General features: G+C 41.8%; 62 protein-coding genes (1 of these 62 only partly in view). 46 read left to right on the top strand and 16 right to left on the bottom strand.

What is annotated here, in order from left to right; genetic code table 11:
* Position 1: 1 nt before the first annotated feature.
* On the top strand, positions 2-349 hold the full coding sequence (locus ACXADT_RS00880; RefSeq protein WP_270182435.1) for a DUF1878 family protein: 348 nt from the start codon (positions 2-4) through the stop codon (positions 347-349).
* Here the strand turns inward: ACXADT_RS00880 and ACXADT_RS00875 are convergent.
* Positions 343-906, bottom strand: a complete 564-nt coding sequence (locus ACXADT_RS00875; RefSeq protein ID WP_270182436.1) for an HTH-type transcriptional regulator Hpr — start codon at positions 904-906, stop codon at positions 343-345. The two genes, ACXADT_RS00880 and ACXADT_RS00875, sit on opposite strands and share 7 nt — an antisense overlap.
* Before the next feature lie 77 nt (positions 907-983).
* Positions 984-1,352, bottom strand: a complete 369-nt coding sequence (locus ACXADT_RS00870; protein WP_270182437.1) for a YtxH domain-containing protein — start codon at positions 1,350-1,352, stop codon at positions 984-986.
* Between the two features lie 162 nt (positions 1,353-1,514).
* On the opposite strand from ACXADT_RS00870, the gene ACXADT_RS00865 reads away from it, so the two are divergent.
* Positions 1,515-1,712 carry a hypothetical protein gene (locus ACXADT_RS00865; RefSeq protein ID WP_270182438.1) on the top strand — a complete coding sequence of 66 codons (198 nt, stop codon included), beginning with the start codon at positions 1,515-1,517 and terminating at the stop codon, positions 1,710-1,712.
* Positions 1,713-1,825: 113 nt separating this feature from the next.
* Complete coding sequence (locus ACXADT_RS00860; RefSeq protein ID WP_270182439.1) at positions 1,826-2,227, top strand: YkvA family protein; 402 nt, start codon at positions 1,826-1,828, stop codon at positions 2,225-2,227.
* A gap of 39 nt (positions 2,228-2,266) precedes the next feature.
* Here ACXADT_RS00860 and ACXADT_RS00855 read toward each other — a convergent pair whose 3' ends face one another.
* The 4 genes from ACXADT_RS00855 to serC all read right to left on the bottom strand — a co-directional run bounded on the left by ACXADT_RS00855 (position 2,267) and on the right by serC (position 6,036).
* Positions 2,267-2,503, bottom strand: a complete 237-nt coding sequence (locus ACXADT_RS00855; protein WP_474832941.1) for a hypothetical protein — start codon at positions 2,501-2,503, stop codon at positions 2,267-2,269.
* On the bottom strand, positions 2,500-4,140 hold the full coding sequence (locus ACXADT_RS00850; RefSeq protein WP_474832940.1) for an ABC1 kinase family protein: 1,641 nt from the start codon (positions 4,138-4,140) through the stop codon (positions 2,500-2,502). Before ACXADT_RS00850 ends, ACXADT_RS00855 begins: the two co-directional genes overlap by 4 nt.
* Before the next feature lie 165 nt (positions 4,141-4,305).
* Positions 4,306-4,821, bottom strand: coding sequence for a tryptophan transporter (locus ACXADT_RS00845; protein WP_270182442.1), 516 nt, complete (start codon positions 4,819-4,821; stop codon positions 4,306-4,308).
* 126 nt (positions 4,822-4,947) lie between these two features.
* Complete coding sequence (serC, locus tag ACXADT_RS00840; RefSeq protein WP_474814231.1) at positions 4,948-6,036, bottom strand: 3-phosphoserine/phosphohydroxythreonine transaminase; 1,089 nt, start codon at positions 6,034-6,036, stop codon at positions 4,948-4,950.
* Positions 6,037-6,219: 183 nt separating this feature from the next.
* Between serC and ACXADT_RS00835 the strand changes: the two genes are divergently transcribed.
* A complete protein-coding gene (locus ACXADT_RS00835) occupies positions 6,220-7,107 on the top strand; it encodes a hypothetical protein (protein ID WP_474832938.1) in 888 nt (295 codons plus the stop codon).
* Between the two features lie 29 nt (positions 7,108-7,136).
* Here the strand turns inward: ACXADT_RS00835 and ACXADT_RS00830 are convergent, their stop codons facing one another.
* Entirely contained in the window at positions 7,137-7,568 is a 432-nt protein-coding gene (locus ACXADT_RS00830; RefSeq protein ID WP_270182445.1) for an HIT family protein, read from the bottom strand.
* A gap of 253 nt (positions 7,569-7,821) precedes the next feature.
* Here ACXADT_RS00830 and ACXADT_RS00825 point away from each other — a divergent pair, with 253 nt between their 5' ends.
* The 4 genes from ACXADT_RS00825 (at position 7,822) to ACXADT_RS00810 (ending at position 11,056) form a co-directional block, all read left to right on the top strand.
* Positions 7,822-8,292, top strand: a complete 471-nt coding sequence (locus ACXADT_RS00825) for a PCYCGC motif-containing (lipo)protein (protein WP_474832937.1) — start codon at positions 7,822-7,824, stop codon at positions 8,290-8,292.
* Positions 8,293-8,356: 64 nt separating this feature from the next.
* Positions 8,357-9,097, top strand: a complete 741-nt coding sequence (locus tag ACXADT_RS00820; RefSeq protein ID WP_474832935.1) for an ABC transporter ATP-binding protein — start codon at positions 8,357-8,359, stop codon at positions 9,095-9,097.
* Positions 9,094-10,305, top strand: a complete 1,212-nt coding sequence (locus ACXADT_RS00815; protein WP_474832933.1) for an ABC transporter permease — start codon at positions 9,094-9,096, stop codon at positions 10,303-10,305. The genes ACXADT_RS00820 and ACXADT_RS00815 overlap by 4 nt, the downstream gene beginning before the upstream one ends.
* Positions 10,306-10,324: 19 nt before the next feature.
* Positions 10,325-11,056, top strand: a complete 732-nt coding sequence (locus tag ACXADT_RS00810; RefSeq protein ID WP_270182449.1) for an EcsC family protein — start codon at positions 10,325-10,327, stop codon at positions 11,054-11,056.
* Between the two features lie 40 nt (positions 11,057-11,096).
* On the opposite strand, the gene ACXADT_RS00805 is transcribed toward ACXADT_RS00810, so the two are convergent.
* Positions 11,097-11,531, bottom strand: a complete 435-nt coding sequence (locus ACXADT_RS00805; RefSeq protein ID WP_270182450.1) for a ferritin-like domain-containing protein — start codon at positions 11,529-11,531, stop codon at positions 11,097-11,099.
* A gap of 163 nt (positions 11,532-11,694) precedes the next feature.
* On the opposite strand from ACXADT_RS00805, the gene ACXADT_RS00800 reads away from it, so the two are divergent.
* Positions 11,695-12,210: a type 1 glutamine amidotransferase domain-containing protein gene (locus tag ACXADT_RS00800; RefSeq protein ID WP_474832931.1), complete on the top strand. Its 516-nt coding sequence runs from the start codon at positions 11,695-11,697 to the stop codon at positions 12,208-12,210.
* Between the two features lie 13 nt (positions 12,211-12,223).
* Complete coding sequence (locus ACXADT_RS00795; RefSeq protein ID WP_270182452.1) at positions 12,224-12,580, top strand: DUF3243 domain-containing protein; 357 nt, start codon at positions 12,224-12,226, stop codon at positions 12,578-12,580.
* 55 nt (positions 12,581-12,635) lie between these two features.
* Here ACXADT_RS00795 and ACXADT_RS00790 read toward each other — a convergent pair whose 3' ends face one another.
* The 4 genes from ACXADT_RS00790 to ACXADT_RS00775 form a co-directional block, all read right to left on the bottom strand.
* A complete protein-coding gene (locus ACXADT_RS00790) occupies positions 12,636-13,520 on the bottom strand; it encodes a diacylglycerol/lipid kinase family protein (protein ID WP_270182453.1) in 885 nt (294 codons plus the stop codon).
* Between the two features lie 51 nt (positions 13,521-13,571).
* Positions 13,572-14,441 (bottom strand): formate/nitrite transporter family protein, encoded by an 870-nt coding sequence (locus tag ACXADT_RS00785; RefSeq protein WP_474832929.1) that lies wholly within the window; start codon positions 14,439-14,441, stop codon positions 13,572-13,574.
* A 154-nt stretch (positions 14,442-14,595) separates the two neighbouring features.
* On the bottom strand, positions 14,596-15,345 hold the full coding sequence (locus ACXADT_RS00780; protein WP_474832928.1) for a PRC-barrel domain-containing protein: 750 nt from the start codon (positions 15,343-15,345) through the stop codon (positions 14,596-14,598).
* Between the two features lie 60 nt (positions 15,346-15,405).
* The gene (locus tag ACXADT_RS00775; protein ID WP_474832926.1) at positions 15,406-15,912 is read right to left on the bottom strand and encodes an antibiotic biosynthesis monooxygenase family protein; all 507 of its coding nucleotides are present in this window, start codon (positions 15,910-15,912) and stop codon (positions 15,406-15,408) included.
* 155 nt (positions 15,913-16,067) lie between these two features.
* On the opposite strand from ACXADT_RS00775, the gene ACXADT_RS00770 reads away from it, so the two are divergent.
* The 10 genes from ACXADT_RS00770 (at position 16,068) to ACXADT_RS00725 (ending at position 29,169) form a co-directional block, all read left to right on the top strand.
* Positions 16,068-18,230: a transglycosylase domain-containing protein gene (locus ACXADT_RS00770; protein WP_474832925.1), complete on the top strand. Its 2,163-nt coding sequence runs from the start codon at positions 16,068-16,070 to the stop codon at positions 18,228-18,230.
* Positions 18,231-18,437: 207 nt separating this feature from the next.
* On the top strand, positions 18,438-19,478 hold the full coding sequence (gene hemE, locus ACXADT_RS00765) for a uroporphyrinogen decarboxylase (protein WP_270182458.1): 1,041 nt from the start codon (positions 18,438-18,440) through the stop codon (positions 19,476-19,478).
* Positions 19,479-19,500: 22 nt separating this feature from the next.
* Positions 19,501-20,457 (top strand): ferrochelatase, encoded by a 957-nt coding sequence (hemH, locus tag ACXADT_RS00760; RefSeq protein WP_474814209.1) that lies wholly within the window; start codon positions 19,501-19,503, stop codon positions 20,455-20,457.
* Positions 20,450-21,865 carry a protoporphyrinogen oxidase gene (gene hemY / locus ACXADT_RS00755; RefSeq protein ID WP_474832923.1) on the top strand — a complete coding sequence of 472 codons (1,416 nt, stop codon included), beginning with the start codon at positions 20,450-20,452 and terminating at the stop codon, positions 21,863-21,865. Before hemH ends, hemY begins: the two co-directional genes overlap by 8 nt.
* 115 nt (positions 21,866-21,980) lie before the next feature.
* Positions 21,981-23,228, top strand: a complete 1,248-nt coding sequence (locus ACXADT_RS00750) for an ATP-binding protein (protein ID WP_270182461.1) — start codon at positions 21,981-21,983, stop codon at positions 23,226-23,228.
* A 12-nt stretch (positions 23,229-23,240) separates the two neighbouring features.
* Positions 23,241-23,816, top strand: coding sequence for a TetR/AcrR family transcriptional regulator (locus tag ACXADT_RS00745; RefSeq protein WP_270182462.1), 576 nt, complete (start codon positions 23,241-23,243; stop codon positions 23,814-23,816).
* Between the two features lie 171 nt (positions 23,817-23,987).
* A complete protein-coding gene (locus tag ACXADT_RS00740; protein WP_474832922.1) occupies positions 23,988-26,294 on the top strand; it encodes a YhgE/Pip family protein in 2,307 nt (768 codons plus the stop codon).
* A gap of 167 nt (positions 26,295-26,461) precedes the next feature.
* Positions 26,462-27,601: an ABC transporter ATP-binding protein gene (locus ACXADT_RS00735; RefSeq protein ID WP_270182464.1), complete on the top strand. Its 1,140-nt coding sequence runs from the start codon at positions 26,462-26,464 to the stop codon at positions 27,599-27,601.
* Positions 27,594-28,256 (top strand): ABC transporter permease, encoded by a 663-nt coding sequence (locus ACXADT_RS00730; protein ID WP_270182465.1) that lies wholly within the window; start codon positions 27,594-27,596, stop codon positions 28,254-28,256. Before ACXADT_RS00735 ends, ACXADT_RS00730 begins: the two co-directional genes overlap by 8 nt.
* A 13-nt stretch (positions 28,257-28,269) precedes the next feature.
* On the top strand, positions 28,270-29,169 hold the full coding sequence (locus ACXADT_RS00725; protein ID WP_333489749.1) for an ABC transporter substrate-binding protein: 900 nt from the start codon (positions 28,270-28,272) through the stop codon (positions 29,167-29,169).
* A gap of 68 nt (positions 29,170-29,237) precedes the next feature.
* Here the strand turns inward: ACXADT_RS00725 and ACXADT_RS00720 are convergent, their stop codons facing one another.
* The gene (locus tag ACXADT_RS00720; RefSeq protein ID WP_270182466.1) at positions 29,238-29,966 is read right to left on the bottom strand and encodes an amino acid ABC transporter ATP-binding protein; all 729 of its coding nucleotides are present in this window, start codon (positions 29,964-29,966) and stop codon (positions 29,238-29,240) included.
* A 188-nt stretch (positions 29,967-30,154) separates the two neighbouring features.
* On the opposite strand from ACXADT_RS00720, the gene ACXADT_RS00715 reads away from it, so the two are divergent.
* The 4 genes from ACXADT_RS00715 to ACXADT_RS00700 all read left to right on the top strand — a co-directional run bounded on the left by ACXADT_RS00715 (position 30,155) and on the right by ACXADT_RS00700 (position 36,057).
* Positions 30,155-31,828, top strand: coding sequence for a glycoside hydrolase family 13 protein (locus ACXADT_RS00715; RefSeq protein ID WP_474832920.1), 1,674 nt, complete (start codon positions 30,155-30,157; stop codon positions 31,826-31,828).
* A 446-nt stretch (positions 31,829-32,274) separates the two neighbouring features.
* Positions 32,275-34,275, top strand: coding sequence for a transketolase (gene tkt / locus ACXADT_RS00710; protein ID WP_474832918.1), 2,001 nt, complete (start codon positions 32,275-32,277; stop codon positions 34,273-34,275).
* A 94-nt stretch (positions 34,276-34,369) separates the two neighbouring features.
* Positions 34,370-35,317 carry a sugar-binding transcriptional regulator gene (locus ACXADT_RS00705; protein WP_270182469.1) on the top strand — a complete coding sequence of 316 codons (948 nt, stop codon included), beginning with the start codon at positions 34,370-34,372 and terminating at the stop codon, positions 35,315-35,317.
* 5 nt (positions 35,318-35,322) lie between these two features.
* A complete protein-coding gene (locus ACXADT_RS00700; RefSeq protein WP_474832917.1) occupies positions 35,323-36,057 on the top strand; it encodes an MBL fold metallo-hydrolase in 735 nt (244 codons plus the stop codon).
* Positions 36,058-36,097: 40 nt separating this feature from the next.
* Here the strand turns inward: ACXADT_RS00700 and ACXADT_RS00695 are convergent, their stop codons facing one another.
* Positions 36,098-36,289, bottom strand: a complete 192-nt coding sequence (locus ACXADT_RS00695; RefSeq protein ID WP_270182471.1) for a hypothetical protein — start codon at positions 36,287-36,289, stop codon at positions 36,098-36,100.
* Between the two features lie 156 nt (positions 36,290-36,445).
* Between ACXADT_RS00695 and ACXADT_RS00690 the strand changes: the two genes are divergently transcribed.
* The 10 genes from ACXADT_RS00690 to paaX all read left to right on the top strand — a co-directional run bounded on the left by ACXADT_RS00690 (position 36,446) and on the right by paaX (position 44,820).
* Positions 36,446-37,435 (top strand): lipoate--protein ligase, encoded by a 990-nt coding sequence (locus ACXADT_RS00690; protein WP_474832915.1) that lies wholly within the window; start codon positions 36,446-36,448, stop codon positions 37,433-37,435.
* Between the two features lie 147 nt (positions 37,436-37,582).
* Positions 37,583-39,109, top strand: coding sequence for a fatty acid--CoA ligase family protein (locus tag ACXADT_RS00685; RefSeq protein WP_474832913.1), 1,527 nt, complete (start codon positions 37,583-37,585; stop codon positions 39,107-39,109).
* Positions 39,110-39,233: 124 nt separating this feature from the next.
* Positions 39,234-40,181, top strand: coding sequence for a 1,2-phenylacetyl-CoA epoxidase subunit PaaA (gene paaA, locus ACXADT_RS00680; protein WP_270182474.1), 948 nt, complete (start codon positions 39,234-39,236; stop codon positions 40,179-40,181).
* Between the two features lie 15 nt (positions 40,182-40,196).
* A complete protein-coding gene (gene paaB, locus ACXADT_RS00675) occupies positions 40,197-40,538 on the top strand; it encodes a 1,2-phenylacetyl-CoA epoxidase subunit PaaB (protein WP_270182475.1) in 342 nt (113 codons plus the stop codon).
* On the top strand, positions 40,538-41,314 hold the full coding sequence (gene paaC / locus ACXADT_RS00670) for a 1,2-phenylacetyl-CoA epoxidase subunit PaaC (RefSeq protein WP_474832911.1): 777 nt from the start codon (positions 40,538-40,540) through the stop codon (positions 41,312-41,314). Before paaB ends, paaC begins: the two co-directional genes overlap by 1 nt.
* A gap of 18 nt (positions 41,315-41,332) precedes the next feature.
* A complete protein-coding gene (paaD, locus tag ACXADT_RS00665) occupies positions 41,333-41,806 on the top strand; it encodes a 1,2-phenylacetyl-CoA epoxidase subunit PaaD (RefSeq protein WP_474814182.1) in 474 nt (157 codons plus the stop codon).
* Between the two features lie 26 nt (positions 41,807-41,832).
* Entirely contained in the window at positions 41,833-42,156 is a 324-nt protein-coding gene (locus tag ACXADT_RS00660) for an EthD family reductase (protein ID WP_270182478.1), read from the top strand.
* A gap of 15 nt (positions 42,157-42,171) precedes the next feature.
* Positions 42,172-42,945, top strand: a complete 774-nt coding sequence (locus ACXADT_RS00655) for an enoyl-CoA hydratase-related protein (RefSeq protein WP_474832910.1) — start codon at positions 42,172-42,174, stop codon at positions 42,943-42,945.
* A 121-nt stretch (positions 42,946-43,066) separates the two neighbouring features.
* Entirely contained in the window at positions 43,067-43,843 is a 777-nt protein-coding gene (locus ACXADT_RS00650) for an enoyl-CoA hydratase-related protein (RefSeq protein ID WP_474814178.1), read from the top strand.
* 86 nt (positions 43,844-43,929) lie between these two features.
* Positions 43,930-44,820: a phenylacetic acid degradation operon negative regulatory protein PaaX gene (gene paaX, locus ACXADT_RS00645; protein WP_270182481.1), complete on the top strand. Its 891-nt coding sequence runs from the start codon at positions 43,930-43,932 to the stop codon at positions 44,818-44,820.
* Between the two features lie 33 nt (positions 44,821-44,853).
* Here the strand turns inward: paaX and ACXADT_RS00640 are convergent, their stop codons facing one another.
* Complete coding sequence (locus tag ACXADT_RS00640) at positions 44,854-45,384, bottom strand: gamma carbonic anhydrase family protein (RefSeq protein ID WP_270182482.1); 531 nt, start codon at positions 45,382-45,384, stop codon at positions 44,854-44,856.
* A gap of 128 nt (positions 45,385-45,512) precedes the next feature.
* Between ACXADT_RS00640 and ACXADT_RS00635 the strand changes: the two genes are divergently transcribed.
* The 10 genes from ACXADT_RS00635 (at position 45,513) to ACXADT_RS00590 (ending at position 55,906) form a co-directional block, all read left to right on the top strand.
* Positions 45,513-46,484 carry an NAD(P)H-dependent flavin oxidoreductase gene (locus ACXADT_RS00635; RefSeq protein ID WP_474832908.1) on the top strand — a complete coding sequence of 324 codons (972 nt, stop codon included), beginning with the start codon at positions 45,513-45,515 and terminating at the stop codon, positions 46,482-46,484.
* Between the two features lie 166 nt (positions 46,485-46,650).
* Complete coding sequence (locus ACXADT_RS00630) at positions 46,651-47,667, top strand: ABC transporter substrate-binding protein (protein ID WP_474834619.1); 1,017 nt, start codon at positions 46,651-46,653, stop codon at positions 47,665-47,667.
* An 85-nt stretch (positions 47,668-47,752) separates the two neighbouring features.
* Positions 47,753-48,778 (top strand): ABC transporter permease, encoded by a 1,026-nt coding sequence (locus tag ACXADT_RS00625; RefSeq protein WP_474832907.1) that lies wholly within the window; start codon positions 47,753-47,755, stop codon positions 48,776-48,778.
* Positions 48,744-49,538 (top strand): ABC transporter ATP-binding protein, encoded by a 795-nt coding sequence (locus tag ACXADT_RS00620; RefSeq protein WP_270182485.1) that lies wholly within the window; start codon positions 48,744-48,746, stop codon positions 49,536-49,538. The genes ACXADT_RS00625 and ACXADT_RS00620 overlap by 35 nt, the downstream gene beginning before the upstream one ends.
* Before the next feature lie 151 nt (positions 49,539-49,689).
* Complete coding sequence (locus ACXADT_RS00615) at positions 49,690-50,094, top strand: thioesterase family protein (protein ID WP_474814170.1); 405 nt, start codon at positions 49,690-49,692, stop codon at positions 50,092-50,094.
* 25 nt (positions 50,095-50,119) lie between these two features.
* Positions 50,120-51,220, top strand: a complete 1,101-nt coding sequence (locus tag ACXADT_RS00610; protein ID WP_270182487.1) for a Glu/Leu/Phe/Val dehydrogenase dimerization domain-containing protein — start codon at positions 50,120-50,122, stop codon at positions 51,218-51,220.
* Positions 51,221-51,249: 29 nt separating this feature from the next.
* Entirely contained in the window at positions 51,250-52,314 is a 1,065-nt protein-coding gene (pdhA, locus tag ACXADT_RS00605; RefSeq protein ID WP_474834618.1) for a pyruvate dehydrogenase (acetyl-transferring) E1 component subunit alpha, read from the top strand.
* Positions 52,311-53,306 (top strand): alpha-ketoacid dehydrogenase subunit beta, encoded by a 996-nt coding sequence (locus ACXADT_RS00600; RefSeq protein WP_474832906.1) that lies wholly within the window; start codon positions 52,311-52,313, stop codon positions 53,304-53,306. Before pdhA ends, ACXADT_RS00600 begins: the two co-directional genes overlap by 4 nt.
* Before the next feature lie 15 nt (positions 53,307-53,321).
* The gene (locus tag ACXADT_RS00595) at positions 53,322-54,494 is read left to right on the top strand and encodes a dihydrolipoamide acetyltransferase family protein (RefSeq protein WP_474832904.1); all 1,173 of its coding nucleotides are present in this window, start codon (positions 53,322-53,324) and stop codon (positions 54,492-54,494) included.
* Positions 54,494-55,906: a dihydrolipoyl dehydrogenase family protein gene (locus ACXADT_RS00590; RefSeq protein ID WP_474832903.1), complete on the top strand. Its 1,413-nt coding sequence runs from the start codon at positions 54,494-54,496 to the stop codon at positions 55,904-55,906. The genes ACXADT_RS00595 and ACXADT_RS00590 overlap by 1 nt, the downstream gene beginning before the upstream one ends.
* Before the next feature lie 18 nt (positions 55,907-55,924).
* Here ACXADT_RS00590 and ACXADT_RS00585 read toward each other — a convergent pair whose 3' ends face one another.
* On the bottom strand, positions 55,925-56,494 hold the full coding sequence (locus tag ACXADT_RS00585) for a helix-turn-helix domain-containing protein (protein WP_270182491.1): 570 nt from the start codon (positions 56,492-56,494) through the stop codon (positions 55,925-55,927).
* 103 nt (positions 56,495-56,597) lie between these two features.
* On the opposite strand from ACXADT_RS00585, the gene ACXADT_RS00580 reads away from it, so the two are divergent.
* Both ACXADT_RS00580 and ACXADT_RS00575 read left to right on the top strand, forming a co-directional pair.
* Positions 56,598-57,308: an AzlC family ABC transporter permease gene (locus ACXADT_RS00580; RefSeq protein ID WP_270182492.1), complete on the top strand. Its 711-nt coding sequence runs from the start codon at positions 56,598-56,600 to the stop codon at positions 57,306-57,308.
* Positions 57,301-57,321 carry the 5' end (the start) of an AzlD domain-containing protein gene (locus ACXADT_RS00575; protein ID WP_270182493.1) on the top strand. 288 nt of this gene lie beyond the right edge of the window, so only the first 21 of its 309 coding nucleotides appear in the window; the start codon lies at positions 57,301-57,303; the stop codon falls past the right edge of the window. Before ACXADT_RS00580 ends, ACXADT_RS00575 begins: the two co-directional genes overlap by 8 nt.

Genomic DNA, 57,321 nt, shown 5'->3' with positions numbered 1-57,321 from the left:
AATGGAATCTATTGAAGCACGACTAGACAAAATAGAGTATCATAATCGTTTACTTGCTAGGATGTACGAAGAGGAAGGAAAGTATCCTTTCTATACTCTTGTAATCGAGCATGGGCTTACGGAAGAAGAAGTGAAGGGCGTTTTTTCGCTTTGTGAAGAAATCCAACAAAAAATGCATGAGCAGATGGAAGAGGGCCTTCTTAGCCGAACTTCGTTGCTCACACATTTTGTCGGAATGTTAGATATGAAATTAAAACCGATCCCTACGATAAAAGCGATACAGACTCAAGAAGAGAAGTATGAAAACTTAATGACTGAACTTCTCTCAGCGTCTCCAAACTATCAATAAATCTTTTCTTCATTTACGAATTTCTCTTCTTCGGAGAATTCTTCTTCTAACTTCGTAAATGATTTCTGGAATATTTCCAAGAAGTCATCACCATAAAGGCCTTTTATTACGCTCATCATTTCATTGAATTCGGGAAACTTACCATACAGGTCTCTTAGTGGCATCGATGCTTTTAGAACACTATCTCTGTTTGGGGAGTAATGTTTCCAAGTTTGTTTCAGGAGTCTCTCTCCTTCATCTGTTAGCTGTACATATGTATTCCGTTTGTCATTCTCTTTTTTGGAGAAGGTAAGGAGGGAACGTGATTCAAGCTTTTTCGAGAAGTTAAAAGCTGTTGAGACATGCATGACACCGAACTTGGCGATATCGGAAATTGAAGAGCCATCAAGGTGATATGCGATCGATAAGATATGGTGCTCATTAATATTTAAATCAAAGGGTTTTAACCATTCCTGCCAATCTCGTTCAACCGATTTCCAAAGCGCCTTGCTTAATTGACCGATTCGGTGGCTGAAAATCATAGCTTCTTGGATAGATATACCCTGACTATCTTTCATATTTGCCTCCTTAACAATTCCCAACCTTATTGGGAAATCTATATTAGAATACTGTTCTCACGTTGTAAAAAAACCGGCTATTTTGGAGCCGGTTTGTTAACTTCACTTTTAACTGTTTCGATAGACTGCTGCATTTCTTCAATGTCTTCCTTCAGACGAGTAAGGTTCGGTTCAATATCTTCTTGGAATGAAGAGATCGAACGTTTTAAGTCTGAAGTAACTTCGATTATGATTTGTTTCCCTTCAGAAGAAAGCTGCTTGACTTGGGTTGTTAGTTCATTTAAATCTTCCTTCAATCTTGTAAAGCTTTCCTTTATCTCATCACTTTTATTCTTAGCGTCAGTAATCATTTCCTTCCCTGACTTCGGGGTCGTCAATAGAACTGAAGCGGCGGAAATCACTCCACCTAATAAAAATCCTGTCGCTAGCGCTTTTGTTTTTCCCATGATGCTTTCATCCTTTCCTGACAATCCTCTGCTTCTATGACTGTAGTTCTCCAAACACTCTTGAATTCCTTCTTTTTTTATCACTCTCATCACGGTCATCAAATGATTCAAGTGTACATATATCTTTTAGTAAGACACGAAGGGTAGATAGGAGGCATAAGTATGGCTGGGTTTATCTTTGCTCTTATTACAGTAGGATGTCTACTATTATTGGCAACTGTGAATCGCTTGTTGATGGTTCGAAAATATTCGTTTTATACGGAACAAATAATACAAAAGAAACGAAACGCATTTCTGTTTGGGACGTTCGCAATCTTTTTTCTCCTACTAGGTGTTTCGATGGCATTTTTAGTTTTATAGTAGGCCCTTCTTTATTTTTCCCATATAACGTGATTGACAAACCCAATGGGATAGGTTAGAAATACGCTCATTTGAGGTATCCTATAGATAGAAGGACGCAAAGGAGCGTGTGTATGATGAATAGAATGGTGAAAAGTGTATTTAAGAGGATGACAAAAAAAGCTGTTAGTGTTGTGAAGGACAAAGATCGTTTAAATGAAGTTTCCCTCGAATCTCTGAAGAAAGGTGCTCTTTATAAAGGAAGAAAGGGCATGAGCGATATGTGGGTCGATGTTAAAACTTTCTCAAGGTTGGTACAAGAAGTGAGGAAAGGGGAGTATAAAGATATTTCTCGAAAATCCGTGGTCATGATCGTAGGCGGGCTATTGTATTTCATAAGTCCAATCGACGCTGTCCCGGATTTGCTTGCAGGGGTAGGCCTTTTAGATGATGTTGCAGTCATCGGGTTTGTAGCTAGTCAACTGAGACAAGAACTAGAGAAGTTTCGTGAATGGGAAACGGGAGTGAAAATTTAATGAATAGATGGAGAGGGAGACGGATCGTCCCCTCTTTTCTTATGGTCTCGAATAGCGATTCCAAAAACGCAATATCCAGGAGAATGGGAAGGGGAGGCGGTATCCGGCTTTTTCTAATTGTTTTAAAAGATTGATGAACGCGCCACCTATGCGTCTATTCTGTTTTAATTTTTCTTCATCCCCTCTAACAGTAATGCGATATCCGTTAGAGAGGCCTTCTATTTTTACTTCTGAATCCCCAACTTTTTCAGTCGTTTCTTTCATAACGTCGCTCATTTAGGACCCTCCTTTTTTAACCAGACACGTTTCTCTAATGTACTCGTTATGATGATCAGAAATAAACTCATCCCACCGGTGATTGAGCTTGCAAGCTGTAGATTATCAAGTTCAAGTGAAAAACTTACAAATAGGGCGATCAAAGAAATGAGCAACGCGATAAAGCTATAATGCTTGTTCCAAAGCATACTTTTAGATTGAAATTCTCTTCGTTTAACTGATTCTTCCCATGTCCGGTGCTGATTTAACTCTTCAGAAAGTCGATCGAGAGGATTCTCTATCGAGGTTAGTTTTCCGTATAGCTTTCGAATCATTCTCGAAGGGTCGTATCGTTCATCAGAAGCTTCTTCTCGGTTGATCCACTCTTGAACGATAGGCTTTCCTTCTTCGATAAGATCGATCTTAGGGTCGAGTGTATAAAGGATGCCAACGATCGTTGAGATGGCGCGACCAAGGAAAGCAAATTCACTAGGAAGTTGGATGGGCTGCTTGTTCACAAGAGTCTGGACTTCTCGTAAGACTTGTTCTGCAGTATCCTCATTGATCATCGTTAAATCTTGTTCAATAAATAAGGTCACGAGGGTTTTGATCGCTTTCTCAATTTGTTTCTTGTCAGAGTCAGGAAGGAGAAAGCGTAGCTCATCAAGCGCTTCGGTTACGTCGTCATATTGACTCAGAACTACGCCGGTAATCAATTTTCGAATGCTAAGGGCATCGTGTGATTCAATAAATCCAACCATACCAAAATCGATAAATACGATAGTGCCGTCCTGCTGAATAAGGATATTACCGGAGTGGGGATCAGCATGAAACTGACCTTCTTGTAATAACTGCTCGAGAAATCCCTTTAGAAGTTTTCTAGCTAACTCCCTTCGATGGATGCCTTGCTCTTCTATATAAGAGATGTTCGTGACCCGAGCGCCTTCCATCCATTCCATCACGAGGACTTTTTTTGTTGACCATTCTGAGATGTAGTGAGGGATGCGATAATCTAGACTTTCTTTATATCGCTCCTGAAAATTAAGACCATTCTTTAATTCCTTGTTAAAGTCGAGCTCATCTTCGATCACGTTTCGAATCTCATCATACAGCTTAGGAAGATCGAGCTGATTACTGTATGACGTAAAGGTATCGATCATCCAGAAGACGATTCGAAGTGCTTTGAAGTCCGCTCTAATAATCTTACGTATATTGGGTCTTCTGATTTTGATAGCGACTTCTTCACCGCTTATTAAGTTTGCACGATACACTTGTCCGATAGAAGCTGAAGCGACTGGCCGTTCAGATATGTCCTTTATGACATCTTCGTAAGTAGAAGACCATTCTTCTTCTAAAATACGCTTTGCTTTGTTCCATGAAAAAGAAGGTACGCGATCCACAAGGTCTTCAATTTCCTCAAGAAAAACTTTCGGTAAAATATCAGCCCTCGTAGAAAGGAACTGACCGAGCTTTACGAGCAACCCCTCGAGTCGAATTGCTTTTTTCTTATATTCTTTTGCCTGCTTTTTTAAGAGTTTTTGCCAGCGTTCCTGATTCCAGGAATGTTTGCTTCTTCTACGAAACGTCTCGAGTTGAATGAAGAATTTAACGGACATAAAGACGATGACAACGATGCGATATAGAGAGTTAAACTTCAATTTTTTCACCTGATTCTTTAAACGTATAATGGTTAACATAGCCTATTTACCCAAATTAGAAACAATTTAATAGTAAATTGGTGCACATAGAAGGGAGGAGTGTGTTACAAAGGCAAAAAAAATAGGCTGTCGAGAAAGCTCTCGACAGCCTGCCGTTCGATCTATTTAAAAGGCAAATGTTGTACGTTTTAAAATGGATTGTACGACTGGGTATATGAATACCATAGCGATCGTATTCACGACAGCCGTTGGGATGACAACTGTTAGGAATAGTCCTGTAAAAGCTGCGCCCCCAGGAAGTCCAGCGAAGACAAGTGCTGCACCTAAGAAGATCGCTCCACTAATCATCGTTCCGATTGCAGTTAATGCACCAGCTGTAACGAGTGAGTTGAATCGTCGGACAAGCAAGTAGAGTCCGAAGAATACAAAAGCTGTGATCGGTTTATCAATTACGTTGGCTAGTTGTCCACCAGGGAATGTCGTTGTTGCTGCTGAAATTACGCCAGTGGCCAAACCGAGCACTAGAACGCTTCTACGGTCTGGGAATAACAGGATTCCAAGGAACATCATTGTGAGCAGCATATCGTTCTTCATTCCAGAAATAAGTCCTGGAATTACTGCGTGTAGAATCGTCCCAATTCCAAGTAGTAAAGCCATCAATACCAAATTTTTTGTTTTCATAAAGAAACTCTCCTCTTCTCATCTCATTTCCGTCTCTTAGACGGTGGCTCTCTCCAGAAGTGCACTCGTTGCCTCCTGCGAAAGAACTAGTTTAATAGTAACAAACGATTTGTCTCTTGAAAAGTATTAAATATTATGCTTTTGATGGAACGTGTTCATGAAGTCGCATAGTGCTTTGACAGATTCGAGTGGAACTGCATTGTAGATGGAAGCGCGACACCCTCCGATCGAACGGTGCCCCTTCAGTCCTACAAAACCTTCGTCTTCTGCTTCTTTAAGGAATAATTCTTCTAGTTCTTTCTCACGTAATGTAAAGGTGACGTTCATGCTAGAGCGGCTTTGTTTATCTGCGATGCCATTATAAAATCCGTTGCTCTCATCGATCGTTTTATAGAGAAGACTTGCTTTTTCTTTATTCCATTTTTCGATCGCTTCAATGCCTCCATATTTCTTTGTCCATTTTAAAACGAGTGATAGCATGTAAATGGAAAATGATGGAGGTGTGTTGTAGAGTGAACTCTTTTCAACATGAGTTCTGTAATCTAGCATTGTAGGCAAGTTCTTAGGTGCGTTTTTTAGTAGATCCTTCTTCAAAATAACTACCGTAACACCAGCAGGTCCAAGGTTCTTTTGTGCGCCAGCATAGATCAATCCAAATTGTTCGATCGGAATAGCACGGCTCAAGATGTCACTAGACATATCTGCAATAAATGTCTTGTTTGGTTCGTTAGGGAATTCTTTCCACTGAGTACCATGTATCGTATTGTTGGATGTTAGGTGTACGTATGCATCATTATCGCTGTAGGTTAATTCGTCAGGAGTGGGGATACGGCTGAAATTTGTTTGTTCTCCATTTGCTCCTATGAACGTATCACCTACTTTTTGTGCTTCTTTCAAGGCTTTTTGTGACCAGCTTCCTGTAAGAAAATAATTTCCCTGTTGTCCTTCTTGTAGAAAGTTCATAGGGACCATTGAGAACTGCAAGCTAGCTCCACCTTGTAGGAAGAGAACTTCATAATCGTCTGGAATATTGAGAAGCTCACGCAATAGGTTAACTGCTCCTTCATGTATCGCTTTGTATTCCTTGCTACGATGACTGAATTCCATGACTGACATACCAAATTGTTGATAGCTGATCAGTTCAGATTGCGCTTGGTCTAGTACTTCAAGAGGTAATGCAGAAGGACCGGCATTAAAATTAAAACGTCTATTCAACAGAAGACACTCCTTTAATGTAGTAATGCGATAACCTATTTTGTTTGTAATTATCCTATCATTATCGAAACCTTATCGCTATATTTTTTCTGAATCTTATAAAAGATTTCGCTTTAACTTTTTGATAACTTGCATTGTTTTGCTATCCTAATAGGAACGAATGAAAAAGGAGTGAACCATAACATGTACCGAGAAAATAAACCAATTCATATCGGACCATACGACCATCCAGATATTTATCCAGGACCCAGACCATCTTCTTCGTTCGTTTATCATAACGGAAAAGCTCATAGAATTGATGAACAGCAAAATGTCCCAATCGAAGAACAAGTTGTTCAATACTCTATGGGGGAAGAAGTAACGGGAACACTATCTTTTTCCTCACCAACAAAGTTGACAGTTAATGAATTGCTGAAGAGTGAAGGGCTTACTTCCATTGAAGATCGGATTCCTTTACTGGCATATGGTTCTAACGTTTGTTTGGCGCAATTAAAATATAAATTCAGCCTTAATCCAGATTTAAACGACTTTATCTTGTTTTTCCGTGCAAACATCGTAGATACCGATGTCGTTGCAGGATCGTTTCTAGCACCATATGGAGCACTTCCGGCAGTAATCGCCCCGGTTACAGGTGCTAAAACAGAGGTTTGGGTTACCTTTGTTGAGCGTGAACAACTCGAGCTATTGAACCGTACAGAAGGCAGCTATGTTCTTAGGGAGCACCAAGGCGAAAAGCTTATGCTAACGACAGGTGAGCGATTTGAACGGGTATATGCTTACTATTATCCTCATGCATTGTTAAGAGAGGGTTCAATGGTACGGTTTATGGATATCCCGGGGCAATCGCCTTTGCCATCCATGTGGCAGGCTGACTTGTTGAATGATCTGAAAGGACTGATGGGATATGAGGGGCATAGGGAGGAGTTCATACATGAACTTCGTTGGAACTCGATCCTTCAGTCAAAAGTATCTACACTCCTGGCTGGCATGGAGGAGAAGTTCGACCATTCAGATTGGGTAGAGCCAACAGGGTTTCACACGTTGAAGGAAATGAAAAGGTCATGTAAATAAAAAAGGAGGCGTTTGCCTCCTTTTTTGTATTACTTAAATTGTGAGCGAATTCCTTCTGCAAGCTTCTGTAGCTTTTCGGCATCGTATTCACTTTCGTGTGTTTTCCAGACAGCGCCGAATCCATCGCCTTTCCCATAGCGTGGAATAAGGTGAAGGTGATAGTGAAACACAGATTGTCCAGCAATCGCTTCATTGTTATTTAATATATTCATACCTTCAGGTGCAAAATTTGCTTTTAATGCATTTGCAATTTCAGGAACAGCTTCAAAGAGCTTTGATGCTGTATCAGAATCTAACTCATAAATGTTTTGCTTATGTTTCTTTGGAATGACTAGTGTGTGCCCCTCCGTTACCTGGGTGAGGTCTAGAAAAGCTAAAACATCTTCTGATTCATAAACTTTAGCTGATGGAATATCGCCATTAATGATTTTACAAAAAATACAGTCAGGAGAATGACTCATTACGATCTTCCTTTCATCATTTTTGTTTATCGTACCATATTTTTCATGTTTATTGAAAAATCAAATAAGGCTCTGCCGGGGGTGCAGAGCCATGAGCGTAACTAGTTTCAGGGAAGACGTCACACTCCGTACTAGGTTGCTCGGAAATAGAACAAACTATTCAACTGTTTTGCGAATATTCTTATGAAAATCTGGATTCCTTCGTTTAATCAAGATATGATGTGTACAGATTTATAAAATGGAGGAGAGACAAATGAAGTTTCGTTTTCTAGCAATAGTAGGGATTCTTATCGTTTCCGTTATGACGGGGTGCAATAATAATGAAAGTCATCACCAAGAACATTTAAGTAATGGAGATATACGGGAAACAACAGCATCTAACGAACTCCCTACATTCCTTGAAGATAAACACGATACAGTACAGGCAATCTATTCAAAAGTAGAGTCGGAGGAAGATTTATTACAACACATACCATGTTATTGCGGTTGTGGAGACACGGCAGGTCACATGAATAATTACGACTGCTTTGTACATGACAAAACAGCTGAACGTACTACTTGGGATGACCATGGTACGAAGTGCGGCGTTTGTCTTGACATCGCTGTGAAAGCCATTGAAATGAAAGAAAATGGAAAGTCGGTAAAAGACATTCGAGCGTTCATCGATGAGACGTATAAGGTTGGTTATGGCAAACCAACTCCGACGCCGCTACCAGAAGCGTAGTCGTTTCACCGAGGTAATCAAAGTTTGTTAAAATGGAGTCAAATACAGAAATGAGAGGGTCATTATGTCGAATTCGATCTTAGAAGTGAACAATTTAACTGGTGGATACCAGGCAAATAAACCTGTTTTGCATGATCTTTCTTTAAATGTGAATGCGAATGAGATCGTAGGATTGATCGGTTTGAACGGAGCAGGAAAAAGTACCACTATTAAGCATGTTCTTGGTCTGCTTGATCCTATGAAAGGAAACATCCGTGTTGCAGGTAGTACGTTCAGTGAAAACAAAGATAAGTACCGAAAACAATTTTCCTACATACCTGAAACACCTTTATTGTACGATGAATTGACGCTTTGGGAGCATTTACAATTGACTGCTCTTGCGTACGACTTGGAAGAGGGTTGGGAACAAAGGGCAGATGGTCTTTTGAAAGAGTTTCGAATGACGAATATGAAAAGCTGGTTTCCGGGTCACTTTTCAAAAGGGATGAGGCAGAAGGTTATGATCATGTGTGCTTTCCTTGTTCAACCTTCTCTCTATATTGTCGATGAACCGTTTGTCGGACTCGATCCGATCGGCATCCAGTCTTTCTTGGATATGATGGTCCAAGTGAAAGAGAAGGGTGCTGGCGTATTGATGTCTACTCATATTCTTTCTACAGCTGAACGATACTGTGATCGCTTCATCATCCTACATGATGGTGTCATTGTTATGTCAGGAACAATGGCGGAGCTTCAGAAACAAATCGGGCGTAAGGACGCTACATTGGATGACATCTATATCGAAGCGACCAGGAGCGAGAAATGATGCAGTTCGAGACCTTATGGAAGGAAAGAGCGGGTGCCTTTTGGAAGATTGCGCTTCGTTACTTCCGGTTAATCGGTAATAGCAGCTTTCTATTTACGCTCGTCCTGACCCTTATCTTTGGCGCATATTATTATAGTGAATTACTCAAGGTACTGCCCGAAGCGTTTCCAGGCATTGCTGTTATCACGATCATCGCTTCTTTTGTAATCGTAAGGTCCCCTCTAAGGTTCTTTCTATCAGAAGCTGATCTTGTATTCTTATTACCTGCAGAAAGAAATCTAAAAGACTATTTTAACCGATCACTACTCTATAGCTTTATGCTTCAGGCGTTCATCACGATTGTTGCGATGGTAATCCTTGCCCCGTTGTATCAGCATGAAATGGCAGCGGGGACCGCATATTACGTTTTCGTGATCGCAATCATGTTATTACTGAAAGCACTAAACATCTTCATGAAATGGATGGAATTACATTTACCTGCACATCGATCTGTTGCTGGATTCGTAGGGTTACGCACAGTGGCTACGTTACTGTTTACGTACTTCGTTCTCGTTCAAGCATCTTTGATCGTTGTTGCTCTGACTGCTATAGCGCTCGTTAGTCTCTTATGGTTTGTGTTTTATCCCCTTAATCGAAAGTATTCGGTTAAATGGGAGAAGCTTCTTGCTTTAGATGAGAAGCAAAGTATGAAATTTTATCGAACAGCAAATCTATTTACAGACGTTCCAAAACTAAAACAGTCTGTTAAAGGAAGAAGAATAATCAGTTCGATCGCTGAAAAACTCCTTCCAAATGATACGGTTTACGAAAAACTTTATCAAAAAGCGTTTGTACGAAGCAATGAATACCTTGGAATCTATCTGCGCCTAGCGATCATCGGTCTGTTGGTCGCGGTCTTCGTTCCAGGGACGATAGGTAAGGTAATTGGGGCGGGGCTATTTATCTATTTGACGGCTACACAGCTGCGCACATTATATCCTCACTATTCAGCACACGTGATGATAAAGCTTTATCCCCTTCCGGAGGACCAAAAAGATCGTGCATTCAACAAAATGTTAAGACGCTTACTAGGAATTCAAGCTGCCTTGTTTGCGTTGGTCACACTTATTTTAGAACGAGACGTAATCACGTTTCTTGTAATATGTTTGGTTGGAATTCTAACCGTCCTATTCGCTACTACGAAGAAACAAAAAGCACCACCAATCTGATCCGTAAAGGAAGATTGCAATGAACAGCTATGAAGAAGAATTGAGAGATGAACTCTTTATTTGGGAAAAAAAGATGACGCGTAAAGCTCCGTTATACTCTAGAGCTACTAAAAAACTTCAAAACAAAGTGAACGATGCGATACCTGAGCGTGTCCACACTGTTGTCACGAATAGTATTCGAACGATGGTGGAAGGCGTGCTTGCTGGCAATACGTACGCAGTGAAAGAGCCATTACAGAATCTCTCACTAAAAGAGAGGGACAGATTGGCGAAGGAAGCAACGGCCACTTTCAAACGAGTTGCCGCTGTTGAAGGAGCAGGAACTGGAGCAGGAGGCATACTGTTAGGGCTAGCAGATTTTCCATTACTATTGTCTATCAAGATGAAGTTTTTGTTTGACCTTGCTAGTATCTATGGGTACGATGCAAGGCGATTTGAGGAGAGAGTTTTCATCCTTACCATCTTTCAACTTGCTTTTTCTTCAGATAAAACCCGTAAAGAAATTTTCAAACGCCTAAAGAATTGGGAAGAGACGAGCCACCTTTATAAAGAGAAAGATTTCTTTAATGAGGAACACAACTGGAAGTCGTTTCAGCTTGAATACAGGGATTATATTGATCTACCGAAGCTACTTCAAATGATTCCAGGTTTTGGTGCGATCGTTGGAGCGTTCGTTAATTACCACTTTATCGATTGGCTAGGTGAAACTGCTATGAATGCCTATCGCTACAGAATGCTCGCTTCCTCATAAATTGCAAAAGAGCCGGCCAAAATGGCCGGCTCTTTTCACATTATTCAAAGCGAGCGTCGCTTAGGATGCGATCCATCTCTTCCATGTGATGCGTTTCGTCAGAGATCATATCGTCCAGCTTTACAACAAGCTCCGTGTACCCTAGCTCTTCAGCTTGGACTTTTCGCTTTTCATAGCGGTCGATCGTATCTTTTTCAGCTCTTCTTGCTTCTAAGAGCATTTCCTTAACATCACTTAGTTGTTTAACTTCCGCTGGTTTCGTTGTTGGTGTACCACCGAGCACCTTGATTTTTTCTGCAAGATACAGTGCGTGGCCCTGCTCATCAGCTATTTCACCTTCAAAGAAAGGTTTCAACGTTTGACGGTACAAGCCGGATACAACTGCCGCATTGTACGTATACATGATACTCGCAGCATATTCGTTCGCCAGGTCTTCATTTAACCCTTCGATTAGCTCCTGTTTCTTGTCTTCCATTCAAAACACCCTTTCTATACAAAATTCGTTCCACCTTATTTTTACCCATTCATGAATTTAATAAAACATGGAAAGAATAATTGGTGCTACATACTCTCATGTTTGCATCGGTGTTGAAGGGGTAATAGTCCAACTAGATGGTTAAACAGAAGGAGGACTTACCTTGAGTAAAATAGCGGTACTTATGACAAACATGTTTGAAGATGTGGAGTATACAAAACCAGCGGAGCAATTCAGCAATGCTGGTCATGAATTGACTGTCATCAGTCATAAAGCAGGTGAATCGTTAACTGGGAAGCAACAAGACGCTACGGTCACATCAGACAAAGGAATCGACGATGTAAATGCAGAGGATTTTGATGTGTTATTCATTCCAGGAGGATTCTCTCCAGATGAATTACGAGCCGACGATCGCTTTGTAAACTTTACGAAGAAAATGATGTATTTGAATAAGAAGACACTTGTGATTTGCCATGGTCCACAACTGCTAATTACTGCAGAAGCGCTACATGGTCGCAACATTACAGGGTTCAAGTCGATCCAAACAGATCTAAAGTATGCTGGAGCGAATGTTTTCGATGAAGAAGTTGTCGTATGTGGTGGAACATTAGTCAGCAGTAGAAACCCAGATGATATCCCTGCATTTATAGAAGAGTCACTGTCTGTAATGGACAGCTAAGGAGTGTATAGGTATGAGTGAGAAAAATCACCTTGTAAACAAAAACAGTGAATTAGATCTAAAAAAAGTGGACGACACGATGGATCGTATTAGTGAGGATCGAATCGATGATATTTTAAGTAATTTTGAACATTTCAAAGGGTACCTTGCTGATAAAGTAGAAGTGGGTGAAAAGCTTGGGCTGAGTGAAGAAAGGTTAGCTCAAGCTGCAGAGAAAGTGGCTGATTACTTAGCTCACAAAGAAGAGCCTAAGAACAGAGAAGAAAAGCTTCTTCAAGAACTATGGCTCGTAGGTGAAAAAGAGCACCGTCATGCTTTAGCTCATCTTCTTGTAAGAATGGTATTAAACGAAGATAACAAAAGCCGCTGAGTTTTCAGCGGCTTTTCTTTATGCGAAGATTCGACAGGTGCCTGTCACCTAAAACCTATACTTCTCCTGCGAGGACGGTCAAGTGTTCCGGAAGTAGTTCTAATGTGGAAGGGGTCGTGTAGTTTCGCTCTCCGTCACAATCAATTTTCTGTTCTGGATCTGCGGAAATACGCAATTCTCTCGTTTGGTAATGGATGATATCTTCATGCAAAGCAGGTTCCTTTGTGAACTTAGATTGAAAGAATGACCAAAATGTAGGAAGGGACGATTCTTTAATGATCAACACGTCGAATTTACCATCCGTAAGATTGTTCTCAGGGAAGAAAGCCTGTATGCCTCCTGTAAATGGTCCGTTTCCTACAAGCATCATCACTGCTTCGCCCTCAAATTGGTGCTCTTCTGCCTCCACTTTAAGATGGAATGGAGAAGGGTTGTTGATCGTCTGAGCAGAGCTGATATAATACGACAGCCTTCCGAACAGTTCTTTTGTATTCGGATCGATATTTTCAGAAGCCTGTGTGATCATCCCGATGCCCCAAAAGTTTAGGAAGTACTCTTTATCTGAACGTCCGACGTCGATGGTTTTCGTGATGTTCTGGATGATTTGTTCAACAGCAAGAATCGGATTCTGATTGATTCCTATCGCTCTTGAGAAATCATTACACGTTCCACCGGGGATGATTCCAAAGGTTGGGCGGTTCTGCTTGCTGCAGAGTGCATTTGCTAATTCATAGATCGTTCCATCTCCACCGGCTCCGATAATGATATCCACTTCTTCATTAATCTCGTCGACAATCTCAGCTCCATGTCCTGGATATTCGGTTTCATAAAACGTAAATTGCTGATAGTGTTCATCGAGCCTCGTTTTAATCGTATCGATTTGCTTTATCATTTTTTGATTACCAGCATTAGGATTTAGAATCAGGGCTGCATGCGCCAAAGTGGAAGCTCTCCTTTCATATGGTTTTTGGATTAGTATTCCCTAAATAACTTAAGCTTCTTCTCGAGGAAAATGCTCTTCATTGATTTCTTGTTTATAAGCATAAGTGAACGTAAGTGCTACTAATACTCCTCCGCCTATAAGGTTACCTATACTAGCAGGGACTAGGTTGAAGAATAGAAACTCCACCCACGTATATTCTGCCTTATTAAAAATAGCCGTACTGAAATAACCCATGTTGGCTACACTATGTTGGAAATTCCCTGCGACGAATATGATGACTGGGAGCGCCGTAGCGAGTACTTTTCCTGTTAAGTCTCTGGCTGCAGTTGCAAGGAATGCTGCCATCCCGATCAGCCAGTTTGCGATGACCCCAGATAGCAGAATCTGAAACCATCCCTTCGTTCCTTCAGATAAGAACTTCATCTTATGTTCGATATAGACGTTTAACTCTGTATAGAATTCAGGTGATAGTGAACCTGATAGTACCACTAAACCTCCAACTAAAAGTGCTCCAATTAAATTACCAATATAGCAAACTACCCAAAACTTCATGAGCTGTTTTGGAATCCAGAACTTTCTTTGCAGTATATAGCTTGGTAACAAGACGTTTACTTCTGTGAACAAAATCGCTCCTGAGATGAACACGATAGCATAGCCTGTTACAAAACCTGCTCCTGCAAGAAGATTATGTATGCCTTTCGTTTCCACCCCTAAAGCGATGAGGACAGATAGGATCGAACCAAAGGTAACGAAAGCTCCTGCTAATATCGATAAGATAAACTGCCTGTTGAGTGGTCTTGCACTATGAGACTCGCCCTTAACGATAAAGGTTTCAACGATTTGAGCAGGAAAATAAAATTGTCTTTCAGGATATGCTGCTTTTCCTTCCTGCCGTTTCGATTTATCTTCATTTGCCATAACAAGTCTCCTAACGTAATCGATTACTGCAAACGTAAATGCAGTTCATTGAAAAAAACTTTTTTTGGCTAGTATTCACTAAGACCGCTTGTGGGGTCATGAAGAATAGTAAGGGTAGGGAAAAAAGCGAGATGGTATCCACCTCGCCCTTTATTTAAAATTTCCAGTATCCTGTTTTCCCGTAATGAGTATAGAGATCTTCTTCAAATCGTCGGGTAAGGCGCTCGTTCAATAGATACTCTGGGGCATTTTCTATTTTGTCTTTCGTTACATTTACGACTACACTACGGTCATTCCAATGGATTTCTTCAATCCATTCGGTAGATAACAATACTTTCTTTCCACCTAAAAAGTTTTTCGTATCTACAACAAAATATCTAAGCTTCCATGTTTCATCGTCAAAGATAAAATCATCAACATGGCCGATTTCGCCATCGATTGCTTGTATATGATAATTCGAAACTTCTTTCGTACTGCGAAGATGGTTATCTTCATCGCTAGTATCCTCATGAGAGACTTCAAGTTCTTGAACGTCCATGTGAGGGTTAGGGTGCATCCCGCTCCCCCATGCGCCTGTGCCTACCCAATAGTAAGGCCAGCCGTAATGCTTGTTCATAGACATTTCATGCTTTCTAGATATCGGTTGATCCGTATCGATCGAGGGGCTGTTTTTTAGCTCCTCCGTCGAAAGTGAAACGGAAACTGTTTCTTCATCATGAGTAAGCTTTTCGATTGAGTATGGTGATATTAACACCTTTTTTCCAGGTAGCCAATTATGCGTGTCGACAACTAGGTACCTTACTGTCCAATGCTCGTCATCAAAATAGAGTTCTTTCAGCGCACCTTTTTCTCCGTCGCTTGTATCGATATTGTATTTATAAACTTCATTTTCACTTACAAGCATGTGCTAACACTCCTGTATAATTATTTCTGCTGTAATGAAAATACCCTTGAGTCGTTCTAGTTAAACGCTTGGGGAATCGACATGGTACGTTTTAACATAGGGTTTGCCTCTGAAGACTGTTTTCGGTAATCCTTTATCTGTATTACGGTGTTTATGAGCGGTGTTGTAAGCTTCGGAGGATTGCCAGTTTTTGAAGTCGTCCTCACTACGCCAGAAGGTGGCGACGATGTAGGGGTCATTAGGATCAACGGGCCGTAAAATTCTGATGCCTTCACAGCCCGGTTCGTTTTCAACCTTTCCTGCCCTGTTTTTGAATCGATCTTCAAAGGTTGGGCGTTCGCTTTCTTCCACTGGTATATGGTTTAAGACGACAAATCTAGGTTCAGTAACATTCCCTTTTTGGTCGAGTATGTCATACTCTTTCCCACTTTTAAAAACGGGTTGTGATGCGGTTTGGTGATAGAGTGCTGCACCGTCATCATCAACTAATAAAAACATCTCTTCGTTATACTCTTCTTTTATTTTTAATAAGTAATCGTATGTACCGTATGTAACATAAACCTTCATGCTATACACCCTTTCTACAATAAGATAGGAAACGCCTGATACTTTACCCATTTTTGGCGAAAACTAAACAGAACTGTCAAATTATGATGTACAAAAAACATAGTCGGTGATGTAAGCTTAATTTTATTCGACTTGTAAGGAGGGTGCCGTACATAATGAAAAAGCTAGGGATAGGCTTAATTGCGACGATTGCTGTTTTTCTAGTAGGATTGCTAGGGTATCTAGGCATTCTACTTGCAGGTAATTATGCGATCGATGAGAAAAAGCTTGTGATGAATTCAGCGACTAAGCTTGTAACACCTAAAGACGAGCTTATTACAAAGCTATATATTGAAAATAGAGATCCTGTATCGATCGAAGATATACCAGAGCACGTACAAGAAGCTTTTATTGCGACGGAAGATAGTCGCTTTTATGATCATCATGGACTTGATATAAAAGCGATCGGTCGTGCGTTATATCGAGATATCTTGGCAGGTGAGAAAGTTGAAGGCGGTAGTACGATCACGCAACAGCTTGCAAAAAACGTCTTCTTAACAAACGATAAGTCTTGGTTAAGGAAAACAAAAGAAGCCGTGATTGCGATCAATCTTGAACGCAACTACAGCAAAGAGAAAATCTTAGAGATGTATTTGAATCAGATTTATTTTGGACACGGTGCATATGGAATACAGTCCGCTTCTAAACTCTATTTCAATAAGAAGACGACTGAACTCAGCATAGAGGAAGGCGCGCTATTGGCAGGGCTTCCTAAGGCGCCTTCTAACTATTCCCCGATCGAACGTCCGGAGAAGAGTAAAGAAAGAAGAGACCTGATTTTATCCCTTATGGAGAAGCAAGACTATTTAACCGCTGAAAAAGCTGTTCGCTTACAAGGGAAAACGGTGGCGTTAGACATCGCAGAGGTCACGAAAGATCCCTCGTTTTTAACTTACGTAGATATGACACTAGATGAGGCGAAAACGAAATATAACCTTTCGAATGAAGAAGTATTAAGGGGCGGATATAAAATCGTCGTCCCAATGGACGTCACGCTACAGAAATCCGCATATTCAGAGTTTCAGAATAAAGCGCTATTCCCAGGAAGCGATCCTAACACGCCTCCAGAAGGTGCTTTAACGATGATGGATGTTAAAAGCGGTGGTGTACTTGCTGTTCAAGGGGGCAGGAACTACGTTCAAAAAGGGTTGAACCATGTGAATGCACGAAGACAGCCAGGCTCATCGTTTAAACCGATCGCTGTCTATGGGCCGGCTCTCGATAAAAAAGAGTACGAGCCCTACACGCTTTTACAAGATAAGAAAGAAGAGTATAACGGCTATTCACCATCTAATTACAACGGCCAATACTCAGGTGAGATGCCACTGTATGACGCAGTTAGAGTTTCTGCGAATGCGCCAGCGGTCTGGCTTTTAAACGAGATCGGGATTTCTTATGCTAAATCTTATTTAGAAAAAAGCGGCATTTCGATTGAAGATCAAGATTTGAAGATTGCCCTTGGCGGCATCGACAAGGGAGTCACTCCATTTGAAATGATGGAAGCATATCGACCTTTTGCTTATGAAGGGGAAAGAATAGAACCCTATTTTATTGAGAAGCTCTACGATCACGATGGTGAACTTGTAGGTGAAGCAAAGCCTGAGAAAGAATCCGTTTATAAAAAACAAACGGCTTGGTACATGACGCGTATTCTTGAAGGAGTTGTGAAGAACGGTACTGCCCAAAGTGGTAAGGTGAACACAGCTCTAGCAGGAAAAACGGGAACAACTTCATTTGAAGGAGTAAAAGGCGGCGTTAGAGATGCTTGGTTTGTTGGTTACACACCAGAGATTGTAGGCTCCGTCTGGATGGGGTATGACAGAACAACAAAGGACCAATACCTCAAAGGCGGCAGCGAATATCCTGTACAGCTGTTCAAAAAAGTTGTGAACGCAAGTGAAGCTAAAACGAAGGCCTTTAAAAAACCTGAAGATGTAAAAGATATGGAGAAGCCTGTCAACCTTCCTGAAATCGATGACTTAAAAGCTGATATCGATTTCTTATATGGTCTACCAGCAGTAACATTAAAATGGACGGCTTCTTCAGATGATCGAGTGGAGTATGCCATCTATGAAGTAAAAGACGGTAACAGAAAGAAGATTGATTCAGTGACAGGAAAAGGCGAATACACGAAACATTCCGTTTCTTTCTTCGGCTCTGTATCATATCAAGTCGTACCTGTTAATCCACTTACAGACCAAGAAGGAACGCCTTCGAATGAAACGTCGATCCGTCTTTTTGATCGATTTATGGACCGCAATGAAGAGGAAGCAGGGTAGTAATCTACAAAAGAGGGTAATAATGTGATAATACCTCTTAATCAAGGTTTTCAGTGTGTTAAGGTAAGAAGTGTAAACGGCATCAAACAAGGACAATTTTATGACAGTTTATTTCAATGACTATACACGTAAGACATGCACAGCTATAGTATGTAGGGATGCATAAATGAACGTAAAGCACTAAGAGTGTGGGAAAGGTGGACAACGATGAGTAAAGCGCCATTCAATGATCAATTTCTTCGCGCATGTCGCGGGGAGGAAACAGATTTTACGCCAGTCTGGTATATGAGACAAGCTGGACGATATCAGGCTGAATATAGAAAGATTAGAGAAAAGTACTCTTTTCATGAAATGAACTTAAATCCAGAGGTTGCTGCAGAAGTAACAAGGTTTGCCGTCGAGCAGCTAGGTGTAGATGCGGCGATCCTATTTGCAGATATCATGACTCCACTTCCATCAATCGGAGTCGATGTTGAAATTAAAAAAGGGATTGGTCCTGTAATCGACAACCCGATCCGCACCGTATCAGATATCGATCGACTAGGAGAGTTAGATCCGCTTAAGGATGTTCCGTATGTCATGGAAACGATCAAGATGCTTCGTGAAGAGTTATCTGTACCTTTGATCGGTTTCAGTGGTGCTCCTTTTACCGTTGCTAGTTATATGATAGAAGGCGGCCCTTCTAAAAACTATTACAAAACGAAAGCGCTTATGTACTCAGATCCTGAAGCATGGCACCGTCTTATGGATAAATTAGGAGATATGACGATCGCGTATCTTAAAGCCCAAGTACAAGCTGGCGCTCAGGCGCTTCAATTGTTCGATTCTTGGGTTGGAGCTCTAAACGAAGCTGATTATAGAACGTACATAGCGCCAGTCATGAATCGTATTTTCTCTAGTCTTAGAGAGACCGGTGTTCCTCTTATCATCTTCGGTGTCGGAGCGAGCCATCTTATTCAAGAATGGAACAAGCTCCCTGTCGATGTGATTGGGATCGATTGGAGAATCACGATTAAGAATGCACGAGTGAAAGAGGGAATCACTAAACCTCTTATGGGCAACCTCGAGCCAGCATTGCTTCTTGCGCCTTGGGACGTGATCGAAGAGCGTACAAAAGAAATCTTAGATCAAGGGATGCAGGATCCTGGGTTTATCTTCAACCTCGGTCATGGTGTATTCCCGCAAGTTGAAGTTGAAACGTTGCAGAGATTAACTCGTTTTGTACACGAATATACAAGTAAGAAATAGGCAGGGGAACGGGAGGTAAACTATGCCGAAACGAACAATAGGTCTCCTTGTAATGGCTTATGGTACACCGCGGAACGAAGCGGAAATCGAACCATATTATACTCATATTCGAAGAGGGAAAAGGCCGACAGAGGACATGCTACAAGATCTAGTTGAACGGTATGAGGCAATCGGGGGCATTTCTCCGCTGTATGAGATTACGAAAGAACAATCTGAGAAGCTTGAGGTCAGGATGAATGAGCTTTTTGGAGAAGACATTGTGTTTAAGAGCTATTTAGGCTTGAAGCATATCGAACCCTTTGTAGAAGATGCAGTGAAGAATATGCAGAGAGATGGCATCCAAGAAGCGATCAGCATCGTTCTTGCGCCACATTATTCGAGTTATAGTGTACAAGCTTATAATGATAGAGCGAATAAGGCTGCTGCAAAGCTAGGGTTCCCGCATATCCACTGCATCGACGAATGGTACACAGAGCCAAAATTCATTCAATACTGGGTTGAACAACTAAACTCCTGTTTGAGAAAGCTAGATGACAAGGAGAAGAAAAAGACTGTCGTCATCTTTACTGCTAATAGCTTACCTGAGAAAGTATTGCAACACGGAGACCCTTATCCTTCCCAATTAGAAGAAACTGCAAGTCATATTGCTACAAGAGCGGGTATCCAAAATTATGCTGTTGCGTGGCAAAGTGAAGGAAATACACCAGAACCTTGGATCGGTCCTGACGTTCAGGATTTAACTCGGGATCTATTTGAACAAGAAGGGTATACAGGGTTCATTTATTGCCCGGTTGGTTTCGTGGCAGATCATCTCGAAGTACTCTATGACAACGATTATGAATGTAAGCAGGTAACAGATGAGCTAGGGGCTACCTATCATAGGCCTGATATGCCGAATGCACGAGACGAATTTATAGAGATATTAGCTTCTGTTGTGACAAAAGAATTAATAAAAAAGAAGATGATAAATCATGAATAATAAAGAAAAACGAATTGTGATAGTTGGCGGGGGTATCACTGGCTTAACTGCCGCGTACTATCTTCAGAAAGAAATGAAAGACTCCGGCGAACCTTTTCAGATTACACTTCTCGAAGGCAGTGAACGCCTCGGAGGGAAGATTCATACCGACACAACCAATGGTTTTGTGATCGAGAGAGGCCCTGATTCATTTCTAGCAAGAAAGAAGAGTGCCGCGACGTTAGCGAAAGAGGTAGGGCTAGAAGATCAGCTTGTACCTAACTCGACCGGTAACGCATTTATTTTAAATAACGATCAGCTCTATCCCATTCCTGGTGGATCTGTAATGGGGATACCAACGGAAGTAGCTCCGTTTGTTTCGACGCGTTTATTCAGCTTGAAAGGAAAACTAAGAGCAGCCCTCGACCTAGCACTCCCAAGACGAGATAGTCATGGCGAGGACCAATCATTAGGTCTTTTCTTCAGAAGAAGATTGGGTAATGAAGTCGTTGAAAATTTGATCGAACCATTATTATCAGGAATTTATGCTGGGAATATTGATAAATTGAGTTTGATGTCTACGTTTCCTCAATTCTATGAAGTTGAAAAGAAGCATCGTAGTTTAATATTAGGGATGAAGAAGACAACGCCAGCTTCAAGGAGAAAAACGGGTAAAAAGAAACCAGCATTTTTAACGATTAAATCAGGGCTGCAATCGCTAGTAAAGGCGATTGAAGATCACCTAACTGAAGTAGATATTAGAAAAAATACTAAAGTTGATTCGATTGAAAAAGATGGAGAGTCATATAAGCTTACAACGATGAGCGGTGAACAGATCGAGGCTGATGCTGTGATCGTTACGACTCCACATCAGCAAGTGACAAAGATGTTCAGGGATCACGAGGAAGTTGCTCCATTAGAAGATATGCCTTCAACAACTGTGGCAACAGTAGCTATGGCTTTTCCGGAAGAAGCAGTTAAGAAATCATTAGATGGTACAGGATTTGTCGTATCTAGAAATGCCGATTATACGATTACGGCTTGCACGTGGACACATCGAAAATGGCAGCATGCTGCACCGAAAGGGAAAGTCCTTCTTAGGTGCTACGTAGGTAGAGCGGGTGAGGAAGAAATCGTTGAGAAGAGCGATGAGGAAATTGTCCAAACCGTTCTAAATGATTTGAATCAAATCATGGAAATTGAAGGGCACCCAGAGTTCTACCGCATTACGAGATGGCGTGAGGCTATGCCGCAGTATGAAGTAGGACATAGAAACCGCTTTGAGGAAGTACAAACAGGATTAAGAAGTAAAATGCCTGGCGTCTTTCTCGCAGGTGCTTCCTATGGAGGAGTTGGGCTTCCTGATTGTATCGATCAAGGAGTCGAATCCGTAACATCAGTCGTTTCATACCTCAGTAGTCACAAGTAGATTCACCAATTGGTGAATCTTTTTTGTGCGGCAGTAGTAACTGTATATAGGATAGTCTCTTTGCGTCTCTAATGATAAAATGAAATGGCAACATATAGAAAAAGGAGACTTGGCAATGTTAGATATGGCAAGACCTCTACTTGTGAATATTGCGATGCTATTTTCAGTGCTATTTATCTGGAACATGGTCATGCCTTTTACACGGTCAAGGTCGTTAAGTTTAAAAGATAAAATCTTATATGGTGTGATTAGCTCCTTAATGGCCCTTTTGTGTATGCTGTTTCCGTTAGAGAAATTCGGAGATACTGTATTTGACCTGCGGGTGGTTCCTCTCATTCTTGTTACGTTATATGGAGGAGCAGTCCCGGGAGTCATCTGTGCTGTCGTTATCTCGATCACTCGATTCTCAATGGGCGGGGAGTTCGCTTATGTAGGTGTCAGTTTAGCGATCATTGCATTTGTCTTAGCTTGGGGATATAGAGGTCTATTCGAAAGGTCGATCCAGAAATGGAATGTTATCTTAAAAGTAGGCAGTATCTTTATCATTACTTATATATCGATCATCTTATGGTTAGTAAAACCATCAGAACCGTACTTTTATCCGATCTATTTTCTGTCTTTTGCAATCGCCTATTTTTTTATTTTCTATTTAACGGAGAAACTTGTTATCATTAACCTCCAGCTCGAGGAGACAGTCTATCTTGAAAAACTCTCTGTTGCTGGAAAAATGGCTGCTTCAATTGCCCACGAGATCAGAAATCCACTCACAACGGTTAGGGGACTTCTTCAATTTATTTCTACAGGTGCAAAAGATCAGCAGGTGAAAAAATATGCGCCACTGATGCTAGATGAAATCGATCGAACGAATAAAATTATTACCGATTACCTGACTCTCATCAAACCAACAAAGTTGGATCATGTTGAGGTCCATTTAAATAAAGTTGTCAGTGATACGATCGAGTTGACATCCGTTCTAGGGGTTTACCATGCTGTTAAAATTTCTTACGAAGAGAACGGTGATTTCAGGATCTTAACCAATCCTCAAGAGATGAAACAGTGTTTGATCAATCTAATTAAGAATTCCATCGAAGCGATAGAGAAAGATGGACTGATCGAAATCTCTCTGCAGAATGGAACAAAGAGAAACACGGTCGATATCGTTATAAAAGACAATGGATCTGGCATGAGTGATGAAGAGCTAAAAAAGATCGGCCTTCCCTTTTACACTACGAAATCAAAAGGTACTGGTTTAGGTACGATGATAACAAATAGACTCATAAGAAATATGAATGGAAAAATATCGTATGAAAGTACGATTGGTTTGGGAACGACCGTTACGGTAACGCTCCCTACATTAAAATAAAGGGGGAGGACAATGGGATTTGACCGAAAGATAAGCATTATCAATGCTGCAGAAAAATCTTTTTCAATGTTTGGATACAAAGCAACAACGATGGACCAAGTAGCGAAAATAGCGAATGTGGGAAAAGGGACGATCTACACTTTTTTTCGGAATAAAGAAGAGCTTTTCAATGAGATCGTAAACCAGATGGTGAGTGAGATGAAAGAGCTTGCTCAAACCTCGATCAATGAAGAGGATACGTTTTTTGAGAATCTTCATAGAGGCTTGTTCGATGTACTTGAGCACCGGAAGGAACATAAACTCGCAATTAAACTATCACAAGAAGTTCGAGAGATAGGAACGCCAGCTGCTTTAGAAGCACTCAATCTTGTAGAACAAGCGATTACGTCCTTTATTAAGCAAGAAATCGAGCGAGGAATACGGAACAATGAGATAAAAGAATGCGATCCTTCTCTCACTGCATTCCTGCTTTTCAAAATGTATATCGCTCTCGTGTTTGATTGGGAGAAATCAAACCGTTCTCTGACAAAAGAAGAAATTGCACACCACATCGAGTTATTCACGATGGAAGGGATTAAGAAGGTATAAAAGATCCTATTGCCTAAATAAAAAAAGGATGATATATTACTATCTGTAGTTAAAATGACTAAATTTTAATTTTGGTCAAAACGTAGTCGAGATAGTATGGATTGTTCTTTTTTTTAGCATTAATGACCAAATGACAAAATTGGTCATATAGACAATAGGAGGTCATCAACTATGAATTTTCGTCATCTCCGTTCTGAGTGGCGTGCATTGTTCACTAATAAAAAAATTCTCATACCTGTTCTAGCAGTCCTATTCATCCCTGTTTTATACAGTGGTATGTTTTTATGGGCATTCTGGGATCCGTATGAAAATCTCGATCAAATTCCTGTCGCTGTTGTAAATGAGGATAGCGGTGCTGATTTTGAAGGAGAGCATATTGAAATAGGAAATGAACTAATAGAAAAGCTGAAAGAAAATCCGCAATTCAAATGGGACTTTGTTGATGAGGAAAAAGCGAATGAGGGTCTCGAAGATCAGACCTACTATATGAAGATTCAGATCCCTGAAGATTTCTCAGAACGATCAACGACTGTGCTTGATGAAAAGCCTGAAAAACTTAATTTAGAGTATGTGCCGAATGAAAGTTTTAACTTCCTTGCGGGGCAAATAGGTGGTACAGCTGTAGGTGAAATCAAGTCTCAAATCGCGAACAATATAACAGAGAATTATAGTGAACTTGTTTTTGATACGTTTAGCGAGATTGCAGAGGGGTTGTCAGATGCATCAGATGGTGCAGGAGATTTAGCTGATGGCTCTTCAGAATTAAAAGATGGAACAGCGCAGTTAAAAGCAAATCTAGCAGAGTTAAACAATGGATCGATCGAAATCACGAATGGCGTGAGTGAATTACAAAATGGATCAGAGGAACTTGCAAAGGGGTTAGACGAAGCGAGTCAAGGTTCCACTACTTTGTTAACAACATTGAAAGAAAGACAATCTAAAGTAAATGATCTAACTGTTGGTGCCAATCAAGTCAGTGATGGTGTGACAAAGTTAAACGATGGTTTCAATGAATTTAAGTCAGGGCAAGAAAGCCTGGCAAGTGGAGTGAAACAAAGTCAACAAGGCATCGAACAAATTTTAACGAACCTTAAGGAAAAATCGTTAGAAGTGACCGCTTTAGGTACGACTGCTGAAAGCATAAAAGAACCGATTGTTAATGGTGGTCAAGGAGCTGCTCAAGTTTCAAAAGAGCTTCAGGGCGTGATTCAAGGTATTCAATCAAATGATGCTTATACAGAAGAAGAGAAACAAGCGTTGATCAGTCAACTGCAACCAATCGCAGAAAAATCTGCAGGTGCCGCTCAGTCCATTCAGGAGGGAGCTACAACGTTAGAAACCGTTTCAAAGGGTGTTTCTTCAAGCATAAGTGAGATGAAAACGAGTCAATCAGAGCTTATTTCGGCACTAGAATCTCTATATGATGGACAAGTAAAGCTTGAACAAGGTCTCGATCAGTTTGGAACAGAGATAAATGATGCGAAAGAAAAGGTATCAAAACTTGAAGCCGGTGCTGCTCAAGTAGCTCAAGGAACGAGCGACGTGTCATCTGGCTGGCAAGATATGATAACGAATGTAGGAAAACTCAATAGAGGTGTTGTTGAATTATCTAATGGATCAGAGAAGCTCGTCACCGGTTTAACCGATTTAGAAGGAGGAACGTCTGATCTAACAACAGGTGCAGGCAAGCTTCTAGAAGGGTCAAAAAAGGTAGATAGTGGTGCTGAAAAAGTAAGTGACGGATCGAACGAACTTCATACTAAGCTAGATGAAGCTGCCAAAGAAACGTCTCAAACAAAAGCAGATGAAGAAAACTACAACATGTTTGCAGACCCAGTCGATGTAGAAAGTGATGCAACTTCTTCTGTTCCAAACTATGGAACAGGTTTCGCTCCATACTTTCTGTCCCTCGGATTATTTGTAGGCGCTCTTCTTATGTCGATCGTCTTCCCGCTTCGGGAACCTGCAGCAGATCCTAAGTCTGCTTTAGGATGGTTTGTGAGTAAGTATGGAATACTTCTTACAGTAGGCGTTATTCAAGCAGTGATCGCGGATGCCGTATTACTTTATGGATTAGGAATCGAAGTTAAGAGCGTACCGTTATTCGTCATGTTTTCAATTGTTTCGAGTTTAACGTATATGGCGATGATCCAGTTTTTCGTGACGACGATGGGCGATCCTGGACGCTTTGTCGCTATTATTATTTTGATTCTGCAATTAACGACAAGTGCAGGTACATTCCCACTTGAGTTAATTCCGGAGAGTCTTCAAATCTTTAATTCATGGCTTCCGATGACGTACACCGTTTCTGGACTCAAGGCTGTAATCTCTAGTGGAGATTTTGCATTTATGTGGGATAACGTATGGGTATTAGTCGGGTTCACCACTATATTCATAGTTGGGACAATTGTATTTTTCTTCATGGAAATGAAAAAACGCAAAGCTCAGAGGTTTGATGAACCTGCTGTAACGAAATAAAAACTACTAAGCCTTCTCGATTGTGAGAAGGCTTATTTCTTTGAATTATACTGCGAAAAAGGATAGAGTATTAGTAAGATTGTAATAGTATCGTTCAGTTTGAAACGAGCACGTTAGGGTATTCACTTAGAATAGGAATTTTTAAGGAGGCAGGGTGAAGGGGAAGAATGATTACTTTTAAAAATGTTAGCAAACAATTTCCTGATGGAACAACTGCTTTAAAGGACATTAACTTACATATTGAAAAAGGCGAACTTTTGACCTTGATCGGTCCAAGTGGTTGTGGAAAAACAACGACTATGAAAATGATCAATCGGTTGATCGAACCAACAGGAGGTCAGATCTACATAGACGGCATACAGATTGCCGAGCAGGATCCAGTAGAGCTCAGACGAAGCATCGGGTACGTGATTCAACAAATTGGGCTACTACCACATATGACGATTGCAGAGAACATTTCGTTGATACCGAAGCTAAAGAAATGGGAGAAAAATAAAATTGATAAACGTGTTGATGAGTTATTGGACCTTGTTGGACTAGAGCCTTCAACATTTCGCTCTCGTTATCCTCTAGAGTTAAGTGGAGGACAACAGCAGCGTGTGGGGGTTATCCGTGCTTTAGCTGCAGAGCCTCCGATCATACTGATGGACGAGCCTTTTAGTGCTCTTGATCCGATCAGCCGCGAACAGCTCCAAGATGAATTGATCAAACTGCAGAAGGAGATACAAAAGACGATTGTTTTCGTAACTCATGATATGGACGAAGCGATGAAGATCGCTGACCGTATCGCTATCATGAAAGACGGCGAGATCCTCCAGCTCGATACTCCTGATCGTATTCTGCGCCATCCCAAAAATGAGTTTGTCCGTGATTTTGTAGGTGATGAACGAATTGCTAAAGGACAAACGCCTTCAGCTCGTGATTTGATGATCCGAAAAGTCGCTACTGTGAAAGATAGCCGTGGCCTAGCCGAGGCATTTCGATTAATGAAGTCAGAACGCGTCGACAGTCTTGTCGTTACAGGTCCTGAACAAGTTTATCAGGGAGTGATTACACTTGAGGTGGTTCAAGAGCATTATGAGGATGACTCTAAGCGCATCGTCGATGTGATGAGTGAACCTGAACCTGTTACGAGTGATACGGTTTACCCAGAAATCGCAAAACGGTTTGCTGAAGAAACAGTGAAGATGATTCCGGTAGTGAATGAGAAAAAGCTTGAAGGTGTCATCACAAATGGCAGTATGATGAGAGGGCTAGCCGGTCTCGATCAAGTGAGTCAGCGAAAGGAAGGTGCCCTAAATGAATGATCGAAATTTCTTTGTTTTGTTCATTGAAACCATTCAAGGCCGATGGGATGATATTCTAGTTGCCCTACAAGAACATCTCTTTCTATCGTTCATATCGATCGTGATCGCAATCGTAATATCAGTTCCACTTGGCATCTTTATCTCTCGAAGAAAAAAACTTGCAGAACCGTTTATCGCAATTTCAGCGATCTTTCAAACAGTACCAAGTTTAGCGCTTTTTGGTTTTTTAATTCCTTTCCTAGGAATTGGAAACACAACTGCAATCATCGCTTTGACAGTTTATGCGTTGCTCCCAATCTTGAGAAATACATACACTGGAATCACTTCAGTCGATCAATCCTCGATCGAAGCCGGTAGAGGTATGGGGATGACGAATTTGCAGATCCTTCAGAAAATCGAGATTCCTCTTTCTTTACCTGTTATTATGGCAGGTGTAAGAACTGCGACTGTATTGACGATTGGTGTTGCAACGTTAGCCACGTTCGTTGGCGCTGGAGGACTTGGAGACATCATCTATAGAGGACTTACATCGAACAAGGATGAGCTTGTGTTAGCTGGTGCACTTCCAGCTACGATTCTAGCATTAGGGTTCGACTTGATCTTAAAGTTATTAGAAAATGCAGCAACTCCAAAAGGGATTAAAGCAAAAAAATAAAGGGGAGATTAATTTGAAGAAGTTTACGGTATTCATTATTGGCCTCGCTATGGTACTGGCTGCTTGCGGTAACGATAGCGGAAGTAGTGAGGATGATCCAATCGTTATTTCAGGGAAGCCATGGACAGAGCAATATATATTACCGCACCTTATTGGTGAATACATAAAGGCGAATAGCGATTATGAAGTCGAGATCGATGAAGCTGTAGGTGAGGTAAGTGTTATCCATCAAGCTTTAGTGGATGGCGATGTGGACATGTATGTTGAGTATACGGGAACAGGGCTTGAAACGGTCTTAAAAGATACTGCGGATTCTAGTGAATCTGCTGATGATATCTTTAATCGTGTTAAAGAGGGGTACAAGGACGAATTCGACCTCGTTTGGCTTGAGCCGCTAGGTTTTGAGAATGGTTATACTCTTGCGATCACACAAGAAACGAATAAAGACTTGAATGCTGAAACGTACTCAGACTTAGTGCCAGTATCGAACGAAATGGTATTTGGAGGACCACACCCATTCTATGAACGCATCGATGGTTACGAAGCGATGGTAGAAACGTATGGATTTGATTTTAAAGAAACAGAAAGTCTTGATCCGAACATCATGTACGATGCTTTGAATGAAGGCGAAGTAGATGTGATTCCTGCTTTTACAACAGATGGTCGTATCGCTCGTTTTAACCTTGTAAGTACGGAAGATGATAAGAACTTCTTCCCACCTTATTACGCTGCACCTGTTGTAAGACAAGAAACGCTGGATTCTCATCCAGAGTTAGCTGATATTGTGAATGAACTAGCAGGTAAGATCTCTGAAGAAGAAATGTCTGAAATGAACGCGAAGGTTGACCTGGATGGAGAAGAGCCGGAAGATGTCGCGATGAACTTCTTGAAAGATAAAGGTCTTATCGACTAAAGGGAATAGTGAGGAGAAGTCATTATTTTCTACTTAAAAACGTGCAGATCAGTGATCTGCACGTTTTTTTATAGTATTTTACTTAAGAATGCTTTTGTTCGTTCATTTTGTGGATTTTTAAAGATTTCTTCCGGTACATTTTCTTCTACAATGTAGCCTCCGTCCATGAACAGTACGCGATCTCCTACTTCTCTTGCGAAGCCCATCTCGTGAGTAACGACTACCATCGTCATTCCTTCTTTAGCAAGCTGCTTCATAACTTCGAGCACTTCTCCGATCATTTCAGGGTCAAGCGCTGAAGTCGGTTCGTCAAACAGCATGACGCTTGGTTCCATAGCTAGTGCTCTAGCGATGGCAACACGTTGTTTTTGACCACCAGAGAGCTCGCCAGGGTAGCTGTTTGCCTTCTCCTTTAGTCCTACTTTTTGAAGCAGTTCCAAAGCTTGTTCTTTGGATTCTTGTTTGTTGTTTCCCTTTACTTTGATAGGTGCAACCGTGATATTTTCAAGAACAGTTTTATGTGGAAAGAGATTAAAGTGCTGAAAGACCATTCCGACATCTTGCCTAACTTTGTTAATTTTGGTCTTTGGATCAGCGATATCATGACCATTCACGATGACGCTACCACCGGTTATATCTTCTAATTTATTTAAACAACGAAGAAACGTACTTTTACCTGACCCAGATGGGCCCACAACACAGACGACTTCTTTTTCATTTATTTCAGTATTGATCTCTTTTAGAACTTCTAAATCACCGAATGATTTCTTTAAGTTTTTAACTTGAATGATACTCATGTAGTATAGCCCCTCTCGACAAAACTCTTTCTGCCTATTAGATACTGAAGAATAGACCTATTATACCAATTTTCATACTAGAAATAAAAGAAGCTCGCTTCGCATCCCTCATTTGTACTTCAATAGAATCTCTTATATAATAGGTTGTGAAAACGTTTGCGCAATTTTATGATCAGGAGGGTTTCGACGTGGGGAAGCAATGGTGGAAAGATAGTGTCGTTTATCAAATATATCCAAGAAGTTTTAATGATAGTAATGGTGACGGTATCGGTGATATTAAAGGAATTACAGAGAAACTCGATTACTTAAAAGAACTAGGGATCGATGTCGTGTGGTTGTCACCAGTATATCAATCACCAAACGATGACAATGGGTATGATATTAGTAACTATAGAGAGATTATGGATGAATTCGGTACAATGAAAGACTGGGAAGAGATGTTGGATGGTATGCATAAGCGTGGCATTCGACTCGTGATGGATCTCGTTGTTAACCATTCTTCAGATGAGCATGCATGGTTTGCAGAATCTCGTAAATCAAAGGACAATTCATATCGAGACTATTATATTTGGCGTCCTGGTGTTGATGGACATGAACCAAACAACTGGGGGTCGATCTTCGGTGGGTCTGCATGGCAGTATGATGAGACGACTGAAGAGTATTACCTTCATCTTTTCTCAAAGAAGCAGCCAGACTTAAACTGGGAAAATCCAACGTTACGTGAAGAAGTGTATGAACTGATGAGCTTCTGGCTCGATAAAGGTGTTGATGGTTTTCGAATGGATGTCATCAACTTCATATCGAAAGAGCCTGGTCTTCCTGATGCTGAAGTAACTTCACCTGATAAATACCAGTGGGGTGGTGACTATTTCGTTAATGGGCCGAAATTCTTTGAGTATATGAAAGACATGAACGAAAGGGTATTGAGCCAGTATGGAGCCATGACGGTAGGGGAGATGCCGCTTGCTACACCTGAAGATGGTGTGAAGTATACAGACGAAAAAGATGGTATCGTCAGCATGCTGTTTCAATTTGAACATATGGACGTAACGAGTGGTCCAGGAGGAAAATGGGACCAGCAGCCATGGAAGCTGACAGATTTAAAGAAAATCATCTCTAAGTGGCAAACCGAGTTACATGGTAGAGGTTGGAACAGTCTTTATATGGAAAATCATGATCAACCTCGATCTGTATCTGTCTTTGGTAATGATCAATCGTATCGCGTTGAATCAGCAAAAATGCTTGCAGCCTGGCTTCACTTGCTTCAAGGAACGCCATACATCTATCAAGGTCAAGAGCTTGGTATGACAAATGTATACTTCGATTCGATTGAGGAATATAAAGATATCGAAACACTGAACATGTATAAAGAAGAGGTAGAAGAAAAAGGGAGAGAGCATGAGGAAATCCTTCAAGCTATCCATAAAAAAGGACGAGACAATGCTAGAACGCCAATGCAGTGGACAGATGAGCAGCATGCTGGATTCACCTCTGGCACACCATGGATTAAACTTAACCCGAACTATACCGAAGTGAATGCAAAAAAAGCATTGAGCGACGAAAACTCAACGTTCTACTTCTATAAAGAGCTTATTCGCCTAAGAAAAGAACACGACATCATCGTTCACGGTGATTACAAACTTCTACTAGAAGACAACGAGCAATTGTACGTCTACAAAAGAACATACAAAGACCAAACACTCGTTGTAGCCGCTAACTTCTCAGGCGAAAACGTAACACTTGAACTAGATGAATCATTGCAAGGAGGCAACCTCCTTATCAAGAACTATGAGAGTACTTCGGATAAATTAGAAGCGAACTCTACTATGCGACCGTATGAGGTAAAAGCTTACTTATTATAATAAAAAATTTCTAATTAACACCATCGAAGTATCAAGAGGAAATTATTTTGAATAATGCTCATAATCCCGTTGATTGGAGCGGAAGGATGCTCGACTCCTGCGGGATGAGCGGGACAGGTGTGACCCCACAGGCGCGCGGCAGAGCGCCGAGGAGGCACACCGGCCGCCCCGCGGAAAGCGAGCATCCTGGAGCGGAAATCAGCTCCTGCACTCCGATGTGTTTTGATCTTAATCTTAGCGCGGTATTCACCGCGCTTTTTTATTTGTTGAAAATTCATGATTGAAAACTCATTTTCGAGGGAAGATAATTTTGTGGTCTAGATGTTTTTTTGTAAAATCAGACATCTTTCCTTTTTCTTTTTCGAGCACTCATGTATAATAATGAATGTACATTTGTTCAAAAGACATTTTACTAAATTTCACAATAAAAAAAGGAGTGTATACATATGACAACAAATCAAATGGATTCACTTGCAGTAAATACAATTCGTACTTTATCCATCGATGCAGTCGAAAAGGCTAACTCTGGACACCCAGGAATGCCGATGGGAGCTGCGCCGATGGCATATACATTATGGAGCCAGTTCATGGATCACAGTCCATCTAACCCAGAGTGGTTTAACCGTGATCGTTTCGTCCTTTCAGCAGGACACGGCTCAGCGCTACTCTATAGCATGCTTCACTTGTTCGGCTACGATGTTAGCATGGAAGATCTTAAATCTTTCCGTCAATGGGGTAGTAACACTCCAGGACACCCTGAGTTTGGTGAAACTCCAGGAGTCGATGCTACGACTGGTCCATTAGGACAAGGACTTGCAATGTCAGTCGGAATGGCTATGGCAGAGCGTCATCTAGCAGCGACATACAACAGAGATGACTTTAACGTGATCGATCACTACACTTATAGCATTTGTGGTGACGGAGACTTAATGGAAGGTGTTTCATCTGAATCAGCTTCATTAGCTGGTCACCTTAAGCTTGGCCGTCTAATCGTTATGTATGATTCGAACGATATCTCTCTTGACGGTGAATTAAACCAGTCATTCTCAGAAGATGTTCAAAAGCGTTATGAAGCTTATGGCTGGCAAGTGATTCGCGTTGAAGACGGTAACGATATGGCAGCAATTGCTGATGCTCTAAAACAAGCGAAGAGCAACACAGAGCAGCCAACTATGATCGAAGTGAAGACAACGATCGGTTATGGTTCTCCGAATAAAGGTGGAAGCAACACATCTCATGGTGCACCACTTGGATCAGATGAAATTTCTCTAGTAAAAGAAAACTACAACTGGTCTTATGAAAATGACTTCCATATTCCTGAAGAAGTGAAGAGTGTCTTCGCAGAGCTTAAGGAAGAAGGAGATAAGAAAGAGAAGCAGTGGAACGATCTTTTCGCTAGCTATAAAGAAAAATACCCTGAACTAGCTGCACAGTTGACAGCAGCAATCAAAGGGGAGCTTCCTGAAGGATGGGATAGTGAAATTCCTTCTTATGAAAAAGGTACGAGCACTGCTTCACGTGCTGCATCTGGTGAAGTACTAAATGCGATCGCTAAGAACAATCCACAAATCTTCGGTGGCTCTGCTGACCTAGCTTCTTCTAACAAGACGATGCTTAAGGGCGAGAATGATTTCTCAGCAGCAGATTATAGCGGAAGAAATATCTGGTTCGGTGTTCGTGAATTCGGAATGGCAGCTGCGATGAACGGTATCGCACTTCACAAAGGTCTTAAGATCTTTGGCGCGACATTCTTTGTATTCTCTGATTACCTTCGTCCTGCACTTCGTTTATCAGCATTGATGGGTGTACCAGCAACATATGTGTTCACTCACGATAGCGTAGCAGTTGGTGAAGATGGACCAACGCATGAGCCTGTAGAGCAGCTAGCTTCTCTTCGTGCGATGCCTGGATTATCTGTTATCAGACCAGCTGATGGTAACGAAACGGCTGCGGCTTGGAAAGTAGCACTAGAATCTTCTAAGAATCCTACAGCACTTGTTTTGTCTCGTCAGAACCTTCCTGTAGTAACTGACTCTCACGAAGAAGCTTACGAAGGCGTTAAGCGTGGTGCTTACATCGTGGAAGGCAGCACAAATGCGGATGCTCTTCTACTCGCATCTGGTTCTGAGGTTGGTCTTGCAGTTGTAGCACAAAAGCTTCTTGAAAAAGAAGGAATCACGGCTTCTGTAGTTAGCATGCCAAGCTGGGATCTTTTCGAACAGCAGTCAGAAGACTACAAGAAAACAGTGTTGCCTGATGATGTAACTGTTCGTCTTGGAATTGAAATGGGAGCATCCATGGGCTGGGATCGCTATGTAGGACAACAAGGTGATGTCCTAGCGATCGACCGTTTCGGAGCTTCAGCACCAGGAAATACGGTCATCAAAGAATTTGGCTTCACTCCAGAAAACGTCGTTAAAAGAGTAAAAGCAATGCTATCAAGATAACACTTGAGAGGCTTTCAGAAGGCGAAAAGGTCTTTCTGAAAGTCTTTTTTAAAGGTGTTTAGGTGGCAAATAATACGGAATTACAGGTGTTGCTATGGATAAGGGAAAACTTGAAAAGGTTGTAGAGGCAGCCCGCTTATATTATCAGCTTGATTTCAGTCAGCAAGAAATCGCCAGCAAGTTGTCGGTATCTAGGCCAACCGTATCCAGGCTGTTGAAACAAGCGAAAGCGGAAGGTGTCGTGGAGATAACCATTCATGATCCTTCTGAGGATGTCCATCGATTAAGCACCGAGCTCGTCGAGGCTTTTGGCCTGATGGACGCCGAAGTGACCATCGTTCCCCAATATGAAGACAGTATCGTAAAACACCATGTGGGAAAGACAGCTGCTCTGTATCTTAATGACACGATAAAAGATAATGATCTAATTGGAGTTTCCTGGGGAACGACCTTACATGAGGTGGGGAAAAACCTCCGTCATAAATTATTGAAGAATGTGACTGTCGTTCAGTTAAATGGTGGGATCAGCTATTCAGAAACCAATACGTTTGCATATGAAGTTATACAGATGCTCAGTCGTTCGTTCCATGCAGCGGGTCACTTCTTACCTGTACCTGCTATCGTAGATCAGCTGCTTGTGAAAGAGACGATGGAGGCTGATCGACATATTCGGAAGGTACTCGATATGGGGCGCGATGCGAACGTAGCTCTCTTTAGCGTAGGCATTCCAACAAAAGATTCTGTAATCGTTCAAGCAGAGTATGTGAGTGAGGAAGAATTAGATGTCATCCACTCAAGGTCTGTCGGTGAAATCTGCTCTCGTTTTTTCGATCGCAATGGACGGCCGATTCATAAGGATTTAAATGATCGGACAATAGGAATCGACCTAGAAGAACTTTCGAAAAAGGAAAAATCGATTTTGATCGCGGGCGGTCCAAAGAAGGTAGAGGCCATTTTTGGGGCGTTAAAAGGCGGCTATGCAAACATTTTAATTACTGATCAATATACTGCAAGAGCATTACTTGAGTTGAAAGGAGCGTGAAAAAGATGAAAGTGACAGTTCTCGGCCCGTGGGGAGGATATCCTAAAGTGGGAGAAGCTAGCGCTGGTTATCTTGTACAATCAGACGGCTTTAACTTACTAGTAGATTGCGGTAGTGGAGTCTTGGCACAGCTACAGCACTATCTGTCTGTTGAGGAGCTGAATGCCGTAGTGATCAGTCATTATCATCCTGATCACATCGCGGATATCGGTGTTCTCTATCATGGAAGGCTCATACAATCAAAGATTGGTAAGGAACTTCCTGAGCTGCCGATTTATGCGCCTCCTCATGATAAAGCAGAATTTAAACGACTCAGTCATGAACCATATACAGTGGCAAAACCTTATAAGGAAGACGAAGAGCTTACGATTGGCCCATTTACGATTACGTTCCTCAAAACGAAGCATCCAGTGACTTGTTTTGCTATGAGAATTACGGATGAACAAACAAGCATGGTGTTTACTGCAGATTCAAGTTATATGAAAGAGTTCGAAGCGTTTGCACGAGATGCTGATCTCTTTATATGTGAATGTAATCTATACAGTCATATGGACGGGACCGCCATGGGTCATATGAATAGTACGGATGCGGCGACAATTGCAAAATCAGCGAATGTGGGCACGCTAATGCTAACTCACCTGCCACACTTTGGTGTGTTAGAAGAGTTAGAGGACGATGCGAAGAAGTATTTTGATGGAGAAGTTGTCCTTGCGAAAAGTGGATTAACGTGGGAAAGATGAGTAAAGGACTGGAGGGGTTCCCTTCAGTCCTTTTGAAATATTAATCTAGATTTGATTCGAGTTTACCGTTCATATCCATTAAGAAACCAATTTCTCTTCCAAGAAGTCTTGCGATTTCCTTACACTTTTTTTCGCCTTCTGCTTTAATTTGCTCTATCGTTAAGCTTGAATTTAAACTCGAAGCACCTACAATAACTGGGATATCCCCTTTTTCGTAATACACAATCTTCATTTGTGCTCCTCCTCTTTTGCGTTTACTAGAAGTATTCGTAGCATAGGACAAAAGAACGGGGAGGAAGCGCATAACATTTTATGGGAGAGCGTAGGTTTTTTGCTTAGTTTAAGACAATTCATTACAATAGAATCAGTACAAACTGGAGGGAATGCTATGCGGTATATCGATAATGAAAACATTATGGATGCTGGGATTAACCTGGCTATTGAAGAATACATTCTAAAAGAACTCGACCCTGATGAAACCTATCTGCTCTTTTACTCAATGAATCCTACGGTAATTGTCGGAAAGAATCAGAACACGATCGAACAGATCGATACTGCTTATATTCGAGAGAATGATGTTGATGTCATCAGACGTCTCTCAGGTGGCGGAGCCGTGTACAATGATCAGGGTAATCTAAGCTTTAGTATTATCACGAAAGACGATGGAAATAGTTTTCACAACTATAAAAAGTTCACTGACCCAGTCGTAAAAGCATTACATAAGATGGGAGTAGAAGCTGAGTTAAGCGGGAGGAACGATCTTCTCGTAAACGGAAAAAAGATATCAGGGAATGCTCAGTTTTCAACGAAAGGTAGAATGTATAGTCACGGAACATTGATGTTTGATGTGAATCTAGAAAACGTCGTAAAAGCATTAAAAGTAAACAAAGAGAAGATAGAATCAAAGGGAATTAAATCGATCCGAAGCAGAGTGACGAACATCAGTGAGCATATGGACGACGATATGACTCGTGAAGAATTTAAACAAAAGCTATTGGATTCAATTTTTGAAGAGTATGATACTATCCCCACCTATCAGCTAACTGAGGAAGATTGGCAGAAAATACATGAGATTGCAGAGAAGCGATATAAGAATTGGGATTGGAACTATGGAAGGTCCCCAAAATTCAACGTTCAGCATTCAAAGCGGTTCTCAATCGGATCGATCGATGTTCGCTTAAAAGTGAAGAAGGGTTACATTAAGGAAGCAACGATTTTTGGAGACTTCTTCGGGGTAGGAGATGTAAAAGAGTTAGAACAACGTTTGAACGATACAAGGTATGATCCAGCGTCCATTCGTGATGCGATTGAAGATATTGATGTAAAACATTATTTTGGAAATATTACTGAAGAAGAATTTATAAATCTTCTTTATTAACGGATAGGAGCTGATATATCAGCTCCTATTTCTATTGGATCGAGCTGGAAAGAGGATTCCCCCCTTGCTTGATAAATTTTCTTCCAATATAATATATTTAGAAAATTAAAAATGAATGACTATTCATTCATATCAGGAGGAGAGCGAATGAATCTTTCGGAACAACTGAAACGAGCCGCATTATCGCATCCAAATAAACAAGCGTTTATTTATGAGGATGAGGCAGTAACGTATGAACAGCTTGACCAGAAAGTATCTCTTTTCGCAGCAAACCTTGCAGCTGAGGATATCAACAAAGGCGATCACGTGGCATTAATACTTGGAAATTCACCAGAATTTCTCATCAGTTATTATGGCGTATTACGAGCGGGTGCAGTTGTCATTCCAATCAATCCGGTCTATACCCCTAGTGAGATCGGCTATTTGCTTCACAATGGTGATGTTAAGGCGATCGTAACACTCGAACAAGCATTACCCCTTGTAGAAGGTATGGCAGGTCAGCTTCCTGGAGTGAACCTCGTTACGTATGTAGGAGAAGGAACAGATTCAAAGGTCATTTCAAACATAAAATTGAAACCGTTTACAAGTATGGTTGCCGAAGAAGGAAACGCTGTACCATCTCTTCACACAGAAGAAGATGATGTTGCAGTGATTCTCTATACATCGGGGACTACTGGTCGACCAAAAGGAGCGATGTTATCTCACAAAAATATCGTTAGTAATGCTTCTGACACAGCCGATTATCTTGAGTTTAATTCTGACGACGTCGTTATCACAGCCCTCCCAATGTTCCATGTATTTTGTATGACCGTTTCTATGAATGCTCCTCTTATTTCAGGTGGAACACTTCTGATTATGCCGAAATTTAGTCCACAAGAAGTATTTCGTGTTGCTGAAAAGTACAAAGCAACCGTTTTTGCAGGTGTTCCAACGATGTATAATTTTCTCTATCAGTATCCAGAAGGACGAAGTGAATATTTTAAGCATGTTAGGATATGTATTTCTGGAGGTTCACCGCTGCCTGTTGCCCTCCTTCATCGCTTTGAAGAAAAGTTCAACGTAAGAGTATCTGAAGGGTACGGATTATCTGAAGCGGCACCGGTTACATGTTTCAATCCGTTAGATCGTCCGAGAAAGCCTGGTTCAATCGGCACGAATATTACGAATGTAGAGAATAAAGTAGTAGATGAGCTAGGTCAAGAAGTGTCTCCTGGTGTCGTTGGTGAACTTATTGTAAAAGGTCCTAATGTCATGACGGGCTATTACAAGCTCCCTGAAGATACGTCTGCAACAATTAGAGACGGCTGGCTTTATACCGGAGACCTCGCAAAGATGGATGAAGAAGGGTATTTCTATATTGTAGATCGTAAAAAAGACCTCGTGATCGTAGGCGGATATAATGTCTACCCGAGAGAAGTGGAAGAGGTATTATACCAGCATCCAGGTATTGTGGAAGCAGCTGTTGTAGGAGTACCCGACCCTGATTTCGGAGAAGCGGTACAAGCCTTTATCGTTTCAAAAGACACGCTTACGGAAGAGGATGTAAAGACCTATTGTAGGGAACATCTTGCGAAATATAAATGCCCAACGATCGTCGAGTTTATCGATGAACTACCGAAGAACACTACTGGAAAGATTCTAAGGAAAGCGTTAAGAAAGCATGTAAATGCGTAGAAACAAAGAAGTCGGCTGAGAGCCGGCTTTTTTTATTTCAAAAAGTATTCAGAAAATATTTGATATTTATATAACAATAAAATATAATGACGTTAAATAAACGTTATATTGGAGGTGTGTGGGAATGGAAGCTGTTTATCAGCAAAATATCGATCATTTCATGGATAGAATTAACAATGGCGAAAAAATCGAAGCAGACGATTGGATGCCAGATGAGTATCGTGAAGCATTGATCCGTTTGATATCGATGCATGGAATCAGTGAAATAATGGGGGCACTTCCCGAGAAGGAATGGGTTCCAAAAGCACCTACGCTTCATCGAAAATTAGCGATCATGGCAAAGGTTCAGGATGAGATGGGACATGGGCAGCTTTTACTTCGTGTAGCTGAAGATTTAATGGCACCGCTTGGAAAGAATAGAGATGACATCATGAAGGACCTGTTCTCAGGACGCTTAAAGTTTCACAACGTGTTTCATATGGAGGCGCCAACGTGGGGCGATGCGGGAATAATTGCATGGCTAGTGGATGGTGCTGCGATCATCTCACAAACGATGATGCTAGGCACTTCTTATGGACCATATGGAAGAGCTCTGAAACGGATTTGTGCTGAGGAGGTCTTTCATGCGCAGCATGGCGAGAGCATCATCATGGCACTTGCAGAAGGCACAGAAGAGCAAAGGGAACTTTTGCAGGACGCGCTAAACAGATGGTGGACGTCGCTCCTAATGTTCTTCGGTCCTAAATCAAAAAATGAAACGGGTCACTCGAATCAAGATAAAAACATGCAGTACAAACTGCGTACTAAAACGAATGAAGAGCTACGCCAGGAATTTTTAACGAAATATGTTCCAAGAATCTGGGCGTTAGGATTAACGATTCCAGATCCTACATTAAAATTTGATGAAGAAAAATCAGAGTGGGAGTACGCAGATCCTGATTGGTCGGAATTTAAGAAAATCGTTACTGGAAATGGTCCGAAGTCTAAAGAACGACTAGCGCTTAGAGTGCGCTCATATGAAATGAATAGCTGGGTGCGTGAGGCGCTTGGTAAAAGACCACAGCATATATAGAGAGGTGTTCTTGAAGTGAGTGAAGGTGAAAAGGATTTCTACCAAGTTTATGAAGTGTTTAGTAAGAAGAATGACAAAGCGCCGCTACAGTACCAATTCAGCCTGCTTGCTCCAAATCGTGAGCTTGCTTTTATCATGGCAAAGGAAAACTTCTTCCGACGAGAACAGCCTGCAGATATCTGGGTCGTAAAACGAGACGATATCCGAACGATGACACAAGAAGAACGAGAGGGAATGAAGAATCTCGATAAATCTTATAGAGAAACAAAAGGATATGGTTACTTGAAGAAAAAGTGGCGCAAATACGAACAGGAACAGCTTACTGAAAAAGATATTATGGGAGGAGGCAATCATTGATGGAGTCCGCCGAATACCGCAATAGTCTAATCGAGCTCATTTACCAGCTTGCAGATGATGATTTTATCCTTGCCTATAGAGGATCAGAGTGGTTAGGACTCGCTCCCCATATTGAAGAGGATGTCGCCTTTTCTTCGATCAGTCAGGATTTAATGGGGCATGCAACCCTCTACTATTCGTTACTCGAAGAGCTTGGTGAAGGTGACGCTGACAAACTCACACATGCGAGGTCACCTCATGACTTCCATAATGCAGTTTTATTAGAACTTCCGAACGGGCAAGGAACATATCTCGAAGAACCTAACTACGATTGGGCTTTTACTGTAGTAAGAAACTATTTCTACACGTTAGCGAAAAAAGTACGCTTGCAATCCATCAAGGAAAACTCTTATGAATCCCTTCAACAAATCGTGAAAAAGATTTCGGTCGAGATGTCGTACCACCTCATGCACTGGGAAACGTGGTTCGATCAACTAATGAACAGTACGCCAGAAGCTAAAAGAAGAATGACAGACGCGATCGACATCGTACTTAAAGAAATGAGGGGCGTTTTCTCATATGGAGAAAATGGAGAAAAGATCGTACGTCTTTCCTTAATAGAACGTGAAGAGGTACTGATTCAGAGGTGGAAGGACATTCTTAACGAGAAGGTGGACTTTAGCCTAGATATTGAAATGAGCTTAGATGGAAGAAACGGCAAGCATACTGACCACCTTGAGGGCGCGTTATCAACACTGTCAGAAGTTTATCAATCGGTACCATCAGCAGAATGGTAGTTTGAGAGGAGCTTTGTTTTGACAACGAGAATGAAAGTTCTACAGAAGCTTGATTCTGTAAAAGACCCTGAAATTCCTTCGGTTAGTGTTGTCGACCTCGGTATCATTTACGATGTGAAGGTGGATGAAGGAAACGTTGAAGTAGAGGCGATGCCTACATTCTCCGGGTGTCCTGCTCTTGATATCATCAAACGAGATATTAAAGAAGCAATTGAAGCAATAGAAGGAATTACATCCGTAGAAGTGAAGTATATACGTGAACCGATATGGACCACCGATCGTGTTACGGAAAGAGGGAAGGTACAACTGAAAGAATACGGAATCGCTCCTCCAGAAGAGAGAAGCGGGGACGAATGGCGTGTTCCTTGTCCTTACTGCGACTCTGTATACACTACGATGGACAACATTTTTGGTCCAGCAGCATGTCGAAGTATTCTTTATTGTAAAAGCTGTAAAAATCCGTTTGAAGCCATGAAGCCAGTAGCAATTTAATTTTAAAATAGAAAGGTTGATGAAAGATGGTTAAAGTTATCGCATTGTATAAGCAGCCGGAGAACAAGCAGAAATTTGATGAGCATTATTTCAACACGCACGCGCCGATCACGTCAAAGATCCCAGGGTTAAAGAAGATGGAAGTAACGAGAATCGTTGGTTCTCCTATGGGAGAAAGTGAATTTTATCTACTTTGCGAGATGTACTATGAAGATCATGAATCTATGAAGGCAGGTATGAAATCACAAGAAGGAAAAGCGTCAGGAAAAGACTTGATGAGCTTTGCTGGAGATCTTGTTACGCTGATGATCGGAGAAGAAGTACACGAAACAGCTGATACTAAGCAATAGAAAAGGGGCACGAGAATGTACGAAACGATTGAATACGAAACAAGGGATCGGATTGCATGGATCCGCCTAAATCGACCAGATAAAATGAATGCGTTTACAATGGTGATGAATAAAGAAGTTCAAGAAGCGGTTGAGCGTGGCGAGGCCAATGAAGACGTACGCTGTATCGTGATTACCGGAAATGGAAGAGCATTTTGTGCAGGACAGGATTTGAATGGAGTTGACGAAGGACTCGATCATGGTGACGTACTTCGATCAGCATATAATCCTATGGTCAAGCAAATCGTGAACTGTGAGAAACCAGTCGTTGCAGCTGTTAATGGTGTAGCTGCTGGTGCAGGGATGAGCCTTGCTCTCGCATGTGATTTCCGTCTTGCACATGAGAACGCTAGTTTTATTGAGGCATTCGTACACGTCGGGCTTGTTCCTGATTCTGGCAGCATGTATTTTTTACCTCGATTGATCGGTCATGCAAAAGCGTTAGAGCTTGCGATGCTTGGTGATAAAGTGAGTGCATCGAATGCGAAGGAACTTGGTATGGTCAACGATGTGTATGAGCATGATGCTTGGGATGAAAAAGTCAGTAAGTTTGCTGCGCGTCTATCGAATCTACCACCTAAAGCGGTCTCACTCATCAAAGAAGGGATGGCAAAAAGTTGGGACAGCAGTCTTGAGGAAGTGCTGGAATTTGAAGCAGAAGCGCAGCGTAAAGCAGGTCGAACCAACGATCATCGTGAAGGTGTAAAAGCTTTTATTGAGAAGAGACGCCCGGTGTTTCAAGGTTCATAATGCTTTAAAGAAGGAAACTGGGGGAAATATCGAGAATAATAGATGTTAGGGGGAAGGGGTCCTGGAGGTTAATTATCCTACCAGGCTCTTTCCTATGTTCTTAACTAGAGGAGGATGCAAATTGGCTGTCGTTACATATGAAGTAAAGAATCACGTAGGATACGTTACATTGAATCGTCCGGATGTTCTAAACTGCTTTAACTATGAAACGCTTTCTGTTCTTCAAGGAATCATCGATGATATTTATACCGATAAGAATGTACGTGTTGTTATTTTTATGGGGGCTGGTGAAAAGGCTTTCAGTGCAGGAGCGGACTTAAAAGAAAGACGATCACTCTCTGAAAGTGAAGTGAAGCGGAACGTCAAAAAGATTCGCGAGGTATTTTCATCCGTTGAAGCTCTTCCTCAACCGACGATCGCAGCGATCAACGGCTATGCATTCGGAGGCGGATTTGAACTCGCACTAGCATGTGACTTTCGTTATGCAGTAGAAGGGACTAAGATGGGGCTTACTGAAACGAGTCTAGGTATTATACCTGGTGCCGGTGGAACACAGAGGCTTCCACGCCTTATCGGTTCTGCTAAAGCACTCGAACTGGTATTGACCGCAAGAAAACTAACTTCAGAAGAAGCGTTTGATTATGGAATCCTGAATGGTGTCGTAAAAGCTGAAGCCTTGCTTTCTCAGTGTGAGGACCTTGCTTCTGAAATTTGTAAGAACGCGCCGGTGGCTGTTCAACAAGCGAAGTTTGCAGTCCGAGAAGGCATGAATGTCGATCGACATACGGGCATGGCTATCGAATCGAAAGCGTATGAAGTGACAATTCCCACTAAGGATCGTTTAGAAGCTCTTGAAGCTTTTGCTGAGAAGCGAAAGCCTGAGTTTAAAGGAGAGTAGTTGCGATGTCCTTCGCTCTTTGGTAGTATAACATCATATTTAGGGTGCGTTTTATTAGCGGTATACCTTGAGCGGAGGAAAACGTTATGAATGAAGGTTTAAATACAAGATCCATGATCTTTACGCTGTACGGTGATTATATCCGCCACTACGGTAATGAGATTTGGATTGGAAGTTTGATCAGGCTGTTGAAGGAATTTGGACACAATGATCAGTCAGTTCGAGCTGCGATCTCAAGAATGAACAAACAAGGATGGGTACAATCAAGAAAAGAAGGTAACAAAAGCTATTACTTCTTAACAGAGCGTGGGGTAAAACGGATCGATGAAGCGGCAAGGCGTATCTTTAAGCTTCAGCCGTTCAGTTGGGATGGAAGATGGCGCATGCTTCTTTACACGATTCCAGAAGAAAAAAGACACATTCGTGACGAGTTACGAAAAGAACTTGTCTGGAGCGGCTTTGGAAGTTCTTCTGCGAGTTTGTGGATGTCTCCTAATCACCTGGAAGAGCAAGTGGATGTATTGATCGAGAAATACGATATTAAAGAACATATTCATTTCTTTGTAGCCGATTACAAAGGTCCACACGAAAATACTGCTCTTGTGAATGAATGCTGGGATTTGAAGGACATCAGCGATAAATATCGCTCCTTTATCAAACGTTACAGTGAGAAGTTCGTCATCGATCGTAATAAGATCGAAAAAGGGAACATGACAGATGGAGAATGTTTTGTTGAAAGGGCAAAACTTGTTCATGAATATCGTAAGTTTCTATTCGTGGATCCGGGTCTTCCTCCTCAGCTGCTGCCAGATGAGTGGCCGGGAGAACATGCGGCGAAGCTATTCAGCGACTACTACCGTACGCTTGCAAAACCATCATCGCGCTTTTTTGAGGAGGTCTTTAAAGAAGGCAATGAATTGAAGAAGAAAGACGATCGTTATGATGCGCTTCAGCATCCACTATTGATCGATAGATAAAAAAAGGAACGGGCTCCCGTTCCTTTTTTGGTATCAGCGAATTTCTTCAACGCCTTCGATTTGTTCAAGAAATTCTTTTCCTTTTTTCTTGTAGGTATCAATCGTTAACTTAATCAATTCTCGATCTTTGTCAGTAAGTTCTCTAACGACTTTGCCTGGTGAGCCGAGAACCATCGTGTTTGGTGGAATCTTCTTTCCTGCAGGTATAAGTGTATTCGCTCCAATTAATGCACCTTCACCAATTTCAGCTCCGTCAAGTACGATAGCACCCATTCCAATGAGAGCACCTTTCTTCACCTTGCATCCATGAAGAATCGCGTTATGTCCAACCGAAACTTCATCTTCTAGCACAAGAGGATACCCTTCAAACAAATGGCACGTACAATTATCTTGAATGTTACATCCGTTTCCGATTGTAATCGGTGCTTCGTCTCCTCTTAATACAGTATTGAACCACACGCTTGATTCTTCTCCAATCGTAACATCCCCGATAATTTTAGCTCCTGGAGCTACGAAAACATCTTTGCCTACCGATGGTTTATGACCGTTATAAGAAATTAGCATCGAAAAAATCCTCTCTTTCTCATTTTTTTGCAGGAATTCAGTGTCTGTTTTTTGAATGTTTAGTATGAGTATAACACGTAATCTATTAAACGTAATAAATACGTTACAGGAAAAGAGGCGAGGACATCATGAATCGAATTTGTGAAACGCTATCGATCAACTATCCTATCATACAAGGTGGTATGGGAAATATCTCAAGCTCAGAATTAGCATCTGCGGTCTCGAACGCAGGAGGTCTTGGCACGATTGGAACTGGAACGATGTTGCCAGATGAGGTCGAGAAATTGTTAGTAGATATAAAAATGCGTACATCATTACCATTCGCTGTAAATATCCCGATCACCGTAACTCCTTACTTTAAAGAGATGTGTGAGCTGGTAGTGAAGCATGACGTCAAAGTAGTGTCTCTCTCTGCAGGGAACCCTTCACCATTCATTCCGTTTTTTAAAGAACATGGCATAAAAGTAATCTGCGTGACAGCGAGTGTGAAGCATGCGGTGAAAGCTGAAAATGCCGGAGCAGACATCATTGTTGGAGAAGGTTTTGAAGCAGCAGGGATCAACTCATCTCTAGAGCTAACGACCTTGACGTTGATTCCTCAGTTAAAAGCTAGTGTATCCATTCCAGTCATCGCTGCTGGTGGAGTAGGAGATGGCAAAGGATTAGCGGCAGCCTTTGTGCTCGGAGCTGAAGGGGTTCAGATGGGGACAAGACTTGTCGCAACGAAAGATTCTCCGTACCATTCAAATTATTTAGATCAGATTTTGCAGTCGAAAGACACTGGTACTGTGATCGTTGGACGAAGTGTAGGCAAAGTGAGAAGGATATTAAAAACAAGTTATTCATCAATGATAGAAGAAGCAGAAAGAAATGGAGTACATCCTAACGATTTTGCCAAGATGACGGCTGAAGATAAGCACATTATTGGAGCGGTTGAAGGACGGCTGGAAGAAGGGTTCATCAATGGTGGACAAGTTAGTGGACTGATCGATTCGTTACCTACTGTGGAAGAGCTTTTTGTAACGATGATACGAGAAGCTTCAGAAACACTAAACGATCAATCCCTACAGTTCAACAAGTTTAAACAACCTAATAACTGATAAGGGGGAAGCCCTTGTCTAAGATAAATATTTTAAAAATATACAATAGTAATAATTGTTTGATAATTCGTTGACAAGTTTCACAATTGCAGTGTACCATTACGATAAAATATGACAGATAGCTACATGTAGGTTCTCATTAAATGAACAGGGGGAGAAAAAGATGTTGAAATCATGGAAAAAATGGGTTGGGATTTCTCTTGTCAGTAGTGTCTTGGTGCTTGCAGGGTGTGGAAGCAACAATGCATCGTCAGACTCTGACAGCGGGGGAGAAGGGTCAGAAGATAAGATGTATACGATCGGAGTAACTCAGATCGTTGAACATCCGTCGTTGGATGCGGCATTCGAAGGCTTTAAGATGGCGCTAGAAGAGAACGGCTTTAAAGAAGGAGAGAACGTTACATACGATGTGCAAAATGCGCAGAATGATATGAACAACAGCAATACCATCGCTCAAAACTTAGTTGGAGATAATGTCGATCTGATCTTTGCAAACTCTACACCAAGTGCTCAATCAGCATTGAACGCAACGTCAGATATACCGATCATCTTCACTTCGGTTACAGATCCTGTTGGAGCGAAGCTAGTAGAATCGTTTGATAAGCCAGGAGAGAATATCACAGGTACAACTGATACTCATCCTGATGCGATTCCAAAGACGATTGAATTTATCTCGAGTGAATTCGACGCTGAGAACGTTGGGTTAATTTATAACGCAGGGGAGCAAAACTCTGTTGCACAAATCAAAGTTGTAAAAGAAGCGCTAGAAAGTAACGGATTGAACCCTGTTGAGAAAAGCGTTTCGACTTCAGCTGAAGTAAAGCAAGCTGCTGAAGCCCTCGTAGGAAAAGTTGATGTGATCTATATTGCTACTGACAATACGGTCGTATCTGCGCTTGAATCTGTTATCAGCGTTGCGAACGACAAAGACATTCCAATGTTTGCAGGGGAATTCGATTCTGTTGAACGAGGCGCGTTTGCTGCCTACGGATTCGATTATAAAGATATTGGGTACGAAGCAGGTTTGATGGCAGCAAAGATCTTAAATGGTGAAGCAACTGCATCTGAATTACCAGTTCAATATCCTCAAAATTTGAAGCTTAAGATGAATAAGAGTGCTGCTGAAGAAATGCGAATCGATATTAAACAAGAATGGGAGGAAGAAGGAGAATATACCGAGTAACAGGACAGGTTCGAGAAAGAAGTCAGCTTCTTTTTCGAACCATTTTTTTTACTCGTGAGAATGAAATTAAGGGGGAGGCTTACCTATGGGCTCAGCATTATTTGGTGCGGTTGAATCTGGTGTGATTTATGCCATCATGGCGCTCGGTGTATATCTTTCATTTCGAATATTAGACTTTCCAGATTTAACGGTAGACGGAAGCTTTGTAACTGGGGCTGCAATTGCCGCTATTCTGATCGTTAATGGAACAAATCCTTTCTTTGCAACTTTGATTGCGATCGGTGCAGGGTTTTTAGCAGGATGTGTGACAGGGTTACTACATACAAAAGGAAAAATAAATCCACTGCTTTCAGGGATTTTAATGATGATCGCACTTTACTCGATCAATCTCAGAATCATGGGCCGTTCGAATGTGCCCCTGTTGAACGAAGAGTCGATCTTTACAAAAGTAGAATCGATTTTCTCATCACTAGGAATTGAGTCGTTAGTAAACAGCATAGCATCGGCCGTTGGGCTAGGAGGTATCACCTCTACATGGTCGATTTTAATCAGTATGCTGTTGCTTACAGCTGTTATTAAAATCTTGACCGACTATTTCCTTAAGACGCAGGTCGGTCTTGCATTACGTGCGACAGGCGATAACAAACGAATGATTAGGAGTTTTTCAGCCAACACTGATCAACTGACAATCCTAGGTCTTGGTATTTCAAATGCTCTTGTTGCACTGTCTGGAGCGCTCATTGCGCAGTATAGTTCATTTGCAGATGTAGGAATGGGAATCGGGATGATTATTATCGGTCTTGCCTCCGTCATAATTGGAGAAGCGATATTCGGAACGAAAACGATCGCGATCACAACGTTTGCCGTTATTGGGGGAGCCATCGTTTACCGATTGGTTGTAAGTCTGGCACTTCGAGTTGATTTTCTTGAAACAGGTGATATGAAATTGATCACAGCAGTCATTGTTATCGGAGCATTGATCTTCCCGCAGTTAATCGATGGGCAAAAGGAGCGAAATCGAAAGAAACGGAAACGTCTACAGCAAACGAAACTGAAAGAGAATGGAGGAAATGAGTATGCTTCTTCTAAATCAGATTCACAAAGTGTTTAACGAAGGAACACTAGACGAGAAGGTTGCGCTAGAAGATATCGATCTAAAATTACAACCTGGTGATTTTGTAACTGTGATCGGAAGTAACGGTGCAGGAAAATCGACGTTGATGAATATGATCTCTGGCGTGTTAACTCCAGACGTAGGTGATGTTTTTATCGATGACAAGAAAGTAACGACGATGCCAGAGTATAAGCGGTCGAGGTTAATTGGGCGAGTCTTTCAAGATCCGATGGCAGGGACAGCCCCTTCGATGACGATTCAAGAGAACTTAGCGATGGCCTACTGTCGGAACCGTAGGCGTACCCTTGTAAAAGGCGTTACGAAAAAACTAAGAACCACTTTCCAGGAAGCTCTCGAAAGCCTTCACCTTGGACTTGAAGATCGACTGAACGCGAAAGTAGGATTATTATCCGGTGGAGAAAGACAAGCACTCTCTCTACTGATGGCCACGTTTACTGATCCGAAAATTCTCTTGCTTGATGAACATACGGCAGCACTCGACCCAGCTCGAGCAGAGCTCATAACTAAGCTTACAGGAGAAATCGTTGAGAAGACGGGCCTAACCACAGTGATGGTTACGCATAATATGCAACAAGCGCTAGATCTCGGAAATCGCTTGATCATGATGGACAGCGGAAAGATTATTCTAGAAGTCGATGGTGAGGACAAGCAGAATCTTACGATCGAAGCCCTGCTACATGAATTTCAAAGAATCAAAGGTTCAAAGTTGAATAGTGACAAGGCACTGCTTGGATAAACCTTGTGAACGTTACGGCTGTCGAAGTAGGTTCGGCAGCTTTTCTAACGCGAAAGGGTCGTAATTTTTTGACAATTAATTGACGGTTATTATACGTGATGTTATTATATCGTTAAATAAACGTCATATATTTTAGTGTGATGATTAGGGGATGAAGCGAGTGAAGGATGGTATCGCCATCGGACAAAAAGCAACAGTTACAACAACAGTGACATCAGAAATGTTCGCTCAGTTTGAAGGGAACGTTGTCCATCCAGCTTATTCTACCGTTTCAATGGTCTACCATATGGAATGGGCATCGAGAAAGCTCATTCTTCCATACTTAGAAGAGGAAGAAGAGGGAATTGGCGGAGGGGTCGAAATGAAGCATCTTGGGCCAGCATGTGAAGGTCAAGAGATCACGATCACCGCAACGATCACCTCATTGACGAGTAAATCAGTTATTAGCTATGTGGAAGTGAGAAGAGGATTGGATATTATTGGAACGGGATCAGTCGTTCAGTTCGTCCTACCTAAGAAAGCAATAGAAGAGAAATTAGCAAATGCTAAATTGTAAGCGATTTCATTAAGGGGTGAAAATCATGTTTGATCGAATAGCTGAGCATGAACAAGTACTTTTTTGTAATGACGCAGATACAGGACTTAAGGCCATCATCGCGATACATAATACAACGCTTGGTCCTGCTCTTGGTGGCTGTCGGATGAGACCGTATGAAACCGTAGACGATGCTTTAGAAGATGTCCTAAGACTCTCTAAAGGAATGACATATAAATGTGCTGCAGCAGATGTGGATTTCGGAGGAGGTAAAGCTGTAATTATCGGAGATCCTCTTACAGATCGCACTCCTGAATTATTCCGTGCATTCGGTCAGTTTGTGGAATCGCTTAACGGGCGATTTTATACAGGAACAGATATGGGGACGACACCAGATAACTTTGTACATTCTCTACGTGAGACGAACTGTATCGTCGGCGTTCCAGAAGAATATGGTGGAAGCGGAGACTCTTCTATTCCTACTGCAAAAGGTGTTTTATACGGCATACAAGCTACGAACAAAATGGTATTTGGGAATGAAGAGTTCGGAGGTAAGACGTATGCGATTCAAGGTCTTGGAAAAGTAGGGTATAAAGTTGCTGAAATGTTGCTTGAAGAGGGCGCCGAAATTATCGTTACTGATATTAACCGCTCCGCTATCGATCGACTCATTCAGCGTGCGATCGAACTGAAGGGTGAGGTCAAGGTCGTCTCAGGTGATGAGATCTACGAAGCTGACGCAGATGTGTTCGTACCATGTGCGCTAGGTGGGATCATCAATGATCGTACGATCGATATGTTAAAAGTCAGTGCTGTTGTTGGATCAGCTAACAATCAACTTCTCACTCTTGAGCACGGAGACCGCCTTCATAATAGAGGGATTCTCTATGCACCGGACTATATTGTGAACAGCGGAGGGTTGATACAAGTATCTGATGAGCTATATTCTCCTCACCCGATGCGTGTACTTCAAAAGACGAAAGCAATTTACGATACGCTTCATACGGTGTTCAAAAACGCAGAAGAAAATTCAATATCGACTGTCCAGGCTGCGAATTATTTTTGTGAAGAAAGAATTGAAAGCCGTAAAAGAAGAAATAGCTTCTTTTCTCACAAAAAGCCTGGCAAATGGGCTGTGCGTTCTTAAATGCAGATAATAGGAGGATACGTATGGATATGAATGAGAAATTCCCTATCGTACAGCTAATCACTGGTGACGGCAGGAGAACCGGAGCTATTTCTGAAAACATTACGATCGAAAAAGCAAAACGTTTTTATCAGCATATGGTGTTTTCTCGTTTGTTCGACCGAAAAGCAGTAAATCTTCAAAGACAGGGGCGTATTGGGACATACGCTCCTTTTGAAGGGCAGGAAGCTTCTCAGATCGGAAGTGCACTTGCTATGGAAGATGGCGACTGGATGTTTCCGACTTATCGCGATCATGCAGCTACTGCTGCATTTGGTCATTCTTTAAAAAATATATTCCTCTATTGGAAAGGGTGTATCGAAGGCTGTGTGCCTCCGAAAGGAAAGCATATCTTTCCACCTTCCGTTCCGATTGCATCTCAGATTCTTCACGCTACAGGTACCGCATGGGCGGAGCAAAAGAAAGGGACCGACAGAGTGTCGATCGTCTATTTTGGCGACGGTGCAACTTCTGAGGGAGATTTTCATGAGGGGCTAAACTTTGCCAGTGTGTTTAATATTCCTGTCGTATTTTTCAACCAAAATAATGGCTATGCGATCAGTGTTCCTCTTGAACGTCAGATGAAAACAAAAACGATTGCCCAGAAGGCTTTAGCATATGATATCCCTGGCGTTCGCGTCGATGGAAACGATGTGTTTGCTGTTTACGATGAAACGATCAAAGCGGTCGAGCGAGCAAGAAGCGGCGGTGGACCGACGTTGATCGAAGCAGTCACCTGGAGGTACGGCGCTCATACAACGACGGATGAGCCTTCGAAATATCGTGACCAGTCTGAAAGTAAAAGAAGAAGAGAGAATGAAGACCCAATTACAAGAGTAGAGAGGTTTCTTGAACATGAAGGGGCATGGGATTCAAATTGGGCAGAAAATGTTCATGAAGAGGCAGAACAAAAGCTTGATGAAGCGGTGATCGAAATGGAAAAAACGATTAAATCTGATGAATCACTCATGTTTGACCATGTGTTTGGGACGGATGTTTGGCCAGTTCAGGAGCAAAAGCATCGTTTCTTTTATGAAGGGAGCGAGAAGGGATGAGTACTGCCGTAAATACAAAGAAATTGACTATCGTCCAAGCGATTACGGATGCGTTAAGAGAAATGCTAGCTGAAGATGAATCCGTATTGGTGCTCGGAGAAGACGTAGGTAAGAACGGAGGGGTATTCAGAGCGACAGATGGTCTTTTTGAGCAGTTCGGTGATGATCGCGTAATCGATACGCCTCTAGCAGAATCAGGATTGATCGGGTCATCGATCGGTCTTGCGATGAACGGCTTTAAACCCGTTGTAGAAATACAGTTCCTTGGGTTTATCTATCCTGGTTTTAATCAATTGATCACCCATGCCACGCGCATTCGAACTAGGACGCAAAGCCGCTATACCGTTCCGTTAACTGTACGAGCTCCATATGGATCAGGCGTAAGAGCACCAGAAATTCATAGTGACAGTACTGAAGCTCTTTTCACTCATATTCCGGGCTTAAAAGTGGTTGTGCCTTCAAACCCTTATGATGCAAAAGGTCTTCTGATCAGTTCTATTAAAGATCCAGACCCAGTTCTATTCCTTGAACCTATGAAAATATATCGTGCAGGGAAAGAAGATGTACCAACTGAAAGCTATTCTGTTCCAATTGGTAAAGCTTCAGTCAAACGAACAGGTGATGATGTCTCGATCTTCGCCTGGGGTGCTATGGTGAGAGTTGCAGAAAAAGCAGCTGAAGAAGCAAGTAAGAATGGATTGCACTGTGATGTCATCGACCTAAGAACGTTATATCCGTTAGATAAAGATGCAATCGCTGAATCTGTACAGAAAACGGGAAGAGCCATTATCGTCCATGAAGCTCCTTCAACTGGTGGCGTTAGCAATGACGTGATCGAGATCATCAACGATACTTCCTTCCTTTACATGAGAGCCCCAATTAAAAAAGTGACAGGCTACGATACGCCTGTACCTCTATTTACACTTGAAGACGACTATGCGCCTGATGAAAAGAAAATCTATCGAGCAATTGAAGAAGTGACGCGTTTCTAAGGAGGGTGAACGTTAATGGAAGTGAAACTTCATGATATAGGTGAAGGGATGTCTGAGGGAGAAGTCGTTCAACTTCTCGTTAATCCTGGCGATGTTGTAACTGTGGATCAACCGTTGCTTGAAGTCCAAACAGATAAAGTGACGGCTGAGCTTCCGGCACCTATCGCTGGAAAGATTGAGAATATCCTTGTTTCTCCTGGAGATGTGATCGAGGTAGGGAATGTGATGTTAACGATCAATCCGGCTCAGGAAAGCGAGCGGCCTCCTGCTGAGTCAACAGAACGGGGATGGCGCAATCACAATAGAATACTAGCTGCTCCTTTTACTAGAAAGATTGCGAGGGAAAACGGGGTAGATATCGAGAAGATTGTTGGAACTGGTCCTGCAGGGCGCGTCATGGATGAAGACGTGATCAACCATATGAAAACAAGTGTTAAGAAGCCGGCACCGATCAAGGAGAAAAAAGAAGTCAGGAAAGAAGCTCCACCTGAAAGCTCGACAACGACCATACCATTCAAGGGGAGGCGTAAACAGATTGCAGCGAAGATGTCACAGTCGCGACTTGCGATTCCTCACGTCTCACACTTTGATGAAGTCGACGTCTCCAATGTTCTGGAAATGAAAGCACAGTTAGAACAAAGGGGAGAGGCGATATCAGTTGCTGCGTTTTATATTAAAGCGGTTTGTACTGCCCTTAGAGACTTTCCTATTTTCAATGCAGTGCTCGATGAAGATGAAGGGGTTATCCATTTAAAGCCTTCTATTCATATTGGTCTTGCGGCTGATACGGAGGATGGATTGATCGTTCCAGTTATTCATGATTGTGACAAGCTTTCAGTTAAGGAAATCCATAGAGAAATGAAGAGGTTATATGAAGCGGCAAGTACGAATACGCTTCTTCCGAAAGAAATGTCTGGTAGTACATTTACCATCAGCAATGCTGGTCCCCTTGGTAGTACTGGTGCAACGCCAATTATCAATTACCCAGAAGTAGCGTTGATGGCTTTTCATAAAACGAAGAGAATGCCTGTCGTAGGTAAAAATGATGAAATCGTGATCCGTTCGATCATGAATCTATCGATGACGTTCGATCATAGGATAGCGGATGGTGCACATTCGATGCGATTTACGAATCGTGTGATGGAATTAATCGAGCAGCCTGCACTGCTCTTAACGGAGTTGAAATAATGGTAGTAGGAGAATTGGTATATGAAAAAGATCTGGTAATCATTGGAGCAGGCCCAGGAGGCTATCAGGCAGCGATCCGTGCAGCGAACTACGGACGTGATGTGACCTTGATCGATCGCACTGAACCTGGTGGGGAGTGCTTACATAGCGGGTGTATCCCTTCAAAACTGCTTGCTGTTTCTGCGAGTAAGATGAACGAAGCAGCTCCTGGCCTTACATTGTCAGCTTCCTTTTCGATGAAACAGTGGAACAGTGACAAAAAAGAAGTGGTAAAGAAACTAGAAACAGGACTTCACTCATTGTTCAAAACGAGTAAAATCGAATTTATACAAGGAAACGCCTCTTTCTTATCAGAGGAGCGGATCGGTGTTGAGCAAGGCGAGAAATTTGAAGTATGGTCTTTTAACCATGCGATCGTCGCAACAGGAAGCAGTCCGAAGATCCCCTCCTTTTATGAAGAACATAGTGATTTTGTACAATCTGTCGAAGACCTTTACAATCTGGAACGTGTGCCAGAGACCCTCGTTCTATATGGATCGGACTATGTGACTGCAGAAGCAGCAAGTAGCTTTCAAGCCCTTGGTTCTCATGTCCATGTGATGACAGGTGAGGCGTCATTTCTACCTGAACTTGATGAAACGATTGGAAAAGAAGTAAGAAGACAGTTCAAGAAACAGGGAATCCGTGTTTCTACAGGGGTTACAAATATAACGATAAACGAAGAAGGAAGCTCTATAAAAGTTACGGCGCACGATTCTAAGGGGAAAGATTTACAGATGTTTGCCGATATATTAGGATATTCAGCCGGAAGAAGGCGTAATCTTGAAGCCCTCGGTTTAGAGAATGCGAGAGTTAAGGTGAATGACGATCACTTTATTACGCTCGACGATTCATGTCAGTCATCTAATGATCGCATCTATGCTTGTGGTGATATTACAAACGGACCGTCACTTGCGGTTAAAGCGATCAAGCAAGGTAAGGTAGCAGCAGACAACTGCTGTGGGGTTTCTTCTGTATGTGATCTTACTTTTTTACCTTTCGTCATGCACACGATACCTCAAGTAGCATCTGTCGGATTAACCGAAGCGGAAGCGAAAGAAGCAGGGTACCAAGTATCTACAGGGCTATCTCATATGAGAGCAAACGGCTATGCGACGTTACAAGGGCAACCTGAAGGTCTTGTAAAAGTGATAAGAGATGAGGAGACGCATCTTTTACTAGGCTTTCATGCAATTGGAAGCGGTGCGATCGAACTCATCGAAAAAGGAACGCTCGCCCTGGAGATGGTTGCTAGAGATGAAGACTTTATTTACCCATTTGCGCCTCACCCGGGATTTGGAGAAGCATGGATCGAAGCAGCTGAAAATTCACTTCAAACATTTAAAACAGAATCAAAACAAAAACAACGCTGATTGGCGTTGTTTTTTTGCTTACCTATGACGCGTGGGGTAATGAATGATCATCATCGCGTTACAAAGAGATTTTGATGGATTCACATAACGGTGTGGATAATTTGCGGTAAAGCGCAAGCTCTCACCTTTCTTAATCGTATACGAGATATCATTCACAACGAGCTGCATGTCCCCTTCTTCGACAAAAAGGTATTCTTCCACGCCTTCTGGATGAGGGTTAGAGTGATAATCGCAGCCTACATCTAACGTTATCGCGAAACTTTCAAACGATTTCCCTGGTTCCATTGGAAACAGGGGAACGACTTTCATTTTTCCACCTTCCTCAAAAAGCGGTTCAATTTCGTCTCTGTTCACCTTTTTTATCACTGGTTGTTCCTCATCTATAAAGGCTGTGAAGGAAACACCAAGGCCATTTGCAATTTTCCAAAGTGTATTTACGGTCGGGTTTGAGGCTCCTCTTTCAATTTGAGCGAGCATCGGCTTGCTAACTGAACATTGAGAGCTAAGCTGATCGAGACTCAGACCATTCTCCTGGCGTAGCTTCTTAAGCTTTTCACCGATTTGTTTTGTTAAAGAGTTGTCACTCATTCTTATCTCCTATTCTATGGTAAAATACCTATTGATGTTTTGTTTAATATAACATACAATCAGTATAATATATTGAACAACTAACGCCAATAGGAGTGATGGTATGCAGGCGATCACGAGTGTTACAAGAAGTGAGTCAGGATTTGCAACAGGTCTTAGAGCAGGAACAAGCATAGCGATTGGCTATATGCCAGTAGCGCTCACATTTGGCTTATTAGCTAGAACGACAGGACTTACTGTGTTTGAAGCGATTTTAATGAGCATGCTAGTTTTTGCTGGCGCAGCACAGTACATAACGCTAAGCCTACTTGCAATCGGAACAGGTGCATTAGAAATTATATTTACAATATTCATTGTAAATATTCGACATCTATTGATGAGTGCCTCCATTAACGAAAGAGTAACAGAAGATTCGGTCTGGAAAAAGGCTCTATATGCATTTGGTATTACAGATGAGACGTTTACTGTAGCAGCTACAAAGAGTGGAAACGTGACGACAGGTTATATGTTTGGACTCTGCTTGATCTCCTACACGAGTTGGGTGGTTTTCACGGGAGCAGGATATATGGTGGGAGCATCACTTCCGGGTGTTATCCAACAGGGGATGAGCGTTGCACTATATGCGATGTTTGTTGGACTGCTTGTTCCGTCCTCTAAGAAGAGTCGGAAAGTCATCATTCTAGCAGGTTTGGCTGCACTCTTAAATAGTTTCTTTTCTTATCTTAGCATCTCGACAGGTTGGTCTATTGTCCTAGCTACATTATTATCATCCGTGCTAGTAGAGATTGTTATGGGGAGGAAAGAGAATGTCTAGTACAATGCTGTTG

Source organism: Anaerobacillus sp. ABR4_321, assembly GCF_056158505.1.
This window is presented reverse-complemented; position numbering and strand designations above follow the sequence as displayed.

Bases quoted from the DNA above. Each gene is read 5' to 3' on its own strand.
- hemY (WP_474832923.1), top strand. From the start codon at position 20,450: ATGAATAATAAAGAAAAACGAATTGTGATAGTTGGCGGGGGTATCACT.
- ACXADT_RS00820 (WP_474832935.1), top strand. From the start codon at position 8,357: ATGTCGAATTCGATCTTAGAAGTGAACAATTTAACTGGTGGATACCAG.
- ACXADT_RS00810 (WP_270182449.1), top strand. From the start codon at position 10,325: ATGAACAGCTATGAAGAAGAATTGAGAGATGAACTCTTTATTTGGGAA.
- ACXADT_RS00865 (WP_270182438.1), top strand. From the start codon at position 1,515: ATGGCTGGGTTTATCTTTGCTCTTATTACAGTAGGATGTCTACTATTA.
- hemH (WP_474814209.1), top strand. From the start codon at position 19,501: ATGCCGAAACGAACAATAGGTCTCCTTGTAATGGCTTATGGTACACCG.
- ACXADT_RS00880 (WP_270182435.1), top strand. From the start codon at position 2: ATGGAATCTATTGAAGCACGACTAGACAAAATAGAGTATCATAATCGT.
- ACXADT_RS00805 (WP_270182450.1), bottom strand. From the start codon at position 11,531: ATGGAAGACAAGAAACAGGAGCTAATCGAAGGGTTAAATGAAGACCTG.
- ACXADT_RS00640 (WP_270182482.1), bottom strand. From the start codon at position 45,384: ATGCTAATTTCTTATAACGGTCATAAACCATCGGTAGGCAAAGATGTT.
- ACXADT_RS00860 (WP_270182439.1), top strand. From the start codon at position 1,826: ATGATGAATAGAATGGTGAAAAGTGTATTTAAGAGGATGACAAAAAAA.
- ACXADT_RS00730 (WP_270182465.1), top strand. From the start codon at position 27,594: ATGAATGATCGAAATTTCTTTGTTTTGTTCATTGAAACCATTCAAGGC.
- ACXADT_RS00655 (WP_474832910.1), top strand. From the start codon at position 42,172: ATGTACGAAACGATTGAATACGAAACAAGGGATCGGATTGCATGGATC.
- ACXADT_RS00785 (WP_474832929.1), bottom strand. From the start codon at position 14,441: ATGGCAAATGAAGATAAATCGAAACGGCAGGAAGGAAAAGCAGCATAT.
- ACXADT_RS00745 (WP_270182462.1), top strand. From the start codon at position 23,241: ATGGGATTTGACCGAAAGATAAGCATTATCAATGCTGCAGAAAAATCT.
- ACXADT_RS00635 (WP_474832908.1), top strand. From the start codon at position 45,513: ATGAATCGAATTTGTGAAACGCTATCGATCAACTATCCTATCATACAA.
- ACXADT_RS00870 (WP_270182437.1), bottom strand. From the start codon at position 1,352: ATGGGAAAAACAAAAGCGCTAGCGACAGGATTTTTATTAGGTGGAGTG.
- ACXADT_RS00590 (WP_474832903.1), top strand. From the start codon at position 54,494: ATGGTAGTAGGAGAATTGGTATATGAAAAAGATCTGGTAATCATTGGA.
- ACXADT_RS00690 (WP_474832915.1), top strand. From the start codon at position 36,446: ATGCGGTATATCGATAATGAAAACATTATGGATGCTGGGATTAACCTG.
- paaX (WP_270182481.1), top strand. From the start codon at position 43,930: ATGAATGAAGGTTTAAATACAAGATCCATGATCTTTACGCTGTACGGT.
- ACXADT_RS00835 (WP_474832938.1), top strand. From the start codon at position 6,220: ATGTACCGAGAAAATAAACCAATTCATATCGGACCATACGACCATCCA.
- ACXADT_RS00855 (WP_474832941.1), bottom strand. From the start codon at position 2,503: ATGAGCGACGTTATGAAAGAAACGACTGAAAAAGTTGGGGATTCAGAA.
- ACXADT_RS00695 (WP_270182471.1), bottom strand. From the start codon at position 36,289: ATGAAGATTGTGTATTACGAAAAAGGGGATATCCCAGTTATTGTAGGT.
- ACXADT_RS00720 (WP_270182466.1), bottom strand. From the start codon at position 29,966: ATGAGTATCATTCAAGTTAAAAACTTAAAGAAATCATTCGGTGATTTA.
- ACXADT_RS00685 (WP_474832913.1), top strand. From the start codon at position 37,583: ATGAATCTTTCGGAACAACTGAAACGAGCCGCATTATCGCATCCAAAT.
- ACXADT_RS00585 (WP_270182491.1), bottom strand. From the start codon at position 56,494: ATGAGTGACAACTCTTTAACAAAACAAATCGGTGAAAAGCTTAAGAAG.
- paaC (WP_474832911.1), top strand. From the start codon at position 40,538: ATGGAGTCCGCCGAATACCGCAATAGTCTAATCGAGCTCATTTACCAG.
- ACXADT_RS00700 (WP_474832917.1), top strand. From the start codon at position 35,323: ATGAAAGTGACAGTTCTCGGCCCGTGGGGAGGATATCCTAAAGTGGGA.
- ACXADT_RS00770 (WP_474832925.1), top strand. From the start codon at position 16,068: ATGAAAAAGCTAGGGATAGGCTTAATTGCGACGATTGCTGTTTTTCTA.
- ACXADT_RS00600 (WP_474832906.1), top strand. From the start codon at position 52,311: ATGAGTACTGCCGTAAATACAAAGAAATTGACTATCGTCCAAGCGATT.
- pdhA (WP_474834618.1), top strand. From the start codon at position 51,250: ATGAATGAGAAATTCCCTATCGTACAGCTAATCACTGGTGACGGCAGG.
- ACXADT_RS00615 (WP_474814170.1), top strand. From the start codon at position 49,690: ATGAAGCGAGTGAAGGATGGTATCGCCATCGGACAAAAAGCAACAGTT.
- ACXADT_RS00620 (WP_270182485.1), top strand. From the start codon at position 48,744: ATGCTTCTTCTAAATCAGATTCACAAAGTGTTTAACGAAGGAACACTA.
- ACXADT_RS00705 (WP_270182469.1), top strand. From the start codon at position 34,370: ATGGATAAGGGAAAACTTGAAAAGGTTGTAGAGGCAGCCCGCTTATAT.
- ACXADT_RS00625 (WP_474832907.1), top strand. From the start codon at position 47,753: ATGGGCTCAGCATTATTTGGTGCGGTTGAATCTGGTGTGATTTATGCC.
- ACXADT_RS00580 (WP_270182492.1), top strand. From the start codon at position 56,598: ATGCAGGCGATCACGAGTGTTACAAGAAGTGAGTCAGGATTTGCAACA.
- ACXADT_RS00845 (WP_270182442.1), bottom strand. From the start codon at position 4,821: ATGAAAACAAAAAATTTGGTATTGATGGCTTTACTACTTGGAATTGGG.
- ACXADT_RS00815 (WP_474832933.1), top strand. From the start codon at position 9,094: ATGATGCAGTTCGAGACCTTATGGAAGGAAAGAGCGGGTGCCTTTTGG.
- ACXADT_RS00875 (WP_270182436.1), bottom strand. From the start codon at position 906: ATGAAAGATAGTCAGGGTATATCTATCCAAGAAGCTATGATTTTCAGC.
- ACXADT_RS00660 (WP_270182478.1), top strand. From the start codon at position 41,833: ATGGTTAAAGTTATCGCATTGTATAAGCAGCCGGAGAACAAGCAGAAA.
- tkt (WP_474832918.1), top strand. From the start codon at position 32,275: ATGACAACAAATCAAATGGATTCACTTGCAGTAAATACAATTCGTACT.
- ACXADT_RS00750 (WP_270182461.1), top strand. From the start codon at position 21,981: ATGTTAGATATGGCAAGACCTCTACTTGTGAATATTGCGATGCTATTT.
- ACXADT_RS00795 (WP_270182452.1), top strand. From the start codon at position 12,224: ATGAGTGAGAAAAATCACCTTGTAAACAAAAACAGTGAATTAGATCTA.
- ACXADT_RS00775 (WP_474832926.1), bottom strand. From the start codon at position 15,912: ATGAAGGTTTATGTTACATACGGTACATACGATTACTTATTAAAAATA.
- paaA (WP_270182474.1), top strand. From the start codon at position 39,234: ATGGAAGCTGTTTATCAGCAAAATATCGATCATTTCATGGATAGAATT.
- ACXADT_RS00595 (WP_474832904.1), top strand. From the start codon at position 53,322: ATGGAAGTGAAACTTCATGATATAGGTGAAGGGATGTCTGAGGGAGAA.
- ACXADT_RS00740 (WP_474832922.1), top strand. From the start codon at position 23,988: ATGAATTTTCGTCATCTCCGTTCTGAGTGGCGTGCATTGTTCACTAAT.
- ACXADT_RS00610 (WP_270182487.1), top strand. From the start codon at position 50,120: ATGTTTGATCGAATAGCTGAGCATGAACAAGTACTTTTTTGTAATGAC.
- ACXADT_RS00825 (WP_474832937.1), top strand. From the start codon at position 7,822: ATGAAGTTTCGTTTTCTAGCAATAGTAGGGATTCTTATCGTTTCCGTT.
- ACXADT_RS00830 (WP_270182445.1), bottom strand. From the start codon at position 7,568: ATGAGTCATTCTCCTGACTGTATTTTTTGTAAAATCATTAATGGCGAT.
- ACXADT_RS00780 (WP_474832928.1), bottom strand. From the start codon at position 15,345: ATGCTTGTAAGTGAAAATGAAGTTTATAAATACAATATCGATACAAGC.
- ACXADT_RS00735 (WP_270182464.1), top strand. From the start codon at position 26,462: ATGATTACTTTTAAAAATGTTAGCAAACAATTTCCTGATGGAACAACT.
- hemE (WP_270182458.1), top strand. From the start codon at position 18,438: ATGAGTAAAGCGCCATTCAATGATCAATTTCTTCGCGCATGTCGCGGG.